The organism is Flavobacteriales bacterium, assembly GCA_016779935.1.
GTDB lineage: Bacteria > Bacteroidota > Bacteroidia > Flavobacteriales > UBA7312.
The window spans coordinates 57672-115342 of sequence record JADHMQ010000003.1 but is presented as its reverse complement, the minus strand read 5'-3'; the positions used below and the strand labels follow the sequence as shown (position 1 = coordinate 115342).

Genomic DNA, 57671 nt, shown 5'->3' with positions numbered 1-57671 from the left:
CTAAAAAATACAAAGTAGCTTATTTAGACCGTAGGGTAGAGTATAGCAATACTACTTATCAAAATGCTTTTGCTTCTGCAGGAAAATTTGCTGCTGAAACAAGCACATACGATGAGTTCAATGAGTCGGCATCAACTCAAAATTTAACAAAAAGAATAGCTGATGGCTTATTAGCTAACACTATTAACATTCCTGGTTTAGAAAGTCCAAGAGAGTTAGTAAAATGGGCTTACGATGCTAAAATAGGAGATGTTTCAGATGTATTCGAGTTTAACAATAAAATAGTTGTTGCTTGCCTTACCTCTATTAAAGAAGAAGGTTTAGTGGATCTCGAAGATGTTCGTTCAACTATCGAACCAATAGTAAGAAATGCTAAAAAATCTGAAATGCTTTTGGAGGAACTTTCTCAATATAGTTCACTTCAAGAAGTTGAATCAAATTATGGCGTAAGAACTAGTGCTGCTGAGGGATTACTTTTCTCAAACACTCAAGTTCCAACTTTAGGAAATGAACCTGGTTTTATCGGTGCTGTTTTTGCATTAGAAGAAGGACAAACATCTGATGCTTTCACTACTTCTAGAGGTGTTTGCATGGTAACAGTTGATAAAGTAATTTCATCGCCTTCTTCATCCAATTACTCGGGAGCTAGAAATTCCCTCATTTCTAAGCTGCAAAGCAGGTCGTCATTTCAAGTATATCAAGCCTTATTAGAGCTTGCAGATGTAGAAGACAATAGAGCCAACTTCTATTAAAAAAATAGTATTAAGTATTGTACAACTCTCATTGTTAATCAATGAGGGTTTTTTTATCTCAATACTTGAAGTCGGTATGAATCTAAATTTATAAAAATGAAAATGAGGATGGTAAAGCCCCAAAGGGAAGAACCTCCATAACTGATAAATGGTAGAGGGATACCGATTACCGGCGCCAAACCAATAGTCATGGCTATATTGATGGCTATATGAAAAAACAAAACACTAACAACGCCATATCCGAATACCTTACTAAATATTGACCGCTGTCGTTCTGCCAAATAAATTAAACGAAGCAGAAAGGCTAAATAGAGTGCTAATAATAGAAAGCTTCCAATAAAGCCCCACTCTTCACCAATGGTACAAAAAATGAAGTCGGTACTTTGCTCAGGAACAAAGTTAAACTTGGTTTGAGTGCCATTCAAAAAGCCTTTACCCGCAAAACCACCAGAGCCAATTGCTATCATTGATTGATTTACATTATAACCTGCACCTTGAGGGTCACTCTCTTGACCTAAAAGAATTTTTATTCTACTGACATGATGTGGCTCTAATACATTATCAAACACATAGTCGACACTATATATAAAACCAATACTTGAGATGAGTAATGAAACTATAATAATAAACTCTCTCAATTTTCTGCTTGAAATAATGAAAAAGAAAATGGCAAGGCATGACAGAATTATGATTAGCACTATTTTAGAGACAATAATAGAGGTGATAAATAGTATTGCTGTAACAATAGCGAAAATTAAAAAGTTGGCGGGCAAACCAAAACGGTAAAATACTAATATAAAAGCTGAATATACTAGTGCTGAACCTGTATCGTTTTGTAATATAATTAGTAGAAATGGACATAGAACTATAAGTCCAACTATCACTTTATTTTTGAATTTATCTAAGCTGATATTAAGTGTGCTTAGAAACTTAGCAACGGCCATACAGCTTGCTACTTTTGCAAATTCTGAGGGCTGTATTCGGCTAAACCCAATATCCAACCAGGATGTTGCTCCGTTCACTTCAATACCAAACAATAACACTCCTATTAGGCTTAATAATGAGATGAAATAAATAATATAGGCAAAGCCTTCAAAAAACTTCCAATTAAAAAATAAGATAAAAAGGGCAATAACAAAAGCTACTAATATCCAAACCATTTGACGACCATACTTTTGACTGAAATCAAATATTTCGTAATTTTCATTGTATAATGCCGCATAAATATTTAGCCACCCAATCAGTACCAATACTAAGTACATTGAGATGGTCCACCAATCGACGTGGTCAAATATTTGTTTCTTAAATCGCATTAATACTTTATTTCTCCTTTTACGATACGTTCCTCTAAATACGACCTGCTAATGGTATCGTTAATGTATTTTTCAATCATCAAGCTACCAATTGGCACTGCCCATGTAGAGCCCCAGCCACCATTTTCCACATAAACTGCTAATGCTATTTTTGGATTATCCTTTGGTGCAAAGCCAATAAAAATAGAATGATCTTCGCCATGTGGATTTTGTGCCGTTCCTGTTTTTCCACATACTATCATATCCTTCATTTTAGCAACATTGGAAGTGCCGAGTTCTTTATTTTCTACCACTTCTTGCATTCCTTTAATGACTATGTTAAAATAAGAAGAATCTATTTCTGTGTATATTTTGTTTTTAAAACGCGTCTCAACACTATCGTTTTCTATTTCCTTGATGATGTGAGGAGTATAATAATAGCCTCTATTTGCTATGGCAGCTGTCATATTCGCCATTTGAATAGGGGTTGTCAGAAGAGCATCTTGGCCAATAGACAAGGATAGGTTTGTTAATGACTTCCATCGTTTTTTACCATAAATCCTATCGTAGTAGTTTTTTTTAGGAACAAAGCCTTTCTGTCCAGTTGGTAAATCATTGTTTAACCAATTTCCAAGACCGAAACTTACTACATAGTTTCGCCAAGCATCATAGCCTTCATAAGTGGAAGGGTAGTTTTCAATAATGGATTTGTAAACGTTACAAAAATAAGCGTTACACGAAGTTGCAATGGATTCTTCCAAATTTAGAGGAGAACGGTGCTCATGGCATTTCATTTTTCTTTTTTCTTCGCCATAAACAAAGCCATCGTCACATTCGAAATGAGTGTTGCGGCTTATTACTTTTTCTTGCAAGCCAATTAGGGCATTAATGAGTTTAAAGGTTGAGCCTGGTGGATACTGGGCAAGTGCTGCTCTATTAAATAATGGTTTGCTAATACTATCATTATTTAAAATAGTATAGTTTTCAGAACGCTTACGTCCAACAAGAGTATTGGGGTCGTAACTAGGGGCTGAAACTAGACATAAAATTTCACCTGTTGAGGGCTCGATTGCTACTATGCTCCCTCGCTTATTTTTCATAAGTTGTTCGCCATAATTTTGAAGAAAAATATCAATTGTAGAAGTTAGGTTTTTTCCAGAAATAGATTTTGTATCAAACTTTCCATTTTTGAAACTTCCTTTAATGTTATTATGAACATCCCTGAGCAATAACTTTTCACCTTTGATGCCTTTGAGCTTGTCTTCATAAGCCTTTTCGATACCACTAATCCCCATATAATCGCCTTCCTTATAATACGGGTCTTTCTTAATAATTCGTTGATTGACTTCTCCAACATAACCCAATAGGTGACTTGCAGTTGAATAGGGGTATTTTCTTAATGTTCTGGCTTGAACATAGAAACCAGGCATCAAAAACATATTCTCTTGTAACTTGGTGTACGTTTCGACAGAAATTTGTTTCATAAAAACACTAGACTTATACATGGAATATGTCTTTGCTTTTTCAAGTCTTCTGTCTAATGCTAGTGTGTCAATTTCTAATAACGAGCAAATTAAGTTAGTGTCAATTTTGTTGGCTTGATTAGGAGTTATCATTAAATCGTACGCAGCTTCATTATATACAATGAGTTCATTGTTTCTGTCATAAATAAGACCTCTTCTGGGGTGGTCTGTTTCTTTTCTAATAACATTATTTTCTGAAGACGTTTTGAAGCTATCGTCAACAACTTGAATAGAAAACAATCGAACTATAAAAATGATTATTATAACACTGAAAAATCCACCAATTATATAGGGTCTATTTTCAAACTTTCTCACTTCAATGAATTTCTAACGTTCAAAAATTGGAAAATAATTAGCAAAATGGAGCTTACCAATCCGCTAGCTATTGTTCGTAAAAGAATATTTCCTAAATCGAATTGAAATGCTTCAATAAAAAACAATGCAAAATGATGAATAAACACTAAACTTGAGGTGTATATAATTGTAACTGGTAAGCCAAACTCATTTAATGAGAAGACAATATTGTTTTGAGTTTTATTCTTCAATTGAGGAATTAATGAAAGTAATATTGGACGCTTTAGGTACATGACAAGAACACACGCAAAGGTGTGTAATCCCATAGAGTTTTGAAAGCCATCTATGATTATTCCTGTTAAAAATGCTATCAGTAGTAAAAAGTTTTGGTTTTTCTTACTTACTGGTAAAAGGAACAAGAACATGAGGTAAATGTATGGGTTGATATAGCCCATAAAAAAGATATTATTAAAAATCAGTACTTGTAAAGAAACAAATACTACGAAATTTATAATATGATTAAAAATAAACTTATTCATTGTTTATTTGTTTTTCTAACAATTCTTTTTCCTCTTTTTTTAAAAGTTGACAAACGTTAACATATTTCACCTCTTTTAAATCTTCAACAAACGACATTCTTAAGTTATGAAATTTATCGGCTTCCTTAGTTTTAATATCACTAATTACACCTACTATGGTATTGGATGGAAAAATATATGAAAATCCGCTTGTAGTTATTGTATCGCCTAATTGCAAGTTTACATGAGAAGGAATGTCATAAATTTTAGCTTTTTTATAATTTTTTCCATCCCATTGTAATGAGCCAAAGTGGTTGTTTTTTTTGATGACAACACTTACTTTACTTTTAGTATGTAAAATAGATAATACACTGCTAAAGTGTTTTGAGGTTTCTTTTACAATACCAATGACGCCATTATTGCTTATTACTCCCATACCTTTCTTTATGCCATCAACTTTACCTTTATCAATGGTAATATAATTATCAGCGCGAGCTACTGAATTGTTAATGATGGTTGCAGGGATAAAATGACTAGGTGATGTTGAGCTAATGCTATCATTTTGCTGATAACTTATTAAACTTTTAAGTTTTGCATTCTCCATCAGTAAAAGCTCATTAGTGCTTTTTAAAGAAAAGTAACTCTTTACATTACTGATTACTAAAAAGCTAGTGGCAGTTACGCCATTTGTTGAATTGATGAAGGCAGCTTTTTGAAAACTATTATTCTGAATAATTAAAAAGAATGCAAAAATTTCAAGAAGAATAAATAAAATCTGATGATTGTATTTATTTATTAATTCTATTAAGTTTCGCATTATCTACTCAATAATTATCGAATTAAAAATGGGAAGTTATCCGTATTTTTAAGTGCAATACCTGTTCCCCTTGCTACTGCTCTCAGAGGATCTTCAGCAACGTAAACAGGCAGTTTTGTTTTCAAAGAAATTCTTTTGTCAAGTCCTCTGAGCATTGATCCACCACCAGTTAAATATATTCCAGTGTTATAAATGTCAGCAGATAATTCAGGAGGTGTTTGACCTAATGCGGCTAAAACTGCTTGTTCAATTTGAGATATGGTTTGATCCAAGGCACGTGCAATTTCCTTGTAAGTAACAATGATTTCCTTAGGAATACCACTCATTAAATCTCTACCATGTACAGCAAAGTTCGGTGGTGGCTCATCTAGTTCTTGAAGAGCTGCGCCTACATTAATTTTAATCTTTTCAGCCATTCGTTCACCGATATCTATATTGTGATGATTTCTCATGTAAATGCGAATATCCGTAGTGAAGTTATCTCCAGCAACCCTTATAGAGCGGTCAGTGACAATACCCCCTAATGAAATAACAGCAATTTCTGATGTCCCACCACCTATATCAATAATCATATTTCCTTTAGGCTCAAGAACATCTACTCCAATTCCAATAGCGGCAGCCATTGGTTCATGGATCAAGAAAACTTCCTTAGCACCAGCATGTTCGGCAGAATCTTTTACGGCTCTTTTTTCAACCTCAGTAATACCAGATGGAATACAAACTACCATTTTTAAAGATGGAGAAAATAATGTTTTACGTCTAGGAATCATTTTAATCATTCCACGAATCATTTGCTCAGCTGCAGAGAAGTCTGCAATTACACCGTCTTTTAGAGGACGAATAGTTTCAATTGTCTTATGCGTTTTCCCATGCATTTGCTGGGCTTTTTTACCAATAGCGACTACTTTTCCAAGTATGATGTCTTTTGCAACAATTGAGGGTTCATCTACAACCACTTTGTCGTTGTGTATAATTAGAGTATTTGCAGTGCCTAAGTCAATTGCAATCTCTTGCGTCATAAAATCGAAAAAACCCATATTATTAAGTTTTAATGTTTAAAGTGTCTAGTTCCGGTCATTACCATAACCATTTTATTTTCATCGCAATAATCAATTGATAGTTGATCTTTTATTGACCCGCCGGGTTGTATTACTGCTTTTACACCAGCTTCGTGTGCAATCTCTACACAATCTGCAAAGGGGAAGAATGCATCAGAAGCCATAACACAACCTTCAAGTTCAAAATCAAATTGTTTTGCCTTTGCAATAGCTTGTTTTAAGGCATCAACTCTTGATGTTTGTCCTACTCCACTCGCTAGCAGTTGATTGTTTTTAACTAATACAATTGCATTTGATTTAGTATTTTTACACACTTTACTGGCAAATTCTAAATCGGCTAATTGCTGTTTACTTGGTTCAATTTTTGTTACCGTTTTCATGTTTTCTACCCTGTCAATAGAAACGTCTTTATCTTGCTCAAGAACACCGTTTAGTATTGTACGGAATTGTCTGTTTGGTAGAACCGTTTCCTTCTGCACTAATATAATACGATTTTTCTTGGATTTCAACACTTCGAGGGCTTCATTTTGATAGGATGGAGCAATAATAATTTCGAAGAATAATGTGTTAATTTGATTTGCTGTTTCTAAATCAAGCTCAGAGTTGCAAACAAGAATGCCTCCAAAAGCAGAAATAGGGTCTCCCGCTAGAGCATCAATATAGGCCTCTTTCAAAGCGTCTCTTGAGGCAATACCACAAGCGTTATTATGTTTTAGAATAGCAAAGGTTGTATCTTCAAATTCAGAGATGATATGTACAGCAGCATCTACGTCAAGTAAATTATTGTAGGATAATGCTTTCCCATGAAGCTGATCAAAAAAGCCGTCTAAATTTCCATAGAAAACGCCTTTTTGGTGAGGGTTTTCTCCATATCGTAAAGCTGTGCCGTTTGGTATACTGAATTTAAAAGCTGAATCATCATTATCAAAGTATGAGAATATAGCACTGTCATAATGAGATGAGATATGAAATGACTTAGTAGCAAAGCGTCTTCGCTCTTCAATAGTCGTTCCATTTTTCTCTTTTAATATTGAGTGAAATTCTGAATAATCGTCTTTTGAAGAAATGACTGTTACGTCTTTGAAGTTTTTAGCTGCAGCTCGTATGAGAGAAATCCCGCCAATATCAATTTTTTCAATAATGGACTGCTCATCAGCTCCAGAGGCAACGGTTTCTTCAAAAGGATAAAGGTCAACAATTACTATATCAAATTCAGGAATATCATATTCTTTCAACTGCTCATTGTCAGATTTTAATTCTCTTCGGCTTAGTATACCTCCAAAAACTTTTGGGTGTAATGTCTTTACTCTACCACCCAAAATTGAGGGGTATGACGTTAAATCTTCTACACGCTTAACTTCAGCTCCTAAATCTTCAATAAAGGCTTGTGTGCCTCCGGTTGAATAAATATTAACTCCCAATCGACTTAACTCTTCTACGATTGGTCCTAATCCATCTTTATAGAAAACGGAAATTAGAGCATTTTTGGGTTGAATAAAATTGTTCATGAAATTTGACAGTTATACTGCAATATTACCTAAATACTATCTTACAATCAACCACTATTAAAAGGTTTTTAGCGTTTGTTAATAACTTTCATTCAGACTATTTTATTTATCTTTGGTGACCTATTTTCATTCATGATTTTATTTCGATTATTTTCTGAAAGTCTTCGTTTTGCATGGCACGCTATTGTTAACAATAAGTTGCGTACTTTTTTGTCACTCCTTGGTGTTACCATCGGAATATTAGCCGTTATCTCAGTATTTACAATTGTTGATTCGTTGGAGAGGAATGTGAGAGACAGCATCAACAAATTGGGTAGTGATGTGCTTTACATTCAAAAATGGCCTTGGGGTTCGTCTGACGGAGGAGAATACAAATGGTGGGATTTCATGAGTAGACCAGAGGTTGAAATCTCTGAGATGCGAAAATTGTCGGCTAAGTCTCAAAAGTCACAAGCGATAGCATTTATGAATAGTGCCAATCGAACCTTAAAATATGGCAATAATAGTATTGAAGGTGTAGATGTTCTTGCCGTCTCTTATGACTGGAAAGATATTAGAAGTTTTGATTTGATTAATGGACGGTATTTTACCGAGCAAGAAATTGAAAGCGGAAAAAATCAGGTTATAATCGGAAGTAATGTGGCAAGAGCGTTGTTTAATAGTTACGATAGCTTTGGTGAAACTATAAAAATCAGAGGCGAGAAAGCTCTTGTTGTAGGAGTATTTTCTTTGGAGGGGGAAGATATAACTGGCAATTCGCTTGATAATACTGTTGTAGTTCCAGTCACTTTTGGGCAAAGACTAATGAATAAAAGACGTAGTAATCCAAGAATTATTGCTAAGGCAAAGGTTGGTGTTTCTAATGAAGAAATGAAAGATGAGCTCTCTGGTATTATGAGGTCAATACGCCGATTGAAACCAACACTGCCTAATAATTTTGCCATGAACGAAATTAGTTTGATAAGCAATCAACTTGATGGTCTTTTCTCAGTAATAGGCTTAGCAGGTTGGATTATTGGTGGGTTCTCAATCCTTGTTGGGGGGTTTGGTATTGCAAACATCATGTTTGTTTCCGTAAAAGAAAGAACCAAGCTAATTGGTATTCAAAAATCACTTGGAGCTAAGAATAGCTTCATTTTGTATCAATTTTTATTTGAGTCTGTTTTTTTGTGTCTGATTGGAGGCATTTTGGGCCTTTTTCTTGTGTTTATTTTGACTGCAATCATCAACAATTTTTCAGACTTTGAAATTGTCTTAACTATTGAAAACATCTTTTTGGGATTATCAGTTTCAGCTATTATAGGGATTGTTTCAGGAATAGTTCCTGCTCTGTCTGCATCGAAGCTTGACCCTGTTGAAGCAATAAGACGATAAAAATTCTTTTACGAGATAAGCTTTTGACATGAGTCAATAGCTTCTTGTATACTTTCAATTTTTCTCAGTCTAAAAATCAGTTTACCTTTCAATTCTTTCATCTCACAATGTTGATGATTATGCTTCAGGTAGTCAAGTACTTTTCCAAATGTTGGTGACTGAAAGTAGGGGCTATCTTGTGAGGGGAAATAGCCCGTCATATTAGTATTCTTTAAGGATAAGCGTTGGAAGCCTATTTTCTTCGCTAGCCTCCTTAATTTGACCGATCTAATAAGTTCATTTACTTCGACTGGAATCTGTCCAAACCTGTCTGTAAGTTTCGCTTCGAATTCAACTAATTCTTCTTCTGTTTCAAAGCTACCCAGTTCATTGTAAAGTTTAAGTCGCTCACTAATACTGTTTACATAATTGTTTGGAATAAGTATTTCCATATCAGTATCCAGTTGACAATCTTCAATGAAAGTATCTTCATTTTTTTCATCGGCGTATAGCTCTTTAAATTCTTCCTCTTTCAATTCAGAAATAGCCTCATCGAGAATTTTTTGATACATCTCAAAGCCGATGTCACTAATAAATCCGCTTTGTTCTGCTCCAAGTAAATCACCAGCACCTCTGATGTCAAGGTCACGCATAGAAATATTAAATCCACTACCTAATTCAGAAAACTGTTCCAATGCGTTGAGTCGTTTTCTGGCGTCTGCAGTTAATGAATAGTTAGGTGGGGAGATGAGGTAGCAGAATGATTTTTTGTTGGACCTTCCGACACGGCCACGCATCTGATGTAAGTCGCTCAACCCAAAAGTATTAGCATTATTTATGATGATAGTGTTGGCATTGGGAATATCTAAACCACTTTCGATAATTGTTGTTGAAACTAAAACATCAAATTCATTTTCCATAAATGAAACCATTAGTTCTTCTAGCTTCTTTCCGTCCATTTGCCCATGACCAATACCAATCTTTGCATCAGGACAAAGGCGTTGAATCAGTCCAGCAACTTCTTTTATATTTTCTATTCTATTATGAACAAAATACACTTGACCACCTCTAGAAATTTCATAACTGATGGCATCTCTAATTGTTTCTTCATCAAAAGTGCATATTTCTGTTTCAACTGGATATCTATTTGGTGGCGGAGTATTTATTACGGATAAGTCTCGAGCCCCCATTAATGAAAACTGTAGAGTTCTTGGTATGGGTGTTGCTGTTAGTGTTAGGGTATCTACATTGGCTTTGAAGGTTTTTAACTTATCCTTCACTGCAACACCAAACTTTTGTTCTTCATCAATAATGAGTAGACCTAAATCATCAAAGGATACATCTTTACCAACAATTCTATGTGTACCAATAAGGATATCAACTTCACCTTCAGCTACGGCTTTCAGCGTTTCCCTTTGTTCTTTGGCTGTTCTAAATCGGTTAATATAATCGACCTTACAAGGAAGTCCTTTCAGTCTTTTTCTGAACGTTTTAGCGTGTTGCATAGCCAGAATAGTAGTCGGAACTAATACAGCGACTTGCTTGTTGTCTGCTACTGCTTTAAAGGCTGCACGTATGGCAATTTCAGTTTTTCCAAAGCCAACGTCACCGCATATGAGTCTATCCATTGGCATACTATGCTCCATGTCTTTTTTCACATCTTGTGTTGCCTTGTATTGATCAGGCGTATCTTCAAACATAAACGAGGCTTCAAGTTCATGTTGTAAAAAGCTATCGGGAGAAAACTCATGGCCTTTTTGTTCCTTACGTTTAGCATAAAGCTGGATGAGGTCGTAAGCAATGGTTTTAACCCTGCTTTTTGTTTTTGCTTTTGTCTTTTGCCAAGCTCCTGAACCCAATTTATTTGTCTTAGGCTCTGCACCATCCTTACCACTATATTTAGCAATTTTATGTAAGGAATGAATGCTGATGAATAAGGTGTCATTATCCTTGTAAATCAGCTTTATTGCCTCTTGTTTTTTATTATTTATATCAATAGTGTGTAAGCCAGCGAATTTTCCGATACCATGGTCAATATGAGTGACATAATCGCCAGGTTGAAGGCTATTGAGTTGCTGAAGGGTAATGGCGTTTTTGTTGGCGAAGCTTGTTTTTAAATGGAACTTATGATAACGTTCAAATATCTGATGGTCAGTATAAAAGCATATTTTTTGTTGATGATCAATAAAGCCTTTACTAAGACTTAGAAGTAAAGGAGTGAAATAAACTTCTTTTTCAAAATCTTGAATAATACTATCGAATCGATTTATTTGTTCTTTACCCGAGCATAGAATAAAATTATTGTAGCCTTTTTTATGAGAATCTTCTAAATCGTCAATTAATAAATCAAACTGCTTATTGAAAACGGGTTGAGGGGATGAACGGAATTCATAAGATTCATTGGCTTCAAAATAAAATTGATTGCCAAACTCAACGACTCCAAAGCCATGCAATTGTTTGATGAAATTATCGCCATCTAAAAACAATTTTTTAGGTTCAATATGATTTACTGTATTGTCTTTTATGGTGTCGAAATGTGTAGTTGCTTTTTCGTAAAGGTCATTTAATTTTTGTCTAGTAGAATCTGTATCAACTATCCATATCTTGGAGTTTTTTGGCAGAAACTCTAAAATACTTTCTTGTGCGTTATCGCTGAAAACAGGAAATCGAGGAACTATACTAACTTTTTTTTGTTTGTCTTTAGAGCGTTGAGTATTAATGTCAAATGTTCTAATGCTTTCTACATCTTCGTCAAAAAACTCAATTCTATATGGTAATTCATTTGAAAACGAAAAGATATCTACAATACCTCCTCTAATAGAGTATTGTCCAGGCTCAATAACAAAGTCGACTAGCTCAAAATGATATTCTTGTAGGCAATCGTTTAAAAAGTCTATTGAAATAGTGTCGTTGACTTGTATGTCCAGTGAATTTTTTTTGAGTTGTTCTTGACTAATTACTTTTTCAAAAATAGCCTCTGGGTAACTTACTATTATGGGTAGGTTTCTATGGTTTAGACTGTTTAATACTTCAGTTCTTAAAAGGATATTAGCATTATCCGTTTCTTCAAGCTGATAAGGTCTTCGGTATGAGCTTGGGTAAAAGAGTGCTTTTTTTTGAAGTAATGTTTCTAAGTCATTAAGGAAATAAGCCGCTTCTTCTTTGTCGTTTAAAATGAAAAATTGTGGGCGTTTTATGGACTTAACGCTTTGTGTAGCAATTAGTACACTTTGAGCACCGACTAAATTTTTGATGTGGTATTTTGCAGAGGAATTTTCCTCGAAACATTTCGTTATTGAGGTAAAACACGGATGGTTTTTATAAATGTCTTTTAGCTCCGTTGATTTCAATTATCCTGCATGAATTTTTCGGCTTTCTCAACCATTTCCGTTGAGCCAATAAAGAAGGGCACTCTTTGGTGCAAATCGTTTGCCTTGATGTCCATAATTCTCTTAAAGCCGTCTGATGCTTTTCCGCCTGCCTCTTCGATAATCCATGCTAGTGGTGAGCATTCGTATAAAAGTCTTAGCCTACCTGTAGGAGCAGCATTGGTATTAGGGTAAATATAAATTCCACCTTTAAGCATATTTCTATGGAAATCAGCAACTAATGAACCCATGAAACGAGCAGTATGTGTACGTTTTCCGTCTTTTGTTTCGTGGCAGAACTGTGCGTATTTTCTAACACCTTCAGGCATCACTTTTTCATTAGCTTCATTGATAGAGAAAATCTCTCCATTTAAAGGTGTTTTTATATTTGGATGTGAAAGGCAAAACTCACCAATGGATGGGTCTAAAGTAAATCCATTTACCCCATTACCAGTAGTATATACCAACATGGTTGATGAGCCATAGATGACATAGCCTGCAGCTACTTGTTCTGTTCCTGCTACAAAAAATTCATCTTCCGTTACTTTTACATTTGTTTCTTTTCTTTTTAGAACTGAAAAGATTGTTCCTACTGAAACGTTTACATCAATATTTGATGAGCCGTCTAATGGATCCATACAGACGAGGTATCTTCCTTTTTCAGCATTAGTACCATCTAAAACAATTATGTCTTCGTTTTCTTCAGAAGCTATAGCAGCACATTGTCCGCCAGCGTTTAAAGAAGAAATAAAAGCATCATTGGCGTAAATGTCTAGTTTTTTAACGGTCTCTCCTTGTACATTTTCATCACCTACCTCACCTAATATATCTACTAAACCAGCTTTATTAATTTCTCTATTTACTATTTTGGCAGCTATTGAAATATCGTACAATAATCGAGTAAGATTTCCTGTAGCTTCGGGTTTTAGAATTTGTTGTTCAGTAATAAATTCTGCTAGTGTTGTGATTTTGCTCATTTCAACATTAAATATTTAGCAAATATCGAATTTTTAAATAAAAAACAGCGTCCAAAAATAATTAACTTTGCCTTCTGTCATTATGGATGTAGTAATTAGAAAAGGGGTGAAATCAGATCTCCCCTCAGTTTTGGAGCTAATTAAGGAATTGGCTGACTTTGAGAAGGCCCTAAATGAAGTTACGGTTACCTTGGAGGATTTGGAGAAAGACGGCTTCGGAAAACATCCTTATTATTGGTTTATTGTGGCGGAGCAAGAGGGCGAAATTATTGGCTTATCCTTTTATTTTATTAGGTACTCAACGTGGAAAGGGCGTTTTCTTTTTTTAGAAGATTTTGTGGTGAAAGAGTCGTATAGGAATAAAGGCATAGGGGCATTACTTTTTGAAGAAACTATCCGTATTGCTAAAAAATTGGATGTGAAAGGAATGACTTGGCAAGTATTGGATTGGAATAAAAACGCTATTCGATTTTATGAAAAATATAATTCTGATATTAGTGCAGAATGGTATAATGGGAAACTCACTCATGAACAGCTTAAACAGTTTACACTCTAATGAAAGTATATAAATTTGGTGGAGCTTCGGTAAAAGATGCTAAGGGCATAAGGAATGTGTATTCTATTTTAAAAGAAGATGCCAGTTCCGATAAGGTTGTTGTTATTTCTGCAATGGGTAAAACGACCAATATGTTAGAGGTCGTGGTCAATGACTATGTAAACGGACTGTCTCCTTCATTAGAAGATGTTAAAGGGTTTCACTATGATATTATCAAAGAACTATTTCCAGAAAATCATTCCATTTTTGATGAGGTAAATAATTTATTTGTTGAAATCGAATGGGCTATTGAGGATTCTCCGACATCTACATATGATTTTGAGTATGACCAAATTGTTTCTGTTGGGGAATTATTGTCTACTAAGATTGTAAGTGCCTTTCTTAAGCAAGAAAATTATGCTAATTATTGGCTGGATGCTAGGGATATTATCAGAACAGATAATACTTATAGAAATGCTCGAATAGATTGGGAGTTAACCACAGACTTGATACACAAAGTCATTTCGCCGCAGGGGGTGTACATCACTCAGGGATTTATTGGCTGTACCTCAGAGAATTTTACCACTACTTTGGGGCGTGAGGGTTCTGACTTTACAGCAGCTATATTGTCTTACGTTTTGGAGACAGAGGAAGTTGTTATCTGGAAAGATGTTGATGGGATGCTAAATGCTGATCCGCGTTTTTTTGAAGATGCTAAATTGCTCAATCAATTGTCTTTTTCTGAGGCAATAGAGTTGGCTTATTTTGGAGCTAAAGTCATACACCCTAAAACCATTCAGCCATTAAAAGAAAAAAATATTCCATTGAGAGTAAAGTCATTTTTAAATCCTAGCAATGAAGGCACAATCATTTTTGAAGATGCAGAGATGATTCCTTTTTTGCCCTCATTTATTATTAAAGAAAATCAGATTTTGATTTCCATATCTGCAAAGGACTTATCCTTTATTGTGGAAGACCACATGAGCCATATTTTCGCTTTATTTTCAAAACACGGATTAAGGATTAATGTTATGCAAAATTCGGCAGTAAGCTTTTCAGCTTGTACCGACAATGACGTTCAGAAAGTGCCAGCGCTAATTAGTGAACTGCAATCGGAGTATTTGGTGAAATACAATGAGGCTCTAACACTTTGCACCATTAGACATTATAGCGAAGAAGATATCACAAAGGTAATAAGTGATAAATCAATAGTATTTGAGCAAAAAAGTAGGCATACTGTCCAATTTGTGTACTAATTTTATTTAATTTAGTTGTCAAATCCATTCAACTATGAAACTCTTACACCTACTAGCAGTCATGCTTTTTCCGTGCGTGATATTTTCTCAAAATCCATTTGTGCTAAACGATTCAACTACTGTTTTAATAAATGAACTTCATTACGATAATGTAGGGGGAGATACTTTGGAAGGCATAGAAATTGCTGCTTTATCTGGCACCGATTTGTCCTGTTATAAAGTATACTTCGTTAATGGTAATAATGGAGAATATTATTCAACTATCACTTTAGATACCATTATGCCTGATAGTGATTGTGGTATGGGTTTTTTATTCTACCCTAAGTCGTCTATTCAAAATGGTTCATCAACGCAAGGGGATGGTGTAGCCTTATACAATGTTTGCGATGACACATTGATTCAGTTCATAAGTTATGAGGGGATTATTACGGCGACCAACGGTCCTTTTTCTGGTTCAGTTTCTACTGATATTGGCGTATCTCAAAATGCAGACCCTATTGGAAGTAGTTTGCAGTTACAAGGCAGCTTGGACAGTTCCTTTGTATGGCTTTCGTCGGTGTCTAGTTTTGGACACATAAACACCAACCAAAGTTTTTGCCAAACTAAAGTAGAATTATCAGCTCTTCAGTTTGACAGTTCGTCTTGTGTTTTGGGTGAAAATGAAAGCATTACTTTACAGATAAAAAACATAAGTTATTCAAATACGATAGATAGCCTAATAGTCTTTTTTCAATCTAACGACACTTTACTTTTGAGTGATACACTTAGCCAAAGTGTTGCTAAAGGAGATAGCTTGTCATTTGTCTTTTCTGAAGAATTGGATTTGTCTCAAGTAGGAACGTATCACTTTAAGGCGTGGTCTGCTGAAGATACTATAGTGAACAGCGATACCTTAACGTATAGCATTGAATTATATAACGATGACAGCATTTCTATTCAGTTAGAAGAATACGTTGTTTATTGTCATGACGACGATAGTTTGCTCTTAGAGGCTCAAGTAAGTGGTGCCGATTACTTTTCTTGGAATACGGCAGATACCACGCAGCAATTGTTGGTGTTTCCGGAGAGTGATACTGTATTTCAAATAGAGGCTCATAATTTGTGTTATTACGATACAGCTATGGTAGTGGTGGACTATGTAAAACCAGAGATAACTTTTATTGGAATATATGAGGGAGACACATTGTATGAAAACGAAAATGGATTGGTTAATTATACTAATATTGATTATGATAGTTTTCAGTCAATTTATTTAACTACAGTTGAGTCCTTTCAGTCTTATAATTATATTATTAAAGATTCTTATTCTCCATGTGACTCATCTAGTGATTCATCTATTGCTCTAACGTATGATTATGGGCTGTCATCTTTTGGATGTGTAGCTATTGAAAGGTGGATTATTTTGGAAGTAGTGGATACTAATGGATGTACTAATATAGACAGTACTATGGTTGTTCAGTATGGTGGTGGTGACATAGCTGAAAATACCTTTCAGACTCTATGCGTTTTTCCAAACCCTAGCTCTGGTGTAGTTTCAATAGATGTTCAAGATATGGAAGCAGGAGAAGTATTTGCTATTGATGTTATTAATACATTGGGTAAAGTAGTTTATAGTGAACAATCCTTTTCAAAGTTTACTCATTTGAACAAGCATCTGGATTTATCGCATTTGAAAAAAGGGCTGTATGTTTTGAAATTAAGCTCGGCTAATAAAATGGCAACAAGACGTCTAATCTTGCATTAAGGCTTATTTTAAACCTTTAATTTTTTGCAGAAGAACTTGTGCTAGTTTTAATTTGCTTTCTTCCGTCCAGCCAGCCACATGAGGGGAGAGGATGACATTCTTTGACTGAATAAGTCGCTGGAAATCCTTAGAGTTTTCTAGCTTTTCGAAGGATGTTTTTTCATCTTCCAATACATCCAAACAAGCTCCTAAAACCTTGCCTTCTTGCATAGCGTCTAAGAGGTCGGCAGTTTTTACACATTGTCCTCTAGAGGTATTGATGAGGTAAAAAGGTTTTTTGAATTGCATTATAAATTCATCATTGACTAAATGATGTGTTTCGTTTGTCAAAGGAATGTGCAAGCTAAGGATATCGGCTTCCTCAAAGATAGTTTGCATATCACTTTCAATCCCTTTTTCTGAATAGTTGCTTTTGTATTTGTCGTAGGCTAAGACTTTAACTCCAAAGCCACTCAGAACCTTTGCAAAGGCTGAGCCATTATGTCCGTAGCCGATTATGCCTAGCGTTTTTCCACTTAGTTCTACGCCTCTGTTTTCTTCTCTTTTCCAAAGTCCTTGTCTTACTTCTGAGTCGGCAGTATTTAGGGTGTTGAATAGGCTTAGAAGCATTCCCAAAGCGTGTTCAGCAACGGCTTGTCGATTTCCTTCTGGAGCATTCAAACAAGCAATTTCTTTTGATGTGGCGTATGATTCATCAATATTTTCCATGCCAGAACCTGCACGAGCTACAAAGCGTAATTCTTGGCAAGACTCTAAAAAAGAGGCGTCAATTTTAAATCGTGAACGTATGATTATACCGTAAACATCTGAACTTATGGCTTTTACTTCTTCTTTACTTAAGTCGTATGCTTCAAGGCAGTGATATCCTTTTTTTTCTAATTCCTCCCAAAGGATGGGATGAACGGTGTCAACAAAAAGAACTTTTTTCATATGGATAATATCAGCTGACCAATAAGGAAGTAGATGAATAGCCCAAGAACGTCATTTACTGTGGTAATAAATGGACCGGTTGCTAGTGCTGGGTCAATCTTGTATTTGTTAAGTGTTAATGGGATAAAAGTACCGAATAGTGCTGCGAATATAATTACAGACAAGAGTGCAATGCTTACCGTTAAGCTTAAGTCAAAGCCATAGCCTAGAAGGTATGATGAGCATAAAATAATAGTCGAGCAAATGATGCCATTAACAAGGGCAACGCCTAATTCTTTTATCAGTCGTTGAGAAATATTTCCTAATGAGCTAGCGCCACTAGCTAAACTTTGCACAACGATAGCAGCAGATTGTACACCTACGTTTCCGCCCATCGCTGCAATTAGCGGAATGAAAAACGCCATTTCGTAATTTTTTTCGATGTCAAAAATACCAATGACCTTTGCGCCGAATAGTCCGCCGACCATACCAATTAGTAGCCAAGGCAATCGAGCTCTAGTAATTTCCCATACGCTATCGCTTGACTCTACATCTTCAGAAATACCAGATGCCATTTGATAATCTTTTTCGGCTTCTTCTTTCATCACTTCCATTACATCATCACCAGTAATTCGACCAATAAGCTGACCTTTATTATTAACAACAGGCAATACAATAAGGTCATATTTGTTCATAGTGTGGGCAACTTCTTCCTGGCTTAATGTGGCATCAACTTTAATGATGTCTTCTTTCATAATGCCAGAAATCACAGCTTTAGAATCGGTTAATAATAGCTTTTTAAGAGATAATGTTCCAAGAAGGATGTTGTTGTCGTTCACGACATAAATGGTGTATACAAAGTCAAGGTCTTCGGCTTGTTTACGCATTTCTTTCACGCAACGCATTACCGACCAATTAGTATTGACTTTAATCAGCTCTTTTGCCATCAGCCCACCAGCAGTATCTTCGTCGTATTTTAATAAATCTACGATATCACTAGCGTGTTCTTGGTCTTCAATATGAGAGAGTACTTCTTGCTTTTTATTTTCAGGAAGCTCAGAAATAATATCGGCAGCATCATCAGAATCAAGGTTGTCCACAAATTCCTCTGCAATTTCTTTTGGGGAATGTATTTTAAGTAATTCCTCACGAAGGTCATCTTCTAATTCTACTAATACATCTGCTGCAATTTCGTCTTCTAAAAGCTCAAAAAGGAAACTAGCATTTTCGAAGTCAAGTTGGTCAAGAATTTCAGCAATATCAGCAGGGTGACATTCTTCTATTAATGACAAAACAGAGGTCGCTTTTTTGCTGTCAATAAGCGAGTTTAGTTCACTTAAATAGTCTTTTGTTAGGTCAAACTTCATCATTCAAAGCAATCTGTTAGTTCAAAAAAGTCTTCCACACTAAGTTGTTCTGCTCTTAAGTCCAGAAACTTTTTTGCTTTTATTTCGTCCACCAAGTTAAGACTTTTCAAAGCATTTCTCAAAGTCTTTCTTCTCATCGAGAAAGCCGTCTTTACTGTTCGTATGAATTTTTTCTCATCACACGGAAGGTCTTTTCTTTGGTTTCGTCTTAGTCTAATGACGGCAGATTTTACTTTTGGCGGAGGGTCAAAGACGTCTTCATTGACGGTAAATAAGTACTCAATATCGTAGTAGCATTGTAATAAAACACTAATTATTCCATAGGCTTTTTTGCCTGGAGGAGAGGCTACCCTTTCAGCTACTTCTTTTTGAAACATTCCCACAATTTCTGTTATGGTGTTTTTATGGTCGAGCGCTTTAAAAAGTATTTGTGAGGATATGTTGTAAGGGAAATTGCCAATAATTCCGACCTTATCGTCAAAAATTTCTTCGATAGGCAATTGTAAAAAATCACCTTCAATGATATGGTTTTCTAACTTTGGAAAGTGATTTTTAAGGTAGCGTACGGATTCTTTATCTATCTCAATTACAAAAACTTCCGAATCAAGATTTAATAGATACTTTGTAAGCACACCCATACCCGGGCCTACCTCTAATATTGACTGGTGACGGTTTGTATCTAAGCTGTAAGCTATATTTTGAGCAATTTCTAAGTCGGTAAGAAAGTGTTGTCCTAGGTGTTTTTTTGCTCTTACTTTGCTCATCTTACTCTATGATTTCTAATAAGGTTCGGAATGCACCAAATTTACCTTTATATCTGTCTTTATGCTTTTGTTGTAGTGCAGGAGAATGTTTCTCTTGATATTCGTTAAGCTTTTCTAGACTTTCGCAGTTGTATTGTATGGCATAGGTAATTTCATCGTCTACTAATAATTTACAGATTTTATATTCAACAAAATAGCCTGTTGCCATTACTTCAGGAATATGAACATTTCTCATCCATTCTAACCAATCGGTATGGATGCTTGGGTCTAAACTTACTGTTACGTTATATAGTATCATAATTCAATATTTTCATCACCTCTTAAGTTTCTAAATCGTTTTCTAGCTTCGCTTGTATATATGCTATCAGAATAGTCTAAGACAATTTTCTCAAAAATCTCCATAGCTTTTTCTTTATTATCCAATTTATTTTCAAGTAAATCTGCCCAATTGAATAAAGCATCATCGGCTAAAATATCATACGAGAAGTCAGTAGCTACTTTTTCATATAGTGCTGCTGCTTTAGCGTATTCTTTTCGGTTAAAATGAATATCGGCTTTTTTGAAAATAATGTCGTCTGTAAGTGTATGTCCTGGAAAAATACTGAGCATACTATCAAGTAGATTTAAGCTTTCGTCAAGTTTGTTTTGAAAGCTTAAAAGATCTGCTTTTGCGTACATATTCATTGCCATTGCAGAGGTGTCTAGCCCTAAATTATCTGTTATAAAAAGGGATAGCTTCATAGCATTGTTCGAAATAAGCTTTGTTGTTGATGCTTTTAAAACGTCGAGTTGAGCTTGAGCCCAATCAAATTGACCTTGATAATAAGATACTTTAGCACGATTGTACTTGGCTTGATGACCAATGGGATTTTCTTTGAACGATTTTTCTACCTGTGAATATAGCAAGATAGCGTCCCATTCTTCATTTGTAATTAGTAAAATATCGCCTAGCATGAGTTTACATTCTGCTTGTAGCTTTCCGTCATCTAACAATTGAATGGATTTTTCAAGAAGCTGAATTGCTGAGGGGTAGTCGTATAAATAGAAGGCTTTTATTTTAGCGTAGTCTTTCATCAAATAGACCATTTCTCTTGTTTGACCCAACTCACTAATTACGGATTGGTAATTTTTGTCAAGTTCTAGCAATTCATCATTAGTATAGTCTGTTTCCACAAGTGCTTCGCCAGCTACAATCAACTCCGATATTTTGGCATCCTTATAGTATGGGTTTTCAGTACCTAAGTTGACAATGTACTGATAGCATTTAATAGCACTTTGATAGGCTTTATTTTCATAGGCCACATAGGCTAAATCGAACATGCGATCGCCATTTTCTTTCAATCGTTTGTCAAGGGCTTTAGTATAAATATAGGCAGCATCGTATTCGTTAGATTGAATGTATAGCCAAATAAGTAACTCGGTAAGTTCGCTGTTATTTGTTTTTTGTACTCGAAGCAAAAGTTTTTTTCGCAATAAGTCGTAATTGTCTTTGCTGCTTTTTGTTCGTCCCAAACTGTTTTGGAGTTTAATTTTTACGGTGTTTAAGTTGTTTGGATTTTTTTCAATAAGGTCAAGGTAAACGCCTATCATTTTCTCTGTTTGACCTAAATTTGCTAGAGAAGATGCTTGTTGGAAGCCGAACTCATAATTGGGGTTTAATTCTTGTCCCCTTTGGTAAACTTTGTAAAGCCATTCGCTTTCGCCATTCTTTGAGAATTTAGAAGCTAATGCATTCACATCATTAGTTCTGCCGGTCCTGAGATTATCCAAACTTTTCCTAAACTCTTTGTCTGCTCGGTATTTGTCGCCTTTCTGCTTATAGACTAGTCCAAGGTCAAAGATGTATATGATTTGATTGGGGTATTTGTTTCTTGCTTTTTTAACTAGTGTAATGGCTTCAGTATATTTCTTTTCTTCAAGCAAACATTTAAGATAATTAGGATAGTATTTTTGAAGGCTTAATTTTGATTCAAATGTTTCATACATCTCAATCGCATTGGTACATTGTCCGCTGTAGGCATATTTATTAGCAATTCGTAAATCGCTATTGGATTGTGTGTATGCTTGAAAGCATAAAATGAGTGTTAAGGTTAATGTTGCTAGCCACTTCATTTAGTTGTATTGGAAAGTTTTGGATAGCTGATAAAGACTGTCAAAACGACTTTCAGCATTATTAAAGGTTTCTTCAAATTGAATTAGTGAGTTTGACACCTCTTCAATAGCCTGTTTTTCTCTAGTTAAAATAAGATTGATTTCGTCTTTTTCAAAAATGCCGTTATCAATATCGTTTAATAGATTGTTCAGTTGTTCTTGATTTCTTACTGTATTTGATAGAAGATTTTTCTTTGTTATAGATGCATTTTTGAATTGACGTTTCATCAACTTCATATCGTTCATGAAGTTCATCGTTTTCAAACTTGGTTTGGATCCTGTGCTAAGTTGAGCTTTAGAATATTCTAGCGATTCATTGTATTTCTTTAGGTTGGGCTTAGCCGATGAGATATCAATACTTTTTACTGAAGTAAATAAGCTGTCGTACTTGATTATTAAATCATTGATTGCTTCTTTCTCGCTTTGAAAGTTGGAGTTGGCACAGCCTATTGCTGTAGCAATTAAAAGTATTAAAAAGTATTTCATTAGTATATGTATTCAAATCCAGTGTAAGGAACAAGAACTTTAGGTATTCTAATTCCTTTTTCGTCCTGATTATTTTCTAATAATGAGGCTACTATTCTAGGTAATGCTAGAGCACTTCCGTTTAGTGTATGACAAAGTATATTATTCTTATTCTCGTCTTTATACCTCAGTTTGAGTCTATTTGCTTGATAGCTTTCAAAATTTGAAATAGAGCTCACTTCCAACCATCGTTCTTGAGCAGCTGAATACACTTCCATGTCATAGGTTAGGGCAGAGGTAAAGCTCATGTCTCCACCGCAAAGTTTTAATATTCTGAACGGCAGCTCAAGTTCTCTTAGTATTTGAGTAACGTGTTCTACCATGCTGTCTAGTGTTTGGTAGGATTGCTCAGGTTTTTGCACTTGCACAATTTCTACTTTATCAAATTGGTGCAGTCGATTTAGTCCTCTTACATCTTTTCCGTAAGAGCCTGCTTCTCTTCTAAAGCAAGGGGTATATGCTGTGTATTTTATAGGGAAGTCTTCGCTTTTTACGATTACATCTCTAAAAATATTAGTAACGGGAACTTCGGCAGTTGGTATTAGGTATAAATTATCAACGGTAATGTGATACATTTGTCCTTCTTTGTCAGGAAGTTGCCCTGTGCCAAATCCACTGGCTTCATTAACAAGATGTGGAGGTTGGATTTCTTGATAGCCTGCTGCTGTATTTTTATCCAAGAAATAATTGATTAAAGCACGTTGTAGTTTTGCACCCTTCCCTTTATAAACAGGGAACCCTGCACCAGATATTTTATTGCCCAATTCAAAATCTATGAGGTCGTATTTTTGTGCTAATTCCCAATGTGGTAGGGCATTCTCATGAAGTTTAGGAATGTCACCTTCTTGAGATACAGTTTCGTTATCGTTAGCAGATTTTCCGGAAGGAACACTTTCGTGAGGAACATTCGGAATTTGAGTAAGTAAATCAGTGAGTTCGTCACTGACTTTATTTAGCAATTCACCTAATGACTTGCTCGTTTGTTTAAGTTCTACGGTTTTCAGTTTAGCTTCTTCGGCTTTTTCTTTCTCACCATTTTTAAAGTATTGTCCAATCTCTTTGGCAATTTGATTGGACTGAGACAAAATATTATCAAGCTTACTTTGTGTATCTTTTCTTAAATCATCTTTGCTGATAATTTCATTAAAGAGTTCATCTGCATGAATATTCCTCTTTTTTAAGCGTTCTAATGCTTCTGTCTTGTGTTCTCTTATGTAGTTGATCTGTAACATGCTTGTGTTTCTAGAATTACAAAAATAACATTCTTAATCAAAAAAAACTCCCTAACTTAAAAAGCAGGGAGTTTAACTATTTTATTAATACGCTACCTTTTAGTTAATAGGGTCTACGGATACGTATGAACGATTGTTTGATTTCTTAGTAAATTGAACAATACCATCGGTTAATGCGAAAAGAGTATGGTCTTTACCAATACCAACATTTTCACCTGGATGATGCTTAGTTCCTCTTTGACGAACGATAATGTTTCCAGCAATAGCACCTTGACCACCGAATATCTTCACGCCAAGTCGTTTACTTTCTGATTCTCTTCCGTTCTTACTACTTCCTACACCTTTCTTATGAGCCATAGTATTTGATTTTTATATGTTAAACTATTTGTCAGTTTTTTTAGCTGCTGTCTTCTTAGCAGTTGTTGCTTTTTTAGCGGCAGGCTTTTTAGCTGCTGCTTTAGGCTTTGCTGCCACTGCCTTTTTTGGTGCTGCTTTTTTAGGAGCTGCATCTTTTTTGGCAGTTGCTTTAGCTGCTGTTGCCTTTTTTTCTACTGGCTTAGCTTCTTCTTTTGGAGTAGCTTTTTTGGCAGAAGCACCTTTTTCAACAATGCTTTGAATTTCAATTTGAGAAAACGATTGTCTGTGACCATTTTTCACTTTGTATCCCTTTCTCCTTTTCTTTTTGAAGACAATTACCTTGTCACCTTTCATGTGGCCAAGCACTTTTGCAGTTACTTTTGCACCACTGATAGCTGGGGCGCCAACATTTATTTTTCCGCCATTGTCAATCAATAAAACTTTATCGAATTCAACTTTAGAACCTTCTTTGCTATCTAGACGATGAACAAAGATTTGTTGGTCTTTTTCAACTTTGAATTGTTGCCCTGCTATTTCTACAATTGCATACATTCTAAATGTTTTTTTTAATCCACTATTTTTTGTGGGGTGCAAATGTAATAATTAATCAACAACTTGCAAAATAAAATTACCCTTTGTTTACTAGGTGGATGCCTCCTAAAATAATACCTATACTTAGGAAGTGGTTCAGCGTAATATTTTCACCGTCCACAAAGCCCCAAAAAATTGCAACTATTGGAATGAGGTATGTTACCGATGAAGCGAATATTGCCGTTGTATTCTTTACTAAAACATTAAAAGCAACAAGAGCAATGGAAGTGCCTATTGTAGATAATAAAACTATATAGAGAAAAGCTGTAAGAGCATCTTCACTGTTTTCCATTTTGTAACTAAAGTCTGAAAAATAGAGTGCTAACAAACAGAATGGTCCGATAACAAAAAATGCCAAGCCAGAGATGTCAATAGCAGACATGTCTTGCAATGAATTTTTGATGGTGTTTAAACTTATGGCATAGCACAATGTCGCAGCAATGACATAATAGGAATAGTTCATGTTTTCAAAATTCACTCCTCCGTATGCAATAAGCGATACTGCTCCGCAAAGTCCAATAATAATTCCTAATACCTGACTCCTTTTCACTTTGTTTTTGAATAAGAAAACGGCAATTATAAATGTGAATATAGGCACTAAGGCATTCAAAATACCAACAAGTGAACTGTCAAGATACGTTTGTGCTTTGGTAAATAAAAAGGCAGGTATTCCGTTTCCAAACAAGCCTACAATGATTATTGGCAATATGTGACGCTTCTCGATTTTAGCAATCTTTTTCCAAACGAAGGGCAATAAACTAAGCCATGCGATACCCATTCTTAATTGTGCAACCTCAATGTCATTAAACACAATAAGTCCCTTTTTCATGAGAATAAAGGAGCTTCCCCAAATGAAGGCGAGCAGGATAAGTAGAAGCCACGTAAAAACTTTTTTGTTAGATAATGACACAAACAATAATTTTTGCGAAGATATGTTAGTATTTTTGTAACCTATTATAAATATAAAATTATGTTCAAAAACTTTTTAACTCTCTTATCAATCTTAGTTCTTGTTAGCTGTGGACAAAACACTACTTCGAATGTTGAATCTGAAGTTATGGCTTTAGCTGATGCAAAAGCTGAATTTATAATTGATGGTATGAGCTGTCAGGTTGGCTGTGCAGCTTACATTGACGAGGAACTTGAGAAATTAGAGGGTGTTGTAAAGGCCGAAGTAGATTTTGAAAGTAAGCTGGCTGTTGTAGATTATGATAATAGTTTAATAAGCGAGTATGCTATGATTGATTTAATTAATACACTTAAGGATAGTTTGTACACTGTAAGTTCGGTAGAAGTAGAAATTCTGCAAGCTGTTGAGCAAGTGAAAATTGACACGCATTAATTTTTAAATGAATTTTTCTAAACGTTTTGTTCGGTTTAATTGGCTGGCTTTAGTCCTCATTTTTTTGGTGGTTATTGCTGGTAGCTTTGTGCGAATTACTGGTAGTGGTATGGGTTGTCCCGATTGGCCTAAGTGCTTTGATCAATGGATTCCTCCCACTGATATTAGTCAAGTGCCAGATAATTACAAAGAAAAATTCGTGGAGCAACGCCAAGAAAAAGTAGTAAAGTTCGGGAAATTCTTGTCTGCTATTGGCATGTCCGATGTGGCGACTCAGATGCAAAATGATCCTAACCTTACAAAGGAAGAAGACTTTAATGTTCGCAAAACATGGACGGAATACATTAACCGATTGTTTGGCTTTCTGGCAGGTAACTCGGTGCTTTTCATTTTTGCTTGGATAGTTTTATTTTACAGAAAGCATAGGGTTTTACTGTTTCTGTCATTCATTAATCTTATTTTCATGGCCTTTCAGGCCTGGTTTGGATCTATTGTAGTAGCCTCTAATTTGGTGCCTTGGACAATTACAGTTCATCTATTTTTTGCCTTACTAATTATTTTTATTCAATTGTATATAATTCGATTAGTTGCTCCAAGTCAATCGAATAATCTTTTGTTTAATAAACTGAATTTTAATTTGATTTGGCTGTGTTTTATAATTACAGTTGTGCAATTGTTTTTAGGCACACAAGTTCGAGAGTCTATTGATGAGTTGACGCGTATGGGTATTGGACGTGAACAGTGGACGGAGTATTTAAGTGTTCCTTTCTTCATTCATCGTAGTTTTTCGTGGTTTGTTTTGGTTTTACTGACGTTCATTGCTTACCAAAATGAAAGAAACAAGAAGTATCGAATTGTTCGATGGTTATATGCTATTCTTCTTATAGAATTGTTGTCAGGTGTTCTTTTAGCACACTTTAATATGCCTGGCTTAGTACAAACGGCTCATTTGGTGTTTGCTACTATTCTATTTGGAAATCTAAGTTTACAGGTGTTTAGGACTAAGAGTCATCATTAATTTTAGTAATATACTAACTTATTGCGTTAAAAAAACCTTTGAAATGGTAAGATTGTAAATAACACCTTCTTTTCATTAATGTGCTAAATGACTAAATTTGTTGTGATTTAATTTAATTATTAATTTATAAACATTTAGACTATGAAAAAACCAATCCTTTCATTAATTGCCTTTTTAACCACTCTAGTAATAGTTCAGGCAGAAGAGACTTACACCTTTGATTGTGGAGGTCAAGATTTCATAATTTCGTTTGAGGAATACGAGAATCTTTCACAAATTGATTTCAATAACGATGGAGAATTTAATGATGCTGATTTACAATTGTTTTTCAATTGTGATGATTTATCTTTCGACTCAGATTTTGAAGATGATTCGGACTCTGACGAACTTGAATTTTTGAGTCTAGATGACGTCATTGATTTTCTAACTAATAATTTCGGTAATGATTTAAATGAATTAATTTCCGAATTAGAAAACTCTACATTTACTGGCACTGATATAGATGATTTTGATGTGATTGGTGATACGATAGTAATTAATGACACAATATTTTCTGATTTTTTTAATAGCATTTCATATTTCTATAATAATAAAGTCATTAAATCTAATATTCAAAAAAGAGAATTATTAGATGTTCTTGATTTACAAGGTAGAAGAGTTCCATTCATACAAAATCAGCCTTTAATTTATATCTATAGTGATGGATCAGCAGAAAAAAGAATGACTTTAGAAAGGTAAGAGTTCTCCTATTTAAGTTATTAATAAAAAAAGGCTCAATTTAATTGAGCCTTTTTTTATTAATGATTATATAATCTTACATCATTCCTGGCATACCACCGCCACCCATTGGAGGCATTGGAGGAGTATCTTCAGGTATATCAGCAAGCACACATTCTGTAGTAAGTAACATGCCTGCTACGGAGGCGGCATTTTCTAAAGCTACTCGCGTTACTTTTGTTGGGTCAATTATACCAGCTTCGAACATATTTTCATATTTTTCTTTCTTAGCATTGTAACCAAAGTCTGCTTTTCCTTCTTTTACCTTAGAGACAACTACTGAGCCTTCATTACCGGCATTAGCCACAATTTGTCTCAAAGGCTCTTCTATAGCTCTTATTACAATTTGAATACCAGTGTTTTCGTCAGCATTATCGCCTTTTAATTGGCTTAAGGAATCGGCAGCTCTTACAAGAGCAACTCCACCACCTGCAATAATACCTTCTTCAACAGCAGCTCTAGTAGCGTGAAGTGCGTCATCTACACGGTCTTTTTTCTCTTTCATTTCAACCTCAGAGGCAGCACCTACATAAAGTACCGCTACACCACCAGCTAGTTTCGCTAATCGTTCTTGTAGTTTTTCTCTGTCGTAGTCAGAAGTAGTAGTCTCTATCTGAGCTTTGATTTGGTTTACGCGAGCTGTAATATTTTCTTTTTCACCAGCACCATTTACAACTGTCGTATTGTCTTTGTCGATACTCACTTTTTCAGCTGTTCCAAGCATATCTAGTGTAGCGTTTTCGAGTTTAAACCCTCTTTCTTCAGAAATTACAGTTCCTCCTGTTAGGATAGCAATATCTTCTAGCATTGCTTTTCTTCTGTCTCCAAATCCTGGAGCTTTTACAGCAGCAATCTTTAGAGAGCCTCTCATTTTATTTACAACTAAGGTAGCGAGTGCTTCACCGTCTACATCTTCAGCGATTATTAATAATGGCTTTCCTGACTGTGCTGCTGGTTCTAATACAGGAAGTAAATCCTTCATATTAGAAATTTTCTTGTCGTAAATAAGAATGTATGGATTTTCCATTTCGGCAAGCATCTTCTCTGCATTAGTAACAAAGTAAGGGGATAGGTACCCTCTGTCAAACTGCATGCCTTCTACAACTTCTACGTAAGTGTCCGTTCCTTTAGCTTCTTCAACAGTGATAACGCCTTCTTTCTTTACTTTATCCATTGCTTCTGCAATTAGTGAGCCGATAGCATTATCATTATTGGCGGAAATAGCACCTACTTGTTGGATTTTTTCTATGCTGTCACCCACTTCTTGTGACTGGGCTTTAAGGTTTTCTACAACAACAGCAACTGCTTTGTCAATACCTCTTTTTAAATCCATAGGGTTTGCTCCGGCAGCTACGTTTTTAAGTCCGTTAGAAACAATTGCTTGAGCCAAAACTGTAGCAGTAGTTGTTCCGTCACCAGCAATATCAGCTGTTTTGGAAGCCACTTCTTTTACCATCTGAGCACCCATGTTTTCAATAGTATCTTCTAGCTCTATTTCTTTAGCTACAGATACACCATCTTTTGTGATGGATGGACCGCCAAACTTCTTGTCAATCACAACATTTCTGCCTTGTGGCCCTAACGTAACTTTCACTGCATTTGCAAGAGCATCAACACCTCTTTTTAGGGCATCTCTTGCTTCAATATCAAATTTTATTTCTTTTGCCATTTTTTAATTTTTTAAATAATTGCAAGGATATCAGACTCTCTCATAATCATGTAGTCTTTTCCTTCAAATTTTAGTTCTGTTCCCGAGTACTTTCCATAAAGTACAGTATCGCCAACTTTTACTGTTAGTGGCTCGTCTTTTTTGCCATCACCTACGGCAACAATTGTGCCTTTTTGTGGTTTTTCCTGTGCAGTATCTGGAATGATAATTCCAGAAGCTGTAGTAGTTTCAGCTTGTGCAGGTTCTACTAATACTCTGTCTGCTAGTGGTTTTACATTCATAAGATTAAATTTAATTGTTAATGTTCGACATTTAGTATTAAGACAAAAAGTGTGCCACAAGGACACACTTTATAGATTTGATGACTTTTTTTCAGCCAGTTTGAAATTATGTCAGAAAGTATATGACTATTCTTCAGGTGCTTCCTGAATTGGCAGTGCTGGTAAACTCTGAGTGGGTATTGGCGTTTCGTCTAATTGCTCTTGAATAATAGATTCATTTTGACCGTTTTCATCAACAGTTGACGAAATACTTAAATTAGACATTAATGAAAAGAATAATAGTGCTATAGCTAAATACCAAGTGGCTTTTTCTAAAAAGTCAGCTGTTTTTTTGACACCCATTACCTGATTTCCACCACCAAAAGTTGCCGAAAGACCACCGCCTTTAGGATTTTGAACTAATACTACTAAAAGAAGCAGAATACATGTGATGATGATTAGAACTGAAAATATAGTGTACATAACTCTTATTTATTGTTTTGATCAATTAATTGATCGATTAATTCAATTTGGGATGCAAATAAAGAACTTTTTTGGGGATATTTCAAACAAAGTTGACGATATGCTTCTTTGGCTTTTTCGTAATGTTCTTGTTCTAGATATACTTTAGCGAGGGTTTCTGTAACAATATCAAATTCAAATTTCTCACTTTTTTTGGCTTGATTAGTAGCCGAGTAAAATTCTTTCTTTTGCGGTTTTCTTTCTCTGTTGGCAATAAAGTCTTCAATAAGGCTAACCTTTTCCTGTAATTTATTTTCTTCTTTTTCTCTTACTATTGGTTTAGCCTGACTAAGTTTTAACCATTGACTAAAGGAGTGTGTTTCTTCTTTTTCAAACTCTAAAGGTTGACCGATGTTTAATGATTCTTTAATGACTTCTTTGGGTGTCTCATCAGTTTTTTGTGAATCAATTTTGTCAACGTTCTTAATTTTACTCTTTTCTACTTTCGATTTCTTTTCGGTAAGCAAATGAAACAGCTGATGCCTATCAGAAGCGTGGGCAGCTGTAACCTTTAAACTTTGGTTAAAATGAATGCTATTTATGTTTTGTAAACTTTTAAGGTAAAGCAATCGGCTAGTCTGGCAAAAAGGGTATTTATCAACCAATTCTTTTAAAGTTTCTGAATCCTCTCTTTTGAGAGTATGTGGTTGCTTAACCCATTGTGTATATTTCTCTTGAAGATTTACCAATTTGAAATGGATTCGTTAAAAATATTATCTATCAATTGCTCGGTAATTTCTTCGTTTAAAGTTTCTTCTACCGATTTAAAATCATCACTACTATCGTAGTCTGCATATCGACTGAATGTTTTCTCAAAATTATATTCTTCCTGTACGCTATTGGTAAAAGTTACTCTAACAGAAATGGTTAATCTGTTTTTAGCAGCTGTTTCATTAGCCTGAATGGCTATGGGTTTTATAACATAATTTGAAATATATCCAGAATAAGTTAAGTCTCCATCTGATGATACTGGATTAAGGTTTGTTTCAGAAGATAATTTGTCTTTAAGAGCTTCTGTGAAGTTATTTGATAAATTGGACGGTGAAAGAGCAGTTTTATTTTCAAAAAATTGAATGTTAACAGTCTTTACATCAGAAGAAATTGATGCCCCAGAAAATGTATATACTCCACAGGAGCTAATTGCTAAGGATAGTATTGCTATGTATTTTTTCACGTTTTTCAAAGTAAGTATTCTTTAATTTTTCGGTAAAGTGTTCGTTCTGAAATACCTAGCTCGTCAGCGGCATCCTTTCGTCTGCCTTGATGTCGAATTAAAGATTCTTCGATTAGAATTTTCTCTTGTTCTTGCAGGGTCAAGATTTCTTTCTCAGGCAATTTTTGGGATGCTTCTTCCTTTGGCTGAATGAAGAATTTTTCTTTTAATGTATTTTCCTCAGGAACAACCACATTGCCTTCCATTAACTCTTTGGTAACCCTCTTCAAATCATTTAAATCATTTTTCATATCAAAGAGGACTTTATATAAAATCTCCCTTTCTGAAAAATCGTTTTCAGCCTTTCCTTTTCCAAATAATACTGGAGTAGCATTCTCTTTTGGAATGTAATGGCTCAATGTTTCTTTGTCAACGCTTCTGTTTTGTTCAACTGCAGAAATTTGTTCGCAAATGTTTTTCAGTTGTCTAATGTTTCCTGGCCAAGAATAACTTTCCAATAAATCTATGGCTTCTTCATTTAGTCTTATGGCAGGGATTCTGTATTTGTCGGCGAAGTCGGCAGCAAATTTTCTAAACAAAAGATGAATGTCTTCTTTTCTTTCTTTTAAAGAAGGCATTTTAATGTTTATAGTATTGAGCCTGTAGTAGAGGTCTTCTCTGAATTTGCCGTTTTGAATGGCTTTTTCAATGTTAACATTGGTAGCGGCGACTACTCTAACATCAACTTTAATGAGTTCGCTAGACCCAACTTTCATAAACTCACCACTTTCAAGAACTCTTAAGAGTCTAACCTGTGTGCTCATTGGTAATTCACCTACTTCATCCAGAAAAATAGTGCCGCCATTGGCTACTTCAAAATACCCTTTTCTTTTGTCACTAGCTCCAGTAAATGCTCCTTTTTCATGACCGAAAAGTTCACTGTCAATAGTGCCCTCTGGAATAGCTCCACAATTTACCGCTATATAGTTGTTGTGTTTGCGTTGACTACTGTGGTGAATGATTTTAGGCATAGATTCTTTACCAGTACCACTTTCACCTGTTATCAAGACAGAGATATCAGTTGGAGCAACTTGAACCGCAATTTCTATAGCACGCTCTAACTTGCTGGATTGACCAACAATACCAAAACGTTGTTTTATGTCTTGATGTAGCGTCATGCTTTTTTTATTGCTTTACCTTTTAGGGTTGCAGATGTACATTGGTCTACTTCAACTAAAACATAGTCCCCAATCTTGTAGTCTTCCTTAGGGAAAACAACAACTGTATTCTGAGTATTTCTTCCAAATAATTCTTCTTTGGATTTTTTGGATACACCTTCAACTAAAACTTTGTGAGTTTTACCTACATGATTTTGGTTTCTAATTAATGAATGTCCCATTTGCTTGTCAATAATTTCTTGCAAACGTCTTTTCTTTACATCTACTGGAACATCGTCTTCAAACTTTCTTTGAGCTTGTGTGTTTGGACGTTCGGAATAACTAAACATATAGCCAAAGTCATATTTTACAATGTCCATGAGGCTGAGTGTATCTTGGTGTTCCTCTTCAGTCTCAGAACAAAAGCCGGAAATAATGTCCATAGAAATAGCGCAATCAGGAATAATTTTTCTGATAGATTCTATTCTGTTGAGGTACCATTCTCTGCTGTAGCCACGATTCATTAATTCTAAAATACGACTATTTCCAGATTGTACTGGCAAGTGAATATAGTTACAGATGTTTTCGTATTCAGCTATAGTATGAAGCACATCGTCTTGCATATCTTTAGGGTGAGAGGTTGAAAAACGTACTCTGAGTTCAGGGCTTACCTCTGCCACCATTGCTAACAGTTGAGCGAAGTTTGTGCTGTTTTCTTGCTCTTCCTTACTGAGCTTGTTGAAGTCTTTCTTTAATCCACCCCCATGCCATAGGTATGAGTCAACATTTTGTCCTAGAAGCGTTACTTCTTTATAGCCATCGTTTACAAGTTGTTGGCATTCTTGAACAATACTTTTAGGGTCTCTACTTCTTTCTCTTCCTCTAGTAAAGGGAACAACACAAAACGTGCACATATTATCGCACCCTCTAGTGATTGAGACAAAAGCGGTAATACCGTTTCCGCCTAATCGAACGGGGCTAATTTCCGCATAAGTCTCCTCCTTAGAAAGAATAACATTTACTGCTTTTCTTCCGTCAGTAACTTCATCGATGAGGTTTGGTAAATCGCGGTATGCATCAGGACCAACAACCATATCGACTAATTTTTCTTCTTCAAGAAATTTATCTTTTAAGCGTTCCGCCATACAGCCCAATACGCCTACAAGCATTTTTGGATTTTGTTTTTTCTTGATTGCGCGATACACTTTCAATCGATTACGAACGGTCTGCTCAGCTTTTTCACGTATAGAGCAAGTGTTTACAAATACGATATCGGCATCTTCAAGGTTTGGCGTTGTCGAAAACCCTTCTTTGCTTAAAATTGACGCTACGATTTCGCTATCAGAAAAGTTCATTTGACACCCATAGCTTTCAATATACATCTTTTTGCTATTCTTTGAATGGCTTTCAATCGATAGGGCTTCTCCTTGTCTGCTGGCATCAATTATTTTCTCTTCGCTCATAAATCTACTTCAGTATTAGTCTGCAAAATTAATAAAAACTGACAAATTGACAGAAAATATTTTTTTCAAAAATCTTATATTATATAATAATATAATTGAGATTATACAATGTCATGGTTTGGAAATTTGGGTAAAGGAGTAATATATTTGCACCAAAATTAAACGAAAACAACTTATTCTCTCATGGCAAAAAATCTAGTAATTGTCGAGTCACCTGCTAAAGCTAAGACTATTGAAGGCTTTTTGGGCAAGGATTTCATTGTAAAATCAAGTATTGGTCATATTCGTGATTTACCTAAAAAAGGAAGTATGGCTATTGATATTGAAAATGGATTTAAACCTACCTATGAAGTTTCTACTGACAAAAAAAAGGTGGTAGATGAACTCACAAAACTTTCAAAGAAATCAGATTTAGTTTGGCTTGCAACGGATGAGGACCGCGAGGGAGAAGCCATAGCATGGCATTTGCTTGAGGCATTGAATCTTGATGAAAGTAAGACCAAAAGAATTGTTTTCAATGAAATTACTAAAACAGCTATCAATAAAGCTGTTGAAAATCCCAGGAAAATAGATGTTAATCTAGTTAATGCACAACAAGCCCGAAGAGTATTAGATAGACTTGTAGGTTTTGAATTGTCACCGGTTCTTTGGAAAAAAGTTAAATACGGTTTATCCGCTGGTAGAGTTCAATCTGTTGCTGTACGTTTAATAGTTGAAAGAGAAAAAGAAATTATTGACTTTGTAAGCAAATCTACTTACAAGGTTTCTGCACAATTCCTTTCAAGTCAAGGAAATGTATTTAAAGCGGATTTATCCAATAGATTCGACACTAAAGAAGAAGCTATTAACTTTCTAAGTTCATGCGTTTCTTCAGACTTTAGTATTTCGTCTTTAAACAAAAAACCTGCTAAAAAATCACCTTCTGCTCCTTTTACAACTTCTACGCTACAACAAGAAGCGTCGAGAAAATTAGGCTTTACTGTTGGCCAAACAATGAGTGTTGCTCAGAAGCTGTATGAGTCTGGAAAAATCACATATATGAGAACCGATAGTGTTAATCTTTCGGGAGACGCTGTAAAATCAGCTTCTCAATATATAGAGTCAACTTTTGGTGCGGACTATTCTAAAAGTAGAACATACTCTACGAAGTCAAAAGGAGCTCAAGAAGCTCACGAAGCCATTCGGCCTACTAATTTAGCCAACTCATCTGTTGAAGGCGAACGTAATCAAATGAGACTGTATGACTTAATCTGGAAACGAACAATTGCTTCTCAAATGTCAGATGCACAACTCGAACGTACTGTGGCTGAAATTATCATTTCAAATCGACAAGAAAAATTTGTTGCTAAGGGTGAAATGATAAAATTTGATGGTTTTCTAAAGGTGTATTTAGAAAGTACTGACGAAGAAAATGAAGAGCAAGACGGTATGTTGCCAAATCTAGTAGAGGGAGAAGTTGTAAGTTCTAAAGAAATAAATGCTATTGAACGATTTAGTAAGCCTAAAGCAAGATATACTGAAGCAAGTTTAGTAAAGAGGCTGGAGGAATTAGGCATAGGTCGACCATCTACGTATGCTTCAACAATTACTACCGTTCAAAACAGAGGTTACGTGGTTAAGGGACAAAGTGAAGGTGTTAAAAAGCCATATGTCTTCTTAACCTTAAAAGACAGTCAAGTTGAAGAATCTGTGAAGACAGAAAAAACGGGCTCTGATAAATCCAAGATGAAGCCTACAGATATTGGAATTGTAGTTACAGATTTTCTAAAAAGTCATTTTTCTGAGGTTATGGATTATGGTTTTACGGCAGATGTTGAAAAAGAGTTTGATGATATAGCAAGAGGAGAGAAGGTTTGGAACGATATGATTAGTCAGTTTTATGACGGTTTTGCTAAAACGGTAAATGAGGTAGCAGACAATTCTGAAGCTGCTAAAGGGCAACGTTTACTAGGTCAAGAGCCTGTAACCGGAGAAAATGTATATGTTAAAATTGGTCGTTTTGGACCGATGGCACAAATTGGCGAAGTAAGTGATGAGAAGAAGCCTAGATTTGCATCATTATTGGCCGATCAAAGCATTGCAACAATAAATCTTGAACAAGCCTTAGAATTGTTTAAATTGCCAAGGACAGTAGGTGAGTTTGAGGGTGAGGAGGTTGTCGCATCAGTCGGTCGTTTTGGTCCATATTTGAGGTTTAAAGGAAAATTTGTGTCCATTAAAAAAGATGATGGAGATGACCCTCTAACTATTAAAATTGAAAGAGCAACAGAACTTATTTTAGCTCACAGAAAAGCAGAGGCGGAAAAGACAATCAATCGCTTTGAAGGTGACCCACTTGTTCAAGTTTTAAACGGAAGATACGGTCCATTTATTCAAATCGGTGAAGGCGCCAGAAAAAATAAGACGAACGTTAAAATCCCAAAGGATATTGAGCCAAAGTCTTTGACTAGAGAAATGTGCCTGGAGTTGGCCGAAAAAAGTAAGAATAAGTAGATGGAATTTGAATTGAGTTTTAGTCCGATTTCTCATGATGAGAATGATTATCAAGCCGCTCAGCTAGGTAATCAAGTTATGGCTTACACTCAAGGAAATTTCCCTAACCTTTCAGAAGCTGATTTAGTTATATTCTGCGTGCCAGAATACCGAGGGAATTCTATTGAAAACTCGTCTGAAAATTTCGAAAAAATTAGGTTAGAGTTATATGAACTATTTGAAGGTCCAGAGCGATTAAGAATTGCTGACTTAGGTAATTTAGTGCTTGGCGAAAAAATAACAGACACTTACCAGTTGTTAGCTGATGTTTTGACTGAATGCGAACATCGTAATTTGTTTTCTCTTGTTATAGGAGGTACACAAGATTTGACGATAGCGCAATACAATTCATGTAAACAATTGGGTAAATTATCTAATATAGTGAGTGTCGATTCAAGATTAGATTTAGGGCTTGTTAAAAATGCCAAATCTTCAAATTCTTATCTTTCAGAAATAATAAACTCTAAGCCTAATGTGTTGTTTAATTTTTCTAACATTGGCTATCAGTCTTACTTAAATCCTCAAACCTCTGTAAAGTTGATAAACGACTTGTATTTTGACGCCTTTAGATTAGGAGAGATTAGACGAGATTTAGAGGAAGTGGAACCCATATTACGTAATGCCGATTTAGTGTCAATTGATATGAATAGTGTTCGATTGTCAGATTCTCCTGCCAATGATGATGGTTCACCAAACGGTTTTTATTCTGAAGAGATTTGTCAGATAATGCGCTATGCTGGAATAAGTGGCCGAATAAAATCCTTGGGGATTTATCATTATGATTCAAATAATGACGATAGTTCTAAAACAGCAAAGCTTATTTCACAAATGATATGGTGTTTCTTTGATGGGTTTTTTCATAAGATGAAAACATTTAAACCCACTGATAAAGATATGGCAAAATACCACGTTTCCATGAGAGATGGCGAGTATAATGCATGTTTTTTCAAAAACAAAAAAATGAATAAATGGTGGATGGAGATACCTTTGCTAAATAATAATGCAAAATCAATCGATGAGGGTTATTTTATCCCTTGTTCTTATTCAGATTACAAGCAAGCGGTTAAGGGTGATGTTCCCGAAAGATGGTGGAAAGCGTTTCAGAAAATGAATTAATCTTTCATTGATAAATTCTATTTGCTTTTTCTACTAAAAAAAAATAGTTATTTTAGCCGAATATTAATTGTGATAAACGTTTTGTCGTTACCTTTTATGAAAAAATATTTTTTGCTTTTCTTGTTGTTTACTCTTGCTTTTCATTCTAAAGCGCAGCAAGATCCTCAATTTAGTCAATATATCTTTAACAATCTATCGTTTAACCCTGGATCGTCTGGATATGAGGAAGCAATATGTGCTACGGCTCTTCACCGTTCTCAGTGGGTTGGTTTTGAAGATGCTCCTGTAACAACTAACTTGTCAGTTCAATCCCCATTACAATTATTGCATGGTGGTGTAGGTCTAAATATACTTACTGATAAAATTGGTCAAAACGAATTTTTATCTCTGAATCTTTCTTACGCTTACAGATTTGATGTCGCTGGTGGTAAACTTGGAATTGGTGTTTCTGTTGGTGTAATGCAAGACGGTTTAGACGGAAGTGGCATAATCACTGAAAATCCAGACCCTTCCATACCAACTTCAACTGAAAAAGGTTCAAGCTTTGACCTAGGAGCTGGTTTATTTTTTAACTCCGATAAGGTTTATGTTGGCTTATCATCTAAGCACATAAATGAGCCAACAATTACCACCTCTTTAGATATATTTGACGTTAAAAGGCATTATTATTTAACGGCTGGATACGTTCACGAATTAAATCCAAAAATTGATGTAAAACCCTCCTTACTTGTTAAAACAGAGGGAGTTACAACTACTCTAGACTTAACTTCAATACTCGAATACAATAAAAAGTTGTGGGGTGGAGTTACATATAGACCTAGTTCCCGTGCAGTACTATTACTCGGTATGCACATCAACGATGATTTGAAATTTGGATTCTCATACGATATTCCTACTACAAACGTTTCTACATCTGGAAGCTTTGAATTTATGTTGGGATATTGCTTTAAAATAGATTATAACAAGGTTGTCAAAGGATTTAAAAACCCTAGATATCTATAAAAATGTTATATTTGTTGCTTTCCAAAGTAAAATCATCACTTTTTTAAGTGGTGATTTTGTGGCTTTGAATGAAATAATAACCCTCTTATTTGAGGCAAAATAAAAGTATTATGAAAAATTTATTTGTCTTTGGATTCGTCGCAGTAGTATTGGCAAGTTGCTCTACTTCTGGTAATGGCGAACTGATAGGTATTCAGAATAGACCTATCTGGAATCCAACTGACCCTTACGGAATGGTATTTATTCCTCAGGGAAGTTTTAACATGGGACCTGGTGACCAAGATGTTCCTTATGCTCATGTAACGCAACACAAAACAGTTTCTGTAGCAGCATTCTACATTGATGAAACTGAAATTACAAATAATGAATACCGACAATTTGTTGAGTGGGTTAGAGATTCAATCGCTAGAGTTATACTAGGAGAAAATGGTGTCGAAGGTTATGAACTCATAGAAGAGGATGACTACGGTAACTTTATTGACCCACCTCACATTGATTGGAGTAGATCTATTAGATGGGATGACACTGAGGTTCGTGAAGTTCTTGAGGATGAAATGTATTTGCCAGAACACGAAAGATTCTATTCAAGAAGAGAATTTGATACTAGAAAATATAACTTTAGATTTGAAGATGTTGATATTCAGCGTGCATCTTCTAGAGAAAATAAAGCTCAAGGTAAAAAAGACAGATCAGTCTTCATTGAAAAACCTGAAATTAATATTTTCCCAGACACACTAGTTTGGACTTCGGATTATACCTATTCGTACAATGACCCTTGGTCAAGAAATTATTTCCATCATCCAGCATTTGATGATTACCCAGTCGTGGGTGTTAGTTGGAAGCAGGCTGTAGCTTTTTCAAAATGGAGAACAAGTATTCTTGATAAATATTTAATCGAAAGAGAAGAGCCTTTACATGATGAGTTTCGTCTTCCTTCAGAAACAGAGTGGGAGTACGCAGCCAGAGGTGGTTTTGATTTATCGCCATATCCATGGGGAGGGCCTTATACTACCAACGAGGTAGGTTGTTTTCTTGCTAACTTCAAGCCAAGGAGAGGTAACTATGTAGCCGATGGTGGTATCAAAACAGTAAAGGTTGCATCTTATAATCCGAATAACTTTGGATTGTACGATATGGCTGGTAACGTTTCAGAGTGGACAAGTAATGCTTATGATGAGTCAGCATTTAATTTCTCTCACGATATGAATATGGATTTCAACTACGACGCTCAGGATTCCGACCCTCAAATTTTAAAGAGAAAGGTTATTCGTGGTGGTTCTTGGAAAGATATTTCTCACTTCATACAAGTAGGAACAAGAGATTATGAATTTCAAGATACGGCTAAATCATATATCGGGTTTAGAAACGTGATTTCTTTCTTAGGTAGAGATAAAGTAGATTTTAGATAATTTTTAACAATTAAATTTTTTAGCAAATAGTATTATGGCATTAATCAACCCCAATTCAAAGAAATTTAAAAATAACATGGCCAAGCTGTATGGGTTTGGTGCTGCTATTGTAATCCTTGGTGCATTATTTAAGCTACAACACTGGACAGGAGCAGGAGCCATGTTAACTATTGGTCTTACTGTAGAAGCAATAATTTTCTTCTTTTCTGCTTTTGAAAAACCACACGAAGATCCGGATTGGAGTTTAGTATATCCAGAATTGGCATATATGAAAGATCCAGATGATAAATCTTCGTCTTCTAAGAAAAATACTCCTGTTCAAGAACTGGATGATATGCTTGGAAAAGCAAATGTTGATCAAGCTCTTATTACTCGATTAGGAGATAACTTAAGATCATTTAATGAAACTGTTGAAGGTGTAAATAAATCAATGGATGCTGTTTCTGCTACAGGAGATTACAGTGACCAAATGCGTGAAGCAGCTAGAAAATTAGCTGAAATGAACACATACTATGATTTGCAACTTAAGACAATGCAAAATATGGGTAACTCTGTTGGTGACTCTGAGAAATTCCAATCAGAAATATCTAAGTTGGGTGCTAATTTAGAAGCGCTTAACAAAATGTATGCGAATATGCTTAACGCAATGAGCAATAAATAAAAAATAATTTTTACTATTAAATTAGAAAAATCTAATGGCAGGAAATAATTTATCGCCAAGGCAAAAGATGATTGGTATGATGTATTTGGTGCTAACAGCAATGTTAGCATTAAATGTATCCAAAGAAGTTCTTGATGCCTTTCAAAAAATTAATGGTGGGATTGTAAAAACAACCCAAAATTTCAATAGTAAAAATGATGAAGTATATTCTTCATTTGTTTCTGCAGCTGAGACAAACGAAGCTAAAGCTGGTCCATGGCGTGACAAGGCTTTTAGTGTAAAGGCTAAAGCAGACAAAATTGTCGATGACATTCAGAGGCTCAAATTTGATATGGTAATGCTTTCAGATAAGCAAGTTACTTTCGAAGGTGAAGAGCCATTAGAAGATGTTACATATGATGATTTATCAGCAGCTCAGAAGAAAAAACTAATGGTAGATGTCATTAGTAAAAAAGATAGAGAAAGACCAGGGGAGTTAATGATTAATAAAGGTAATGGAGCAATTCTACAAGAAAGTTTGGAGGCATACAGAGACTTCTTGAAAGAAATGGTAAATGAACCATCTATTCAATCGTCATTATCTACAACTTTTACATTTGAAGAAAGAAAAGAAAAATATGGTTCAGGAATGTTATCTTGGGTGCAACAAAACTTTCAAGATATGCCGCTTATTGCTGCTGTTACCATATTATCAAAAATACAAACAGATGTAAGAAACGCAGAGTCGGATGTTATTAAGTTTTTACAACAAGAAATTGATGCAGGTTCTTTAAAGTTTACTTCTGCTGATGCTATACAAATTGCTACTTCTAACTATGTGTTTTTAGGTGACTCTTTTAAGGCAGATGTATTTTTAGCAGCAAAGGATACTACCCAAAACCCAATTATTTATGTTGGAGATTATGAACTTGGTGAGGATGGTAAGTATAAAATGGTTGGAGATTATGATTCTATACCTGTTCTAGCTGGTAAAGGAAAATATGCTGTTAAAACCTCATCACAAGGATACAAGAAATGGGGTGGTTTAATATCTATGAAAACAGATGTTGGTGATAAAATTTACCCTTTTAATGGTGAATACCAAGTTGCTAAACCAAGTTTAGTTATCTCGCCAACTAAGATGAATGTATTTTACATTTTAGCAAGTCACCCACTAAAGAATGGTGCACTTGGAAACCCAATAGACGTTTCAGTTCCTGGTGTACCTAAAGATAAAATTAGCGTTTCTTGTGATAATGGTGTTGTTAAAAAAGTAGCTGGTGGCGGATGGGAAGTTTTCCCAAAGAAAACAGGTAGTGCAAAAGTTAATGTAGTTGCAGAAGTTGATGGGAAAAGACGTAATATGGGCTCTCTCGAATTTAGAGTAATGAGAACTCCTAAGCCAGAGCCAAAATTTTTAGGGTCTAAGAACCAAAAAATTAAGAAAAGCCAATTACTTTCTAATAATGCTAAGTTATATGCAGAGTTAAGTAATTTCGTTTTTGACATTAGATATAGTATCACAGGTTTCTCTGTTGATGTTACACAAAGAGGTGAGTTAGTTACCAAGTATGCCAAAGGAAACAAGGTTACTGGTGAAATGAAAACCTTATTTGAATCACTTCAGATTGGTTCTGTTATTTATTTTACTAATATTACATGTAAGGGACCAGACGGTGCGCCTAAGTCGTTGCCATCTGTAAAGCTTACCGTAAATTAAATCTATTATTATGAAAAATATTGTTTTAGTAATTATTTCATTGATATGTTTTTCACAGATTGTATCCGCGCAAGACATTCTTGACGGTGCATATGAAAAAGATATTCGTGATGGCGGAAAAGAAAGAATGATTCAGCCATATCAACATGTTCGCGAGGCAGATGTAATGTGGTCTACAAAAATCGAAAGAATCATTGATTTAAGAGAGAAAATGAATCAGGTATTCTATTACCCTCTTTTACCAATAAATGACCGTCAGAATTTAATTGATGTGCTTATGCAAGCAATTGATGAAGGGACAATTACAGCTTACGGTAATGCAACCAACGATGATGAATTTCAATCTCCGATGTCACCTTCAGAAGTTGAGATGATTGGTATTATGCAAGGCGAGAAAATGTCTGTTGAAGAACGATTTGACCCTGATACGCAAGAATATTATTTAGATACAACTTTTAATATTTTTGAGAGACATGAGGTTAAGAAATATAGAATCAAAGAGGAATGGTTTTTTGACAAGCAACGTTCTGTAATGGAAGTTAGAATCATTGGAATATGTCCGGTTATTGACCGTAAAAATGAAGAAGGTGTTTATACTGGTGAAACCTCATTATTTTGGGTGTATTTTCCTGAAGCAAGAAAAATTCTTTCTAAAGCTGAAGTTTTCAATCACAGAAAAAATGATGCAGCTCGTTTAACTTATGACGATATTTTTCACAAGCGATTTTTCAGTAGTCGAATTGTCAAGGAGTCAAATAAATATGACAGAAAAATATCAGAGTATAAAGAAGGTATTGATGCTTTGCTTGAGGCTGAAAAAATAAAGGAAGAGATATTCAATATCGAACACGATCTTTGGGAGTATTAATACTTTTTTTTGATTTAAACTTTAGAGTCTTCAATTGAAGACTCTTTTATTTATATTTTTTTTATGGAATACAAAATTGCGGTAATTGGGTTGGGCTATGTTGGAATCCCATTAGCTGTAGAATTCGGTAAGAAGTATACCACAATTGGTTTAGACATAAATCTTGAGAGAATTGATGAGTTAAAATCAGGCTTTGACAGAACCTTAGAAATGTCTGAGGAAGATTTAGAGTCTGCTGTCAAATTAAGTTATACAGCGGATATTAATGACACTAAAGATTGTAATATTTATATCATTACAGTTCCAACACCAATCAATAAAAAAAATCTTCCAGATTTATCTCCATTGATAAGTTCAAGTCATTCCGTTGGTTCTATTATTAAAAAGGGGGACATAATTATCTATGAATCTACCGTATACCCTGGTGTTACCGAAGATGAGTGTGTGCCTATTTTAGAAAAGGTTTCTGGATTAACTTTCAATAAAGATTTTTTCTGTGGTTATAGTCCAGAGCGAATAAATCCAGGAGATAAAGAGAGAACTCTCACAAAAATTTTAAAAATTACTAGTGGTTCTGATGAGAAAACTGCTGAAATAGTTGACGATTTATATGCTTCTATTATCAAGGCAGGTACATATAAGGCATCATCCATTAAAGTAGCTGAAGCTGCGAAGGTTATTGAAAATACTCAAAGAGATGTTAACATTGCTTTAGTTAACGAATTTGCTTTGATTTTTGACGCTATGGGAATTTCATCCAATGAGGTTTTAAAAGCAGCAGGAACGAAATGGAATTTTTTAAAATTTCAACCTGGTTTGGTGGGTGGGCATTGTATAGGTGTAGACCCATATTATTTAACGTATAAAGCGCAGAAATTAGGATATAAGCCTAATTTAATTCTTTCTTCAAGACAGATAAATAATGGAATGTCTGCTTACATTGCAAAGAAGGCGGTTCATTTTTTAGTAAATAAGGATAAAAAAATAAAAGATTCTGAAATACTTATAATGGGCTTTACTTTCAAGGAAAATTGCCCAGACATCAGAAACACTAAGGTAATTGATATTGTTAAAGAGTTAGAAGATTTTGGATGTAATATTGATATTTATGACCCTTGGGTTGATAAAAAAGAAATGTCTGCAGTTTTTGATAGAGAGCTAATTACTGATCCATTCAAATCAGATAAAGCATACGATGCTATCATAGTATGTGTTGCTCATCATCAATTTGTAGGACTCAAATCAGAAAATTATAAATCGGTCTCTTTGGGTATTCCAATCGTATTAGATGTAAAAGGAATAGTTGACGAGCCTAGTTGGAGATTATGATGAAAAATTTTGCATTAATAGGTGCAGCTGGATATATTGCTTCAAGGCATATGAAGGCGATTAAAGATACGGGTAACAATTTATCTGTTGCACTTGATAAATTTGATAGTGTAGGGATAATTGATAGTTATTTCCCTGAAGCTAATTTTTTTACTGAACCAGAGAGATTTGATCGTCATTTAGATAAGCTAAGGCGTTCAGAGTCACCAATTGATTATGTCAGTATATGTTCACCAAATTATCTGCATGATGCACATATTCGTTTAGCTTTAAGGAGTGGCTCTGACGTTATCTGCGAGAAGCCTTTAGTTTTAAATCCTTGGAATATTGATGCTTTAGCCGAAGTAGAACATCGAACAGGTAAAAGGATAAACAACATTCTTCAACTTCGATTTCACCCTTCAATTATCGCTCTTAAAGAAAAAGTTGAAAACGGACCAAAAGATAAAATCTATGATATCGATTTATCGTATTTAACAAGCAGAGGAAAGTGGTATTTCATTTCTTGGAAAGGAGATATTTCTAAGTCAGGTGGTATAGCTACAAATATTGGGATTCATTTTTACGATATGTTGACATGGATTTTTGGCTCTGTCAAGCAGAATGTATGTCATGTTTCTGATGAAGATAAGGCAGCTGGTTTTTTAGAATTAGAAAGAGCTAGAGTACGTTGGTTTCTAAGCGTAAATTATGATTTAATCCCTGATCACATCAAAGCTACAGGGCAAAGAACATTTAGGTCGATAACCGTTGAAGGTGAGGAGATTGAATTTAGTGGAGGGTTTACAGATCTTCACACTAAGAGTTACGAGGCTGTATTAGCAGGTAATGGGTTTGGCTTAATGGAAGCGAAAACATCGATTGATATTGTTCATAATATAAGAAATTCTACGCCAGTTGGCTTAAAAGGTGATTATCATCCATTTTGTAAATTATGAGTTATTTTGTTCATGATACTTCTGTAATCGATGAAAATGTTGAAATCGGTAATGAAACAAAAGTGTGGCATTTTTCACATATTCTTTCTAATACGGTAATTGGAGAGCGTTGTTCTTTTGGACAAAACTGTGTCGTTGGACCTAATGTTACAATCGGAAGTGGAGTGAAAGTTCAAAATAATATATCTATTTATGAAGGAGTAGAGGTTGAAGATGATGTGTTTTTAGGACCTTCAATGGTCTTTACTAACGTCATCAACCCTAGAAGTTTCATTATCCGTAAAGAAGAATTCAAAAAAACACTACTAAAAAAGGGCTGTTCAGTTGGAGCAAATGCTACAATAGTTTGTGGAATTACAGTTGGTGAGTATGCCTTAATAGGAGCAGGTAGTGTTGTTACTAAAGATGTAAAACCTTTTGAAATGTTATATGGCGTTCCCGCTAAACATCAAGGTTGGGTCAGTAAAGCAGGGAATAGGCTAATTTTTAATGATAATAATATCGCAATTGATTCGTTCGATAATACGAAATATAAGTTGTCTAATGATTCAATTCAAATTCTGTAGTTTATGAAGATACCATTCATTGATTTACAATCACAGTATAGAGCATACAAGAGTGAAATAGATTCAGCTATTCAAAATGTTTTAGATACTTCTCAGTACATAATGGGGCCACCTGTTAAGCAGTTCGAAGCTAATCTTTCACAATATGTTGGTGCCAAACACGCCATAGGTTGTGCTAGCGGAACAGATGCTTTACTATTGGCCTTAATGGCGATAGGTATCAAACCAAATGATGAAATTATTACTACACCATTTACTTTTATAGCGTCTAGTGAAGTTATAAGTTTACTAGGTGCAGTTCCAGTTTTTGTCGATATAGAAGCTGATACATACAACATCAATGCAGAACTGATAGAAGATAAAATTACTTCTAAAACAAAAGCAATTATGCCAGTTTCATTATATGGTCAAATTGCTGACATGGATGCAATTAACTCCATTGCTGAACGACATAATCTTATTGTTATTGAAGATGCAGCACAAAGTTTTGGCGCTACTTATAAAGGTAAAAAAAGTTGTAATCTAAGTCATTTTGGTTGCACCAGTTTTTTCCCTTCTAAACCTTTAGGTTGCTATGGTGACGGTGGTGCACTTTTCACAAACGATGATGAATTAGCAGAAAAAGCAAGACTATTTTTAGCGCATGGTTCAAAAAGAAGATATGATCATGAAGTGATTGGTATAAACGGTCGTTTAGATGCTATTCAAGCTGCTATATTAGATGTAAAGCTCAAGTATTTTGACGATGAAGTGCAATCTAGAGCAGAAATAGGTCAGTATTATATTGACTTACTAAGAGATAAAGGTATTCAGTTACCAACTATTAAAGAGGAAAGAACAAGTGTATTTGCACAATTCACTTTACAGTCCGAGAATAGACAGGCTTTAATAAAAAAACTGAATGAGAACGATGTGCCAACGGCGATACATTATCCTACCCCTCTACATTTGCAAAAATGCTACAAGAGTTTAAATTATAGTGTAGGTGATTTCCCAGTTTCGGAAAAAGCAGCTAATGAAGTATTTTCTCTTCCAATGAGTCCTTTTATTACTAAAGAACAACAAGAATTAATAGTTAAATACCTTTAGATTATGAAGCAACAATCAAATGAGTTAGACCTATCATTATTCTTCTCAAATTTATATCGTTTTTTTTACAAAAATAGTCGGCTATTATTAACCTTTATTTTATTAGGAGCCGTATTAGGGTTTGTATATGATACTATTTCAAAACCATATTATGAGTCAACTGCTTATGCAACTTCAGCTCTTTCATATTTTGAAACGGAAGAAGTAGATTATAAAAGTAAAAAGATAATACTTGATCAGCAAGCAATGGTTGATATCATCAATGATATTTCTAGATTAGTTGATGAAGATGAAATGGATGTTGTTGCTAGAAAACTTAACCTTTCACCTGAGGCAACCAATAGCATACGCTTTTTAGAAGCAGAAGAATTATTTTTTGTTGATGGAGAGAATATTCAACAGAAGAGGGATAAATTTCAGATTGTTTTAGAAGTCTATGATAATGAGTACATCAGAGATATTGAAAAAGGAATTGAATATTTCGTTAATAATAATTCATACATACAGAAGTACTATCAATTACATTTAGATCAAAGCAATCAGTTGGTTGAAAGGATTTCAAAAGAGATTGATGATTTGAAAAGAGTTAGAGATCAAGCAGGTAATAAGTCTACAGGTGACTATAGTGAAATTAAAATGAGTAGTCAATATTCTCAAACAGACAATCAAATCATTAATCTATTTATAAAACAACAACAAATAGCTAAATATACATTGTTGTTGAAGCCTATCGAATTTTTCGAAAAGTTTGCTGTCCCAGAAAAACCAGCAAATAGAGTCTGGATCAGAATCGGACTTATGACGGTTATTTTCTTTTTACTTGGAATAATAGTTGGACTTATTAGATTCTATAATAAAAGGATGAAAGCTGAAAAATAATTTAGATAATACCTAACTAAGAAACGAGAAGTTTTTTATAAAAATAGTCAAATGAAGATATTAGTAACAGGTGTTGCAGGTTTTGTTGGTTCGTATGTTGCTACTTCATTATTGAAAAGAGGAAATGAAGTTGTTGGCGTAGATAATATTAATGATTATTATGATGTTAACCTTAAAAAAGATAGGCTCAAACTTCTAGGAATTGAAAATAATAGCTCTTCAAGTTCGGTTTATGACAAGTTTACTTTTATTCACTTAGATATTTCAGATTCTGAAAATATTCGTAATTTATTTGTAGAAAATGATTTTCAAGTAGTATGTCACTTAGCGGCTCAAGCTGGGGTTCGATATAGTTTAGAAAATCCTTCAGCATATATTCAATCAAACATTGTTGGGTTTGCTAATATACTTGAGTGTTGCAAGAACGCTAAGATAGAGCATCTCGTATATGCAAGTAGTTCTAGTGTTTATGGCTTGAATAAGAAAACCCCTTTTTCTGTGGAAGATAACGTTGATCGACCAATAAGTCTATATGCGGCCACTAAAAAATCCAATGAATTGATGGCCTATTCATATAGTCACCTATATGATTTGCCAGTTACTGGTTTGCGTTTTTTTACAGTTTACGGGCCATGGGGAAGACCTGATATGGCATACTTTTTATTCACTAAAGCAATATTAAATAATAAACCCATCAAAGTATTTAATCATGGCGATATGCAAAGAGATTTTACTTATATAGATGATATTGTTGAAGGAGTAGTTCGAGTCATCGATAATAAGCCAAAAAGATTTCAAAATGAGCCGCCATATAAACTTTATAATATTGGCAATAATAAACCAGTAAATCTTTTACATTTTATAGAAAATATTGAAAATGCATTAGGTAAAAAAGCCATTAAGCAATTTGAGCCAATTCAAGCTGGAGATGTAACAACTACTTATGCTAATGTTGATAATTTAATTTCTGATCTAGGTTACGCACCAGAGACAAAAATCGATGAGGGTATAAATAAGTTTGTTGATTGGTATTTATCTTATTATAAACCTTAATGAACCTTCTTAAAAATATTATTCCAAAGTCATCTTTTGCCAAAAATGTTTTGACATTAATGACTGGGACAACTATTTCTCAAGCAATACCTGTTGCAATTTCCCCGATTTTAACTCGTATTTATGGACCTGAAGATTTTGGAGTTTTGGCTTTATTTGTATCCCTTACAACAATCTTTGGCGCAGTTGTAACAGGTAGGTATGAATTAGCTGTAATGTTACCAAAAGAAGATGAGAAATCTAGGTCAATTGTTGCTTTATGTATACTAATTTCTTTCGCCTTTTGTGCAGTGTTATTTGTGTTCATTGCACTTTTTCATTCTTATTTTGTTGAGTTGTTAGGTGACGATAGAATTTCTACATGGCTTTATTTTGTGCCTTTAGTACTGTTTTTAGTAGGCTTATTTAATACATTAAATTATTACTTCTCTAGAAAAAAAGAATTTCAAAAAGTTGCGAAAGCTAATGTGTTTAAATCTATTAGTTTATCTATATCTCAGTTAATTTTTCATTTGATTAGGTCAGGTGCTTTTGGATTGGTGATTGGAAGAATAATTTCTGCCATCGTTGCTCCATTTTTTTTATTATTTAATTTAAAAAAGTCTGAGAAAATTTCTTTTGAAAAAGAGAAAATATTGTCAGTCGCTAAAAGATATGTTGATTTCCCTAAATATGCAATGTGGGCAGGGCTTTTCAATAACCTAGCTTTAAATTTTAATAATCTTGTCATTCCAATTGTTTACTCTACCAGTATATTAGGTTTTTTTGCATTAGTTTATAGAGTTTTGGTTTTGCCATTTACACTAGTAAGCACTTCTTTAGGTCAAGTATTTTTCAAGGAAGTTTCAGAACTAAAAAATCAAAACATTAACGTTTCTAATGTGATATGGGGTGTCGTCAAAAAAATGGGATTAATTTCATTCTTTGGTTTTGGACTATTATTCTTTATTGTAGAATATCTTTTTGTCTTTGTTTTTGGTGAAGAATGGAGAATTGCGGGGGTATATGCACAGTATTTGATACCAATGTTTATGATACGTTTTGTTGTTTCACCATTAACTCTTATTCATAGTGTCTTTGAAGCACATAAGCTATCCCTTCTTCTGCAATTCCTTATGTTTTTATTATCAGCTTTAAGTATGTATATTGCTTATATATTTAAGTTAGATTTTGAATATTTTTTAATACTATTTTCTACTTTGATGGTTTTGTTTTATATCCTTCGTTTTGTTATTATAATTTATATTGCAAAAAGACCTCATATTAAATGGAATTAGTGTTAATCCTTATAAATAAAACGCAATATTTTTGTTAAACGGTTAGTTGATTTGGATAATACAGAGAAAATAATCAAAAGCCCATTATTAGAGGCAATAGCTATTTTTTACTTGTCTATTGAAGCTTGTATAAGGCCAATAATCAAATATTTTGAATGGCATCATGAGGGTGTTAGGGTAAATATCTCTATTATTTATGCTATTTTACTTTCTATTGCAATTATTGAAATAATATTAAAGCTTAATTCGAAAAGGCTTTCAATTCCAAAAGATTTAAGTCAGTCATTAGCTATACTTTTAATCTCTTTTATTGGCTTATATGAATTGCTTAATTTCCCATATATAACGTCGCAACCGATTTATCGTATTCAGGATTTCTTTTTATTTTATTTTTCAGAATCAGTAGTTAGGGCAGCTTTATTTTTATTAACGGGTTTTTATCTAGTAAGTATTTTAAATAAACAAAAAATTAAGCGCTTGTTTATTTTCTTTTGGTGTGTTTTTACTGCAATTGTGCTAATTTATACAGATTACAAATCAGCTTTTTTCACCTCATCCATTGAGGTTACAAGAGAACATAACAATTATTTGATGATGTCTGATGCATATGCCATGCTCTCTTTTTTTATTATTGCAGATAGTCGAAAACTCGTTTACAGAATTGGAGTGATTTTATTCTCTTTTTTGTGTTTATATTTTTTAAAATCAAGAGCATCTTTATATACTTTTTTAATTATCAATTTTATAGGTCTAATTTTGATAAATAAGCGATTTTTATGGTTATTGTTTGCTGGGGCTTTTGTGAGCTTACTCACCTATGATTGGAGAGAGTTTTTTAGACTCAATTCAAATAATAGGATGTTTAGATTAGCAACATTTGGTCAAGACACTTCCGCTATCATGAGGACAAACATTCTGAACAGTGGACTAAATGAAATTAAGGATAATTGGCTTTGGGGACAATTCATGGGCGATGTCTTAATTGAGAAAAATACGGGCACTTATATTCATAATTTTCTTTCATACTTGAGGCAATATGGTTTTTTTCCATTCGTATGCATTATTGTTATTATAGTTCGAAATTATTTAAAGTTGTTTTTTTCTGTAGTAAAAAAAGAATGGAATAGACCTATGGAATTCTTTTTTCTATTTGGAGTTCATTGTTTAATTCTTACACTATTTGCCCGTTCATTTTTATATAGCGGTATTTGGATGTTATTTTCTGCTATTCCTACACTATATCTCAATAAACAATGGAAGTAGTAGTTACATTTAGCGTATTTCTATTAATAACACTTACAGTCTATTTTTCTGTCATTTATTTTCTTGACAACTTTGTGATTAGCATGAAGTTATCAAATATTAATATAATTTCATATAACTTTTATATGCAATTAGGAGTCTTTTGTTTACTAGGCTCAGTTTTATTTATTTCGGGTGTTGTAAGTGAGGATACATTCTTTAAAGAAACGTCTTTATACTCTAGAATACATGCTTTCACAGCACTTATTACCTCTACGATTTTATTTAGTCTATTTATGTGGCTTTATACTAAGCTTTTTTCAAACCTATCTATTCCAAAAATAACTTCATCTTCTGAATTTGATGTTCGGTCCATGTCCATTTTTCTTTACATGATTGTCTTGCTAGATATTTTGTTATGTATTTATATTTATTTTGGACTTAACGAGATTCCTCTAGTTGAGCTGCTTTCTGGTGATATAAAAAAAGCAGCCATCCTTAGGATACAAAATGCAGAATCCTTTGAGGGGGTAAATGCTATTTATAATGTTTTCGCAAAATACTATATCCCATCAGTTGCTTTAGTATTGTTTTTTGTGCACAAAATCATGTCTTATCCATGCAAGTGGCTTTATAGACTTTCAGTAATTCTTGCGGTATTATTTTTGCTACATGACACACAAAAAGCACCAATTTTGGATTTCATTTTGACAATTATTTTAATTCAAATTTTTGTCAATGGTTTTAAAAAGAAATATTTGATTTATGTATTATACATTATCATTGCTTCAGTACTTCTTTACAGCTTCGCAAAAGGCATCGGTTTTGATCAGATAGAATATCTATTTTATCGAGTTGGACGTAGGATATTCATATCACAAATTGGCGGATTATTTTTGAGCTTTGAATATTTCCCAGCATTTGAAACCTTTCAATACACTCTCCAAGGTGCCCCAGAAATTCTTCTTAATATATCAGGCTTAGAAGATATTAACTCAGCTAAAGATATAATGATTAAACTTGAAGGAAATGCGTTAGAGCTTGGAGTTATGAACTCTCATTATATGTCCGGAGCATGGGCCTCATATGGTTACTTAGGTTTTATACTAGGGCCTTTAATTGTGTCATTAAATTATTTTATGATTCATAAGTTATTATTTGCATATAAACGTTACCTTTTTATTGGCATTCCTCTATATTTTTTATTTGTAGTTAAGCTTGTATTTACAGCAGATTTTAAGTTATTTGCATTTTTTACATGTTTAATCATTCCAATTGTTTTCTATTTTGGATTTATTTTTGCTCACATAACCTCAAATTTTATTTACAACATAATTAAGTCAAAATATTAGTATATGATATCAATATTAATGCCAGTCAAGAATGAGGAACGTTATATTGAAGAAGCGATAAAGAGTGTTCTTGATCAGACGTATTCTAACTTTGAACTCATTATCATCAATGATGGTTCTAGCGACTCCACATCACAGAAAATTAAATCTTTTAATGATAAAAGAATAAGCTTAATTGATACTAAAGGCGTGGGTAAAAATATTGCTTTTAATATGGGTTATGAGGCATCAAACGGCAAATTCATTTGTTACTTTGCCGGTGATGATTTATTAACTAAGGATTCTTTATCAAAACGTCTAGAGCCACTTATTGGTAAAGAACAAGACCTTTTAGCTTCAGTTTCTAAAGTTAAAACAATCTCAGAAATTAAAAAGTTTGATGGTGTTGTTACACCAAAAGCGAAAGATAAAGGATCGATGCTTGGAGGTACTATCATGTTAACAAGAGCACTATGTAATAAGATTTTTCCACTACCGCAAATACTGCCAAATGAGGATAAATGGACCGTAGAGCATATTAAATCCTTTGCGAAAATTATTCACGTTCCAATCATTGGAATTAATTATAGAATTCATGAAAATAATTCTAGTAGTAGAACAAACCCTTTTCATCTGAAAACAGTAGCTATGCATAAGCGATTTATTATATACCGTTTATTTTTAGAAAAATACCGTGACGTTTTAGAGCTTAAAAACATCAATAAACTTGAAGCTCTCTCTGCTGCAGAAACACTTAGATTTAACGGAGATTCAATAGCAATTTTATTAATGACAGGACTTAGTTTTTCTGAAAAGATAAGGTACTATTTTCATAGTAGCGCATTGTTATATTGGATAAGAATACAATTATTTTCACTTTTAAGCGGTCGCTCATGAGGTATAGTGCAAGCGAAAGGTTAATCGCCAAACTTTTAACGACCTTCCCTAAGCTAAAACTTTTCATAAAGTATGTATATCAAAGAGTAAACTATCTAAGATACAAGAAGCCATATCAATTTAAGTCGTCAAATAAGGTTATTAAAATATCCAATGATAAATCTGATAATTCTTTTTTTGGTTACTATGATCGATCACCGATGAGTAACGATGGGAGAAAAGTATTGTTTCATTCTACATCATTCGACACAAAAATTAAACCAAATAAGTGTAAGCAAATTGATATCATGATATTTGATATTGAAACTCTCCAAGCTAACTATATATCTTCTACTAAAGCATTTAACTGGCAACAAGGCGCAAAATTACAATGGCTGAACGATGATGAAATAATTTTTAACGATTACTTAGAGGCTGAAGATAAGTATCAATCAAAGATTTATAATCTAAAGGATAATCGATTTAGAAATATAGATTTACCCATATACGATGTCTTTGAAGATTATGCACTAACGCTAAATTTTGATCGCTTAGCTAAGTTAAGACCGGATTATGGTTATTTTTCTAAAAAAAGAATAGATGAGGAGTTTGACTTAAAAAATGAAGGAATAGTATCAATCAATTTAACTGATAACTCTTCTGTTTTAATTTTATCGTTGGAAGATATAATCAAGAGCCACTATCAAAAAAGCATGGAAAATGCAAATCATCTAGTAAATCACATAATGATTAGCCCTGATGGCCAACGATTTATGTTCCTTCATAGATGGTTTAACGGTGGTGTTAGAAGCGATGCACTAATGATTTGTAATAAAGACGGCAGTCACCTTCGTTGTCTTTCAGATAATGAAATGGTCAGTCACTGTTTCTGGAAAAACTCCAAAGAAATCGTTGGTTATCTTAGAGGAGAAAATAAAGAAGATAGATATTATGTCATTAATATTCAAACTGACAAAGTAATTACTCTAGACTCACTTAATGGTTATGGTGATGGTCACCCAAATATAAATGAAAATTTGATGATTACTGACACCTACCCGAATAAGTCAAGAATGAAGGAGTTATTATCCTATGATTTTGAAACTAATGAAGTGGAAAGAATAGCAGAGTTTTATGAGCCTTTTAGTTTTTATGGCGAAACAAGATGTGACTTACACCCAAGAATATCTAAGGATAAGAAATACTTTTTTATTGATTCAGTTCATGATGGTCAAAGAAATTTATACATGATACATAATGACTAAAATTGCAGTAGTTCTTCCAGTTTATAAAGCGGATTCTCCACTTTTATTTGATTTAGCTGTAAAGAGTATTTTGAATCAAACGGTTGAGTGTCATCTTTTTATTTGTCAAGACGGACTGTTAACAAACGAACTCAATAAGCTATGCGATACTTACCCAAAAGATAAGGTAAGTATTATCCCGTATAAAGAAAATAAAGGTTTGCCAACTGTTTTAAACAGAGGAATTCGAATAGCTTTAAGCCAAGGTTTCAAATACATTGCACGTATGGACGCAGATGATTTGAGTATGAAAGAAAGATTAGGTGTTCAGTCTGACTATTTAGATAAAAATACTCATATTGATGTTTTAGGAAGTAATGCTATCCTAATAAATGATAAGGGCTCTACTATTGGAGTTAAAAAAGTAAGAGAAGTTGTTCGTTTTCAAGATTTGAAGTTTAACTGCGACATGATTCACCCTTCCGTTATGTTCAAAAGCGATTTTTTTCAAAAATTTGGCTTCTATGATGAATCTTTACTAAAATCCCAAGATTATGAACTTTGGTTAAGAGCGTCAAAGAATGGAGCGGTGTTAAGAAATTTAGTTCAAAATCTCATGTATTTTAGATATGAGTCTAATCTGGTCGGTCGTAGAAAGAAGGAACAATGGTATAACATTAGTATTAAGTTTAAATATTTGAGTTTATTTGAATTTATTCCTGGTATTATTCGTCATATTTTTATAATAATATGTCCAGAACGAATACTAAAATGGTTGTTAAACAAAACACAAATTAATGGTTAAGCGATTTTTTGATTTTTTATCCTCTTTTATTGGCATAGTGCTTTTATTACCAATATTTATTTTGATCGCACTTGCGATTAAAATAGGTTCAGACGGACCAGTGTTATTTAAACAAAAACGTGTTGGTAGATACGCTAAAACTTTCTTCATGGTTAAGTTTAGAACAATGGTTGTACAGCAGGATTCTGCATCAACAGTTTCTGTTAAAGGAGATAAGCGAATAACCAAAGTTGGTGCATTTCTAAGAAAAACAAAGTTAGATGAGTTGCCTGAGCTTTGGAATGTCTTGATTGGTCAGATGAGTTTAGTAGGTCCAAGACCAGATGTTCCTGGATTTGCAGATGTATTGGAAGGAGAGGACAGAAAAATTTTAGAATTAAGACCAGGAATAACTGGTCCAGCCAGTTTGAAGTACGCTAATGAAGAACAATTATTAGCAAAGGTGGATAATCCTGAGAAATATAATATGGATGTAATTTTTCCAGAAAAAGTTAGAATTAATTTAGAGTATTATTACAATCAGAATTTCCTTTTGGATATAAAAATTATCTTTGCTACAATCTTTAGAAGCAATTATTAATGTCAAAGTCAAAAATTTGGTTGTCTTCGCCACACATGGGAAATGAAGAATTTTCCAATGTTAAAGAAGCCTTTGAAACCAATTGGATAGCTCCAGTTGGTCCACATTTAATTAATTTTGAAGTTGAGCTTTCAAATATATCTAATGGTAAGCATGTAGCTGCCCTTAGTTCAGGGACATCGGCTATTCATCTTGCTTTAATCATTTTAGGTGTAAAGACTGGCGATGATGTAATTTGTTCAAGCTTTACTTTTGCAGCATCTGCTAATCCTATAATATATCAAGGGGCTAACCCAGTTTTTATAGACTCAGAATTTGATACATGGAATATGTGTCCAGATACGCTTTTGAAAGCTATCAAAGATAGGATATCAATAGGTAGGAAACCAAAGGCAATTATTTTAGTTCACCTATATGGTATGCCATCAAAAATGGAAGAGCTAGTGAAAATAGCTGATGAGTATAAAATTCCAATCATTGAAGATGCAGCTGAGGGTCTTGGTTCCTCGTACAAAAATCAGCCTTTAGGAACATTTGGAGAGTTAGGTGTTTATTCGTTTAATGGAAATAAAATAATTACAACTTCAGGAGGCGGTGCGTTAATCTCCGATAATTTGGACTTTATTCAAAAAGCCAAATTTCTATCAACTCAAGCCAGAGATGATGCGCCTCATTATGAGCACTCTGAAATAGGCTATAACTATCGATTAAGCAATGTTTGTGCAGCAATAGGTTTAGGTCAATTAAAAGTGTTAAGCGAGAGGGTATCTCAGCGTCGAAGTAATTATGATTTTTATAAAACAGCCTTATCAAATATTTCAACCATATCATTTGTTAGTGAGCCGCCCGCTTATTTTTCCAATCGTTGGATAACTACTATTCTTCTAGAAGACTTCGACTCAAGAGAGAAAATTAGATTGGCA

54 protein-coding genes (2 of these 54 cut by a window edge) are annotated in these 57671 nt (G+C 34.3%); 29 read left to right on the top strand and 25 right to left on the bottom strand.

Annotated elements, in window-relative coordinates:
• Positions 1–752, top strand: the 3' end of a protein-coding gene (locus ISP73_03290; GenBank protein MBL6657613.1) for a SurA N-terminal domain-containing protein. The gene continues 1309 nt to the left of window position 1, outside the view; only the last 752 of its 2061 coding nucleotides appear in the window; the start codon falls outside the window, past its left edge; it ends in the stop codon at positions 750–752.
• A gap of 53 nt (positions 753–805) precedes the next feature.
• On the opposite strand, the gene rodA is transcribed toward ISP73_03290, so the two are convergent.
• From rodA to purH, 6 genes are all read right to left on the bottom strand, one after another.
• Positions 806–2065 (bottom strand): rod shape-determining protein RodA, encoded by a 1260-nt coding sequence (gene rodA, locus ISP73_03285; protein ID MBL6657612.1) that lies wholly within the window; start codon positions 2063–2065, stop codon positions 806–808.
• A complete protein-coding gene (gene mrdA / locus ISP73_03280) occupies positions 2065–3882 on the bottom strand; it encodes a penicillin-binding protein 2 (protein MBL6657611.1) in 1818 nt (605 codons plus the stop codon). The genes rodA and mrdA overlap by 1 nt, the downstream gene beginning before the upstream one ends.
• On the bottom strand, positions 3879–4316 hold the full coding sequence (locus ISP73_03275; GenBank protein MBL6657610.1) for a rod shape-determining protein MreD: 438 nt from the start codon (positions 4314–4316) through the stop codon (positions 3879–3881). Before ISP73_03275 ends, mrdA begins: the two co-directional genes overlap by 4 nt.
• A 76-nt stretch (positions 4317–4392) precedes the next feature.
• On the bottom strand, positions 4393–5196 hold the full coding sequence (gene mreC / locus ISP73_03270; protein MBL6657609.1) for a rod shape-determining protein MreC: 804 nt from the start codon (positions 5194–5196) through the stop codon (positions 4393–4395).
• A gap of 14 nt (positions 5197–5210) precedes the next feature.
• Positions 5211–6233: a rod shape-determining protein gene (locus ISP73_03265; GenBank protein ID MBL6657608.1), complete on the bottom strand. Its 1023-nt coding sequence runs from the start codon at positions 6231–6233 to the stop codon at positions 5211–5213.
• An 11-nt stretch (positions 6234–6244) separates the two neighbouring features.
• Complete coding sequence (purH, locus tag ISP73_03260) at positions 6245–7762, bottom strand: bifunctional phosphoribosylaminoimidazolecarboxamide formyltransferase/IMP cyclohydrolase (protein ID MBL6657607.1); 1518 nt, start codon at positions 7760–7762, stop codon at positions 6245–6247.
• A 132-nt stretch (positions 7763–7894) separates the two neighbouring features.
• Here purH and ISP73_03255 point away from each other — a divergent pair, with 132 nt between their 5' ends.
• On the top strand, positions 7895–9136 hold the full coding sequence (locus ISP73_03255; GenBank protein ID MBL6657606.1) for an ABC transporter permease: 1242 nt from the start codon (positions 7895–7897) through the stop codon (positions 9134–9136).
• An 8-nt stretch (positions 9137–9144) separates the two neighbouring features.
• On the opposite strand, the gene mfd is transcribed toward ISP73_03255, so the two are convergent.
• Both mfd and fbp read right to left on the bottom strand, forming a co-directional pair.
• Complete coding sequence (gene mfd, locus ISP73_03250; GenBank protein ID MBL6657605.1) at positions 9145–12465, bottom strand: transcription-repair coupling factor; 3321 nt, start codon at positions 12463–12465, stop codon at positions 9145–9147.
• Positions 12462–13460, bottom strand: a complete 999-nt coding sequence (gene fbp / locus ISP73_03245) for a class 1 fructose-bisphosphatase (protein MBL6657604.1) — start codon at positions 13458–13460, stop codon at positions 12462–12464. Before fbp ends, mfd begins: the two co-directional genes overlap by 4 nt.
• Before the next feature lie 82 nt (positions 13461–13542).
• On the opposite strand from fbp, the gene ISP73_03240 reads away from it, so the two are divergent.
• Genes ISP73_03240 through ISP73_03230 form a run of 3 tightly spaced genes read left to right on the top strand, consistent with a single transcriptional unit; the run spans position 13543 to position 16995 of the window.
• Positions 13543–14016, top strand: a complete 474-nt coding sequence (locus ISP73_03240; GenBank protein ID MBL6657603.1) for a GNAT family N-acetyltransferase — start codon at positions 13543–13545, stop codon at positions 14014–14016.
• Entirely contained in the window at positions 14016–15251 is a 1236-nt protein-coding gene (locus ISP73_03235) for an aspartate kinase (protein MBL6657602.1), read from the top strand. The genes ISP73_03240 and ISP73_03235 overlap by 1 nt, the downstream gene beginning before the upstream one ends.
• A 34-nt stretch (positions 15252–15285) precedes the next feature.
• Positions 15286–16995 (top strand): T9SS type A sorting domain-containing protein, encoded by a 1710-nt coding sequence (locus tag ISP73_03230; GenBank protein MBL6657601.1) that lies wholly within the window; start codon positions 15286–15288, stop codon positions 16993–16995.
• A gap of 3 nt (positions 16996–16998) precedes the next feature.
• Here ISP73_03230 and ISP73_03225 read toward each other — a convergent pair whose 3' ends face one another.
• The 10 genes from ISP73_03225 to ISP73_03180 form a co-directional block, all read right to left on the bottom strand.
• A complete protein-coding gene (locus ISP73_03225; protein ID MBL6657600.1) occupies positions 16999–17925 on the bottom strand; it encodes a hypothetical protein in 927 nt (308 codons plus the stop codon).
• A complete protein-coding gene (mgtE, locus tag ISP73_03220; GenBank protein MBL6657599.1) occupies positions 17922–19271 on the bottom strand; it encodes a magnesium transporter in 1350 nt (449 codons plus the stop codon). The genes ISP73_03225 and mgtE overlap by 4 nt, the downstream gene beginning before the upstream one ends.
• On the bottom strand, positions 19271–20035 hold the full coding sequence (gene rsmA / locus ISP73_03215; GenBank protein MBL6657598.1) for a 16S rRNA (adenine(1518)-N(6)/adenine(1519)-N(6))-dimethyltransferase RsmA: 765 nt from the start codon (positions 20033–20035) through the stop codon (positions 19271–19273). The genes mgtE and rsmA overlap by 1 nt, the downstream gene beginning before the upstream one ends.
• 1 nt (position 20036) lies before the next feature.
• Positions 20037–20333: a DUF4286 family protein gene (locus ISP73_03210; protein MBL6657597.1), complete on the bottom strand. Its 297-nt coding sequence runs from the start codon at positions 20331–20333 to the stop codon at positions 20037–20039.
• Positions 20330–22147: a tetratricopeptide repeat protein gene (locus ISP73_03205; protein MBL6657596.1), complete on the bottom strand. Its 1818-nt coding sequence runs from the start codon at positions 22145–22147 to the stop codon at positions 20330–20332. The genes ISP73_03210 and ISP73_03205 overlap by 4 nt, the downstream gene beginning before the upstream one ends.
• Positions 22148–22672: a hypothetical protein gene (locus tag ISP73_03200; protein ID MBL6657595.1), complete on the bottom strand. Its 525-nt coding sequence runs from the start codon at positions 22670–22672 to the stop codon at positions 22148–22150.
• Positions 22672–23943, bottom strand: coding sequence for a serine--tRNA ligase (gene serS, locus ISP73_03195; protein ID MBL6657594.1), 1272 nt, complete (start codon positions 23941–23943; stop codon positions 22672–22674). Before serS ends, ISP73_03200 begins: the two co-directional genes overlap by 1 nt.
• Positions 23944–24042: 99 nt before the next feature.
• A complete protein-coding gene (gene rpmA, locus ISP73_03190; protein MBL6657593.1) occupies positions 24043–24300 on the bottom strand; it encodes a 50S ribosomal protein L27 in 258 nt (85 codons plus the stop codon).
• A 24-nt stretch (positions 24301–24324) separates the two neighbouring features.
• Positions 24325–24852, bottom strand: coding sequence for a 50S ribosomal protein L21 (gene rplU, locus ISP73_03185; protein ID MBL6657592.1), 528 nt, complete (start codon positions 24850–24852; stop codon positions 24325–24327).
• A 76-nt stretch (positions 24853–24928) separates the two neighbouring features.
• Positions 24929–25801 (bottom strand): DMT family transporter, encoded by an 873-nt coding sequence (locus tag ISP73_03180; GenBank protein MBL6657591.1) that lies wholly within the window; start codon positions 25799–25801, stop codon positions 24929–24931.
• A gap of 60 nt (positions 25802–25861) precedes the next feature.
• Here ISP73_03180 and ISP73_03175 point away from each other — a divergent pair, with 60 nt between their 5' ends.
• The 3 genes from ISP73_03175 (at position 25862) to ISP73_03165 (ending at position 27989) form a co-directional block, all read left to right on the top strand.
• Entirely contained in the window at positions 25862–26233 is a 372-nt protein-coding gene (locus ISP73_03175; protein MBL6657590.1) for a heavy-metal-associated domain-containing protein, read from the top strand.
• A gap of 7 nt (positions 26234–26240) precedes the next feature.
• Entirely contained in the window at positions 26241–27251 is a 1011-nt protein-coding gene (locus ISP73_03170; protein MBL6657589.1) for a COX15/CtaA family protein, read from the top strand.
• A gap of 141 nt (positions 27252–27392) precedes the next feature.
• Positions 27393–27989 carry a hypothetical protein gene (locus tag ISP73_03165; protein MBL6657588.1) on the top strand — a complete coding sequence of 199 codons (597 nt, stop codon included), beginning with the start codon at positions 27393–27395 and terminating at the stop codon, positions 27987–27989.
• 76 nt (positions 27990–28065) lie between these two features.
• Here the strand turns inward: ISP73_03165 and groL are convergent, their stop codons facing one another.
• The 7 genes from groL to miaB form a co-directional block, all read right to left on the bottom strand.
• Complete coding sequence (gene groL / locus ISP73_03160) at positions 28066–29697, bottom strand: chaperonin GroEL (protein ID MBL6657587.1); 1632 nt, start codon at positions 29695–29697, stop codon at positions 28066–28068.
• A gap of 11 nt (positions 29698–29708) precedes the next feature.
• Positions 29709–29978 carry a co-chaperone GroES gene (locus ISP73_03155; GenBank protein MBL6657586.1) on the bottom strand — a complete coding sequence of 90 codons (270 nt, stop codon included), beginning with the start codon at positions 29976–29978 and terminating at the stop codon, positions 29709–29711.
• Between the two features lie 126 nt (positions 29979–30104).
• Positions 30105–30440, bottom strand: coding sequence for a preprotein translocase subunit SecG (gene secG, locus ISP73_03150; GenBank protein MBL6657585.1), 336 nt, complete (start codon positions 30438–30440; stop codon positions 30105–30107).
• A 5-nt stretch (positions 30441–30445) separates the two neighbouring features.
• Positions 30446–31168 carry a hypothetical protein gene (locus ISP73_03145; protein MBL6657584.1) on the bottom strand — a complete coding sequence of 241 codons (723 nt, stop codon included), beginning with the start codon at positions 31166–31168 and terminating at the stop codon, positions 30446–30448.
• A complete protein-coding gene (locus tag ISP73_03140) occupies positions 31162–31653 on the bottom strand; it encodes an LptE family protein (GenBank protein ID MBL6657583.1) in 492 nt (163 codons plus the stop codon). Before ISP73_03140 ends, ISP73_03145 begins: the two co-directional genes overlap by 7 nt.
• A gap of 5 nt (positions 31654–31658) precedes the next feature.
• Positions 31659–32810 carry a sigma-54-dependent Fis family transcriptional regulator gene (locus ISP73_03135; protein ID MBL6657582.1) on the bottom strand — a complete coding sequence of 384 codons (1152 nt, stop codon included), beginning with the start codon at positions 32808–32810 and terminating at the stop codon, positions 31659–31661.
• Positions 32807–34252 (bottom strand): tRNA (N6-isopentenyl adenosine(37)-C2)-methylthiotransferase MiaB, encoded by a 1446-nt coding sequence (miaB, locus tag ISP73_03130; GenBank protein ID MBL6657581.1) that lies wholly within the window; start codon positions 34250–34252, stop codon positions 32807–32809. Before miaB ends, ISP73_03135 begins: the two co-directional genes overlap by 4 nt.
• Positions 34253–34435: 183 nt before the next feature.
• On the opposite strand from miaB, the gene topA reads away from it, so the two are divergent.
• The 21 genes from topA to ISP73_03025 form a co-directional block, all read left to right on the top strand.
• Positions 34436–36745, top strand: coding sequence for a type I DNA topoisomerase (gene topA, locus ISP73_03125; protein ID MBL6657580.1), 2310 nt, complete (start codon positions 34436–34438; stop codon positions 36743–36745).
• Positions 36746–37900 carry a formimidoylglutamase gene (locus ISP73_03120; GenBank protein ID MBL6657579.1) on the top strand — a complete coding sequence of 385 codons (1155 nt, stop codon included), beginning with the start codon at positions 36746–36748 and terminating at the stop codon, positions 37898–37900. It begins immediately after the preceding gene.
• Between the two features lie 96 nt (positions 37901–37996).
• The gene (locus tag ISP73_03115; GenBank protein ID MBL6657578.1) at positions 37997–38902 is read left to right on the top strand and encodes a type IX secretion system membrane protein PorP/SprF; all 906 of its coding nucleotides are present in this window, start codon (positions 37997–37999) and stop codon (positions 38900–38902) included.
• Positions 38903–39012: 110 nt separating this feature from the next.
• Positions 39013–40311 carry an SUMF1/EgtB/PvdO family nonheme iron enzyme gene (locus tag ISP73_03110; protein MBL6657577.1) on the top strand — a complete coding sequence of 433 codons (1299 nt, stop codon included), beginning with the start codon at positions 39013–39015 and terminating at the stop codon, positions 40309–40311.
• A gap of 76 nt (positions 40312–40387) precedes the next feature.
• Positions 40388–40972 carry a gliding motility protein GldL gene (gene gldL, locus ISP73_03105; protein ID MBL6657576.1) on the top strand — a complete coding sequence of 195 codons (585 nt, stop codon included), beginning with the start codon at positions 40388–40390 and terminating at the stop codon, positions 40970–40972.
• Between the two features lie 34 nt (positions 40973–41006).
• Positions 41007–42671 carry a gliding motility protein GldM gene (gldM, locus tag ISP73_03100; protein MBL6657575.1) on the top strand — a complete coding sequence of 555 codons (1665 nt, stop codon included), beginning with the start codon at positions 41007–41009 and terminating at the stop codon, positions 42669–42671.
• Between the two features lie 10 nt (positions 42672–42681).
• A complete protein-coding gene (gene gldN / locus ISP73_03095; GenBank protein ID MBL6657574.1) occupies positions 42682–43539 on the top strand; it encodes a gliding motility protein GldN in 858 nt (285 codons plus the stop codon).
• Between the two features lie 63 nt (positions 43540–43602).
• Complete coding sequence (locus tag ISP73_03090) at positions 43603–44868, top strand: nucleotide sugar dehydrogenase (GenBank protein MBL6657573.1); 1266 nt, start codon at positions 43603–43605, stop codon at positions 44866–44868.
• Entirely contained in the window at positions 44868–45806 is a 939-nt protein-coding gene (locus tag ISP73_03085; protein ID MBL6657572.1) for a Gfo/Idh/MocA family oxidoreductase, read from the top strand. The genes ISP73_03090 and ISP73_03085 overlap by 1 nt, the downstream gene beginning before the upstream one ends.
• On the top strand, positions 45803–46372 hold the full coding sequence (locus tag ISP73_03080) for an N-acetyltransferase (protein MBL6657571.1): 570 nt from the start codon (positions 45803–45805) through the stop codon (positions 46370–46372). The genes ISP73_03085 and ISP73_03080 overlap by 4 nt, the downstream gene beginning before the upstream one ends.
• 9 nt (positions 46373–46381) lie before the next feature.
• Positions 46382–47461 carry a DegT/DnrJ/EryC1/StrS family aminotransferase gene (locus ISP73_03075; GenBank protein MBL6657570.1) on the top strand — a complete coding sequence of 360 codons (1080 nt, stop codon included), beginning with the start codon at positions 46382–46384 and terminating at the stop codon, positions 47459–47461.
• A gap of 3 nt (positions 47462–47464) precedes the next feature.
• Entirely contained in the window at positions 47465–48340 is an 876-nt protein-coding gene (locus ISP73_03070; protein MBL6657569.1) for a hypothetical protein, read from the top strand.
• A gap of 51 nt (positions 48341–48391) precedes the next feature.
• The gene (locus ISP73_03065; protein ID MBL6657568.1) at positions 48392–49393 is read left to right on the top strand and encodes an NAD-dependent epimerase; all 1002 of its coding nucleotides are present in this window, start codon (positions 48392–48394) and stop codon (positions 49391–49393) included.
• Positions 49393–50670 carry an oligosaccharide flippase family protein gene (locus ISP73_03060; protein MBL6657567.1) on the top strand — a complete coding sequence of 426 codons (1278 nt, stop codon included), beginning with the start codon at positions 49393–49395 and terminating at the stop codon, positions 50668–50670. Before ISP73_03065 ends, ISP73_03060 begins: the two co-directional genes overlap by 1 nt.
• A 513-nt stretch (positions 50671–51183) precedes the next feature.
• Positions 51184–51933: a hypothetical protein gene (locus ISP73_03055; GenBank protein ID MBL6657566.1), complete on the top strand. Its 750-nt coding sequence runs from the start codon at positions 51184–51186 to the stop codon at positions 51931–51933.
• Positions 51924–53264, top strand: coding sequence for a hypothetical protein (locus tag ISP73_03050; protein MBL6657565.1), 1341 nt, complete (start codon positions 51924–51926; stop codon positions 53262–53264). Before ISP73_03055 ends, ISP73_03050 begins: the two co-directional genes overlap by 10 nt.
• 18 nt (positions 53265–53282) lie before the next feature.
• Complete coding sequence (locus ISP73_03045; protein ID MBL6657564.1) at positions 53283–54140, top strand: glycosyltransferase; 858 nt, start codon at positions 53283–53285, stop codon at positions 54138–54140.
• Positions 54137–55384, top strand: coding sequence for a glycosyl transferase (locus tag ISP73_03040; GenBank protein ID MBL6657563.1), 1248 nt, complete (start codon positions 54137–54139; stop codon positions 55382–55384). Before ISP73_03045 ends, ISP73_03040 begins: the two co-directional genes overlap by 4 nt.
• The gene (locus ISP73_03035) at positions 55377–56168 is read left to right on the top strand and encodes a glycosyltransferase (GenBank protein ID MBL6657562.1); all 792 of its coding nucleotides are present in this window, start codon (positions 55377–55379) and stop codon (positions 56166–56168) included. Before ISP73_03040 ends, ISP73_03035 begins: the two co-directional genes overlap by 8 nt.
• Positions 56161–56748 carry a sugar transferase gene (locus ISP73_03030; GenBank protein ID MBL6657561.1) on the top strand — a complete coding sequence of 196 codons (588 nt, stop codon included), beginning with the start codon at positions 56161–56163 and terminating at the stop codon, positions 56746–56748. Before ISP73_03035 ends, ISP73_03030 begins: the two co-directional genes overlap by 8 nt.
• Positions 56748–57671 carry the 5' portion of a DegT/DnrJ/EryC1/StrS family aminotransferase gene (locus tag ISP73_03025; GenBank protein ID MBL6657560.1) on the top strand. The gene runs 195 nt beyond the window's last position, so the window shows 924 of its 1119 coding nt (coding positions 1–924); the start codon lies at positions 56748–56750; its stop codon lies off the right edge, out of view. Before ISP73_03030 ends, ISP73_03025 begins: the two co-directional genes overlap by 1 nt.

Excerpts from the sequence above, each read along its gene's own strand:
- rodA (MBL6657612.1), bottom strand. The coding sequence starts at position 2,065 with ATGCGATTTAAGAAACAAATATTTGACCACGTCGATTGGTGGACCATC.
- ISP73_03275 (MBL6657610.1), bottom strand. The coding sequence starts at position 4,316 with ATGGGCTATATCAACCCATACATTTACCTCATGTTCTTGTTCCTTTTA.
- mreC (MBL6657609.1), bottom strand. The coding sequence starts at position 5,196 with ATGCGAAACTTAATAGAATTAATAAATAAATACAATCATCAGATTTTA.
- ISP73_03265 (MBL6657608.1), bottom strand. The coding sequence starts at position 6,233 with ATGGGTTTTTTCGATTTTATGACGCAAGAGATTGCAATTGACTTAGGC.
- purH (MBL6657607.1), bottom strand. The coding sequence starts at position 7,762 with ATGAACAATTTTATTCAACCCAAAAATGCTCTAATTTCCGTTTTCTAT.
- ISP73_03255 (MBL6657606.1), top strand. The coding sequence starts at position 7,895 with ATGATTTTATTTCGATTATTTTCTGAAAGTCTTCGTTTTGCATGGCAC.
- fbp (MBL6657604.1), bottom strand. The coding sequence starts at position 13,460 with ATGAGCAAAATCACAACACTAGCAGAATTTATTACTGAACAACAAATT.
- ISP73_03240 (MBL6657603.1), top strand. The coding sequence starts at position 13,543 with ATGGATGTAGTAATTAGAAAAGGGGTGAAATCAGATCTCCCCTCAGTT.
- ISP73_03235 (MBL6657602.1), top strand. The coding sequence starts at position 14,016 with ATGAAAGTATATAAATTTGGTGGAGCTTCGGTAAAAGATGCTAAGGGC.
- ISP73_03230 (MBL6657601.1), top strand. The coding sequence starts at position 15,286 with ATGAAACTCTTACACCTACTAGCAGTCATGCTTTTTCCGTGCGTGATA.
- ISP73_03225 (MBL6657600.1), bottom strand. The coding sequence starts at position 17,925 with ATGAAAAAAGTTCTTTTTGTTGACACCGTTCATCCCATCCTTTGGGAG.
- mgtE (MBL6657599.1), bottom strand. The coding sequence starts at position 19,271 with ATGAAGTTTGACCTAACAAAAGACTATTTAAGTGAACTAAACTCGCTT.
- rsmA (MBL6657598.1), bottom strand. The coding sequence starts at position 20,035 with ATGAGCAAAGTAAGAGCAAAAAAACACCTAGGACAACACTTTCTTACC.
- ISP73_03210 (MBL6657597.1), bottom strand. The coding sequence starts at position 20,333 with ATGATACTATATAACGTAACAGTAAGTTTAGACCCAAGCATCCATACC.
- ISP73_03205 (MBL6657596.1), bottom strand. The coding sequence starts at position 22,147 with ATGAAGTGGCTAGCAACATTAACCTTAACACTCATTTTATGCTTTCAA.
- ISP73_03200 (MBL6657595.1), bottom strand. The coding sequence starts at position 22,672 with ATGAAATACTTTTTAATACTTTTAATTGCTACAGCAATAGGCTGTGCC.
- serS (MBL6657594.1), bottom strand. The coding sequence starts at position 23,943 with ATGTTACAGATCAACTACATAAGAGAACACAAGACAGAAGCATTAGAA.
- rpmA (MBL6657593.1), bottom strand. The coding sequence starts at position 24,300 with ATGGCTCATAAGAAAGGTGTAGGAAGTAGTAAGAACGGAAGAGAATCA.
- rplU (MBL6657592.1), bottom strand. The coding sequence starts at position 24,852 with ATGTATGCAATTGTAGAAATAGCAGGGCAACAATTCAAAGTTGAAAAA.
- ISP73_03175 (MBL6657590.1), top strand. The coding sequence starts at position 25,862 with ATGTTCAAAAACTTTTTAACTCTCTTATCAATCTTAGTTCTTGTTAGC.
- ISP73_03170 (MBL6657589.1), top strand. The coding sequence starts at position 26,241 with ATGAATTTTTCTAAACGTTTTGTTCGGTTTAATTGGCTGGCTTTAGTC.
- ISP73_03165 (MBL6657588.1), top strand. The coding sequence starts at position 27,393 with ATGAAAAAACCAATCCTTTCATTAATTGCCTTTTTAACCACTCTAGTA.
- groL (MBL6657587.1), bottom strand. The coding sequence starts at position 29,697 with ATGGCAAAAGAAATAAAATTTGATATTGAAGCAAGAGATGCCCTAAAA.
- ISP73_03155 (MBL6657586.1), bottom strand. The coding sequence starts at position 29,978 with ATGAATGTAAAACCACTAGCAGACAGAGTATTAGTAGAACCTGCACAA.
- secG (MBL6657585.1), bottom strand. The coding sequence starts at position 30,440 with ATGTACACTATATTTTCAGTTCTAATCATCATCACATGTATTCTGCTT.
- ISP73_03135 (MBL6657582.1), bottom strand. The coding sequence starts at position 32,810 with ATGACGCTACATCAAGACATAAAACAACGTTTTGGTATTGTTGGTCAA.
- miaB (MBL6657581.1), bottom strand. The coding sequence starts at position 34,252 with ATGAGCGAAGAGAAAATAATTGATGCCAGCAGACAAGGAGAAGCCCTA.
- topA (MBL6657580.1), top strand. The coding sequence starts at position 34,436 with ATGGCAAAAAATCTAGTAATTGTCGAGTCACCTGCTAAAGCTAAGACT.
- ISP73_03120 (MBL6657579.1), top strand. The coding sequence starts at position 36,746 with ATGGAATTTGAATTGAGTTTTAGTCCGATTTCTCATGATGAGAATGAT.
- ISP73_03115 (MBL6657578.1), top strand. The coding sequence starts at position 37,997 with ATGAAAAAATATTTTTTGCTTTTCTTGTTGTTTACTCTTGCTTTTCAT.
- ISP73_03110 (MBL6657577.1), top strand. The coding sequence starts at position 39,013 with ATGAAAAATTTATTTGTCTTTGGATTCGTCGCAGTAGTATTGGCAAGT.
- gldL (MBL6657576.1), top strand. The coding sequence starts at position 40,388 with ATGGCCAAGCTGTATGGGTTTGGTGCTGCTATTGTAATCCTTGGTGCA.
- gldM (MBL6657575.1), top strand. The coding sequence starts at position 41,007 with ATGGCAGGAAATAATTTATCGCCAAGGCAAAAGATGATTGGTATGATG.
- gldN (MBL6657574.1), top strand. The coding sequence starts at position 42,682 with ATGAAAAATATTGTTTTAGTAATTATTTCATTGATATGTTTTTCACAG.
- ISP73_03090 (MBL6657573.1), top strand. The coding sequence starts at position 43,603 with ATGGAATACAAAATTGCGGTAATTGGGTTGGGCTATGTTGGAATCCCA.
- ISP73_03085 (MBL6657572.1), top strand. The coding sequence starts at position 44,868 with ATGAAAAATTTTGCATTAATAGGTGCAGCTGGATATATTGCTTCAAGG.
- ISP73_03080 (MBL6657571.1), top strand. The coding sequence starts at position 45,803 with ATGAGTTATTTTGTTCATGATACTTCTGTAATCGATGAAAATGTTGAA.
- ISP73_03070 (MBL6657569.1), top strand. The coding sequence starts at position 47,465 with ATGAAGCAACAATCAAATGAGTTAGACCTATCATTATTCTTCTCAAAT.
- ISP73_03065 (MBL6657568.1), top strand. The coding sequence starts at position 48,392 with ATGAAGATATTAGTAACAGGTGTTGCAGGTTTTGTTGGTTCGTATGTT.
- ISP73_03060 (MBL6657567.1), top strand. The coding sequence starts at position 49,393 with ATGAACCTTCTTAAAAATATTATTCCAAAGTCATCTTTTGCCAAAAAT.
- ISP73_03050 (MBL6657565.1), top strand. The coding sequence starts at position 51,924 with ATGGAAGTAGTAGTTACATTTAGCGTATTTCTATTAATAACACTTACA.
- ISP73_03045 (MBL6657564.1), top strand. The coding sequence starts at position 53,283 with ATGCCAGTCAAGAATGAGGAACGTTATATTGAAGAAGCGATAAAGAGT.
- ISP73_03040 (MBL6657563.1), top strand. The coding sequence starts at position 54,137 with ATGAGGTATAGTGCAAGCGAAAGGTTAATCGCCAAACTTTTAACGACC.
- ISP73_03035 (MBL6657562.1), top strand. The coding sequence starts at position 55,377 with ATGACTAAAATTGCAGTAGTTCTTCCAGTTTATAAAGCGGATTCTCCA.
- ISP73_03030 (MBL6657561.1), top strand. The coding sequence starts at position 56,161 with ATGGTTAAGCGATTTTTTGATTTTTTATCCTCTTTTATTGGCATAGTG.